The sequence below is a fragment of the Leifsonia aquatica H1aii genome (assembly GCF_000633535.1).
GTDB classification, from domain to species: domain Bacteria; phylum Actinomycetota; class Actinomycetes; order Actinomycetales; family Microbacteriaceae; genus Leifsonia; species Leifsonia aquatica_A.
On record NZ_AYMR01000004.1, the window covers coordinates 115,343 to 171,450 of the forward strand.

Here is a 56,108-nt window from a genome sequence, read left to right on the forward strand (position 1 = left end):
GGCGTCTCCGGCGCGGTCGTCTCGGTCGGCGTCGGCGTGGAGGTCGCGTTCGGGTCCTCCGCCGCCCGTCCGGTGCTGCCGGTCAGCTTCACCGGCACATCGTTGACGAGCGCCTGGTTCAGCGCCCGCGCGGCCGAGACCTGGGGCACGACCCGGTTGACGTTGTCCGGGTCTGTGACGGCGGGGTACTGGACGAACACCATGTTCTCCAGCCCGGTGTCCTTCACGGCCAGCGCGATCTGCACCAGCGTCGTCGGATTGCTCAATGACTCCGACGGAGTCACGTTCTGCACGGCGGCCTTGGCCAGTCCGTACAACTGGACCGGGTTGGTGAGCACCCCGCCGCTCACGATCTTGCGCGCGAGCGCCGAGAGGAACACCTGCTGATTGGAGATCCGGCCGAGGTCGCTGCCGTCGCCGACGCCGTGGCGGCTGCGCAGGAACGAGAGCGCCTGATCTCCCACGAGCTCGTTGTCGCCCGCCGGGAGGCTCAACGGCGGATTGGTGTAGTCATCGCTCACCGGAGTCGCGAGGCAGACGGTGACACCGCCGACCGCCGTCGACATCGCGCTGACCCCGGCGAAGTTGATCACCGCGCCGAACGGGATCGTCAGGCCGGTCAGCTTCTCCACCGTGAGGACGACACAGGCGAGGCCGCCACGGGAGAGCGCGGTGTTGAACTGGGCATACGAGCTGCCGTAGGCCGTCCCGCTGCCGCCGGCCGCCGGGCAGTCCGGGATCGCGATCATCAGGTCGCGCGGGAAGCTCACCACCGTCATGCTCTTGTGGTCCTGGGCGATGTGCAGCAGCATCGTGACGTCGTTGTTGCCCGCCCCGCTGCTGGCGTCCTGCTCCGTCGACGACTCGTAGACGCCGCCGAGGCCGGATCGGCTGTCGGTGCCGGCGATCAGCAGGTTGATCCCACCCTCCATCGCCGCCACGTCCGGGATGGCCTGCTGGGTGTGCCCCGGGAGCGAGACCAGCTTGACGCCCGTCTTCACCGACCGCGCGACATCCCAGAGCGCATAGGCGCCGACCGACCCCACGCTGACCAGGACCACCGCCATCGCCGCGGCGAGCAGCCCGAACACCCGGCCGACGGCCCGGCGGGGGTGCAGGCGGCCGTGGCGCACGGGGAGCGGACCACGGGCGCGCTGGTGCCGTCTGGGCAGGTCCGTCATGCCTGGCCTTTCGGGGTCGGGTGCACGGGGATGCGGGAAAGCCTAGCCAAGATTCCTTTCCGCGCGGGACGGGACGCGCCTGCCGGGCACGGTCGGCCGGCCCCGGTCCGGGGGCCACCACCGCGCGAAGCGCAAACCCGTGTTACCCGGGATGTCCCGCGTGACGCCGCGTGACGGCCGCCCTCGACCCGGCCTGCCGCGACCTGCGAGCCTGCCTCGCAACCGTGGAACAGGAGGGGGTACAGACATGAGCGACCAGCTGATCGTCGCCGTCGCGCTCGAGGGAGCGGGATGGCATCCGGCCGCATGGCGGGACGCGGGCATCGCCGCGTCCACCGTGTTCCGGCCGTCGTACTGGGTGGAGCAAGCACGACGAGCCGAGGCCGCCGGCGCCGACTTCCTCACCTTCGAGGACGCACTGAGCGTGGCCACGCCGACGCGGCCCGATCGCCTCCGCGGGAGGCTCGACGCGCTTCAGCTCGCGAACTTCGTGGCCAGGCGCACGGAACGGGTCGGTCTGGTGCCGACGACGAGCGTGCTGGAGTCGGAGCCGTTCCACGCCTCGACTCAGCTCGCCACCCTCGATTTCACGAGCGAGGGCCGGGCCGGCTGGAAGGTGCAGCTCGGCCGGCCGGGCGAGAGCGCGAACATCGGTCGCCGGTCGCTGCCCGAGCTGGGACCGGCCCTGCTCGATGCCCCCGACGGGCTCGATCAGCTCGCCCGGCTCTTCGACGAGGGCGCCGAATTCGTCGCGGTGGTCAGGCGGCTCTGGGACAGCTGGGAGGACGACGCCGTGATCCGCGACGCAGCGACCGGGCGCTACCTCGACCGGAGCAAGCTCCACCACGTCGACGTGGAGGGTGCCGCCATCCGCGTCGCGGGACCGTCGATCACGCCGCGGCCACCGCAGGGCCAACCGGTGATCAGCGTTCTCGCGCACGCCGAGATCCCGTACCGGCTCGCCGTCCGCGCCGCGGATCTCGTCTACATCACACCCGTCGACGCCGCCGATGCGGCGCGGATCGTGGACACGGTGCGCACCCTGGAGAAGACCGAACGGTTCGAGCCGGATCCGGTGCGGATCGTCGCCGACCTGGTCGTGCTGCTCGAGCCCGACGCCGCCGATGCCCGCCGCCGGCTCGCCCGCTGGGACGACCAGGACGGCGAGCCCTTCGCCTCCGATGCCGCCGTCCACGCCACCGACCCCGAGTCGCTCGCCGATCGGATCGCCGAGCTGGCCGACACCGGGATCGACGGCGTCCGGCTGCGCCCCGCGTCGGTGCATCGCGATCTCCCGGCGATCGGCGACCTGCTGATCCCCGCCCTCCGCCGACGCGGGCTCGTCGACGAGCGACCGCGCGGTGGGACCCTGCGCGATCGACCCGGACTCGACCGCCCCCGCAACCGCTACGCCGCGTGACCCGAGGAGAACCATGACCGCATCGAACAAGCGCCGGCTCCGGCTGGCCGCCGGGGTGCCCGGTGTCAACCACTGGACCGTGTGGAGCGCGCCGGACGCCGGCAGCCAGATCGACTTCAGCACCTTCGAGCACGTCGCCCGCACGGCGGAGCGCGGATTCTTCGACTACTTCTTCCTCGCCGAGGGCTTGCGGGTGCGGGAGCACAAGGGGCGCATCCACGAGCTCGACGTCGCCGGGCGGCCGGACAACCTCTCGGTGCTGGCCGCCGTCGCGGCCGTCACCGAGCACATCGGACTGGTCGGCACGGCCAGCGCGACCTACAACGAGCCGTACGACCTCGCCCGCAAGCTGGCCTCGCTCGACCACCTCTCGGGAGGCCGGGCCGGGTGGAACATCGTCACGTCGTCCGATGCGTTCACCGGCGCGAACTTCCGTCGCGGAGGCTACCTGGACTACGAGGACCGGTACCGTCGAGCGGAGGAGTTCGTCGCGCTGTCTCGTCTGCTCTGGGACAGCTGGTCCGCGGGCGGGCCAGAGCCCTACCGGTTCGCCGGCGAGTTCTTCGACACGCACGGCTGGTTCCCGGTCGAGCCGGGACCCCAGGGGCGTCCTGTGCTCGTGCAGGCGGGCGACTCCCCCGCCGGCCGTGATTTCGCGGTCCGTACGGCCGACGTGGTCTTCAGCCGCCACGGCGAGCCGGAGGCCGGGCGGGCGTTCCGCTCCGATGTGCGGTCGCGGGCGCGGGCGGCCGGACGCGATCCGGACAGCATCCTGGTCATCCCGGCCGTGAGCGTGGTGCTCGGCGACACGGCGGCGGAGGCGGCCGAGCGTGCTCGCGAGGTCTCCTTCCAGCAGGTGACGCCGCAGACCGCGATCCATCTGCTCGAACAGGTCTGGGGCGAGGACCTCTCGGCCCAAGATCCCGAGGGACCGGTGCCCGCCCCCTCCGCTGCCGCGGGCGGGCAACTCACGCAGGGTCAGGCCCGGCGCGTCGACGACCCGCAGGCCGCCGCACGCGAGTGGCACGCACGCGCCCAGGCGCACGGCTGGAGCATCCGGGAACTCGTCGTCGCGCAGACCACCCGGCACGAGTTCGTCGGCACACCCGGATCGGTCGCCGCCCGACTCGACGACGCAGCACAGTCCGGCGCCGCCGACGGCTACGTGCTCTCGGGCTCCGTGGTCCCGCACGGCATAGACGAGTTCGTCGATCGCGTCGTCCCGCTTCTGCAGGAACGCGGCGTGCTGCGCACCGCTTATGAGCACCCGACTCTGCGCGGCACTCTGGGTCTGGGTCTCGGCGACGCCGCCGATGCCGACCGGGTCGAGGCGGCGTCGTGACCGCCATCCCGCTCGGCATCCTCGACCTCGTCCCGGTGTCGAGCGGTTCCGGGCCGCGCGAGGCCGTGGCCGCCACCCTCGACCTCGTGCGCCGGGCCGAGGCGGCCGGTTACTCCCGATACTGGTTCGCCGAGCATCATTTCAACCCCGGCGTGATCGGCTCCTCGCCCGCCGCACTCATCGCGCTCGCGGGAGGTGTCTCCGAACGCATCCGCCTCGGCTCCGGCGCCATCCAGCTCGGACCGGGGAGCACCGAGGCGACGGTCGCCGAGGAGTTCACCCTGCTCGACGCCGCCCTGCCCGGGCGGATCGACCTCGGGCTCGGCCGCTCCGGGCTCGCGACCGGCGGCCCGAGTGCGCCGGAGCACGCCCCCGAGACGGTCACCGACGGCCTGTTGATCCCCGCGCCGTTCCGGTTCGACCGCGTGTTCGCCGCCCCGAAGTACCGCACGCTCGGTGCCTTGCTCGGCCGCAGCGAGGAGGGCCCCGCCTTCTCGGACCAGGTCGAAACCGTCCTGGCCCTGCTCGGGGGCGGGATCGGCGACGGAGACGAGCGGGTGACGCTCGGCGTCGACGGCACCGGACCCGACGTGCGCCTCTTCGGCAGCGGCACGCTCACCGCGCGTCTGGCCGGTCGACTCGGTCTGCCGTTCGCGGCGAACTACCACAGCGCGCCCAGCGGCGTCCTGCTGTCGGTCCAGGAGTACCGCAGCAGCTTCGTCCCGTCGCCGCGGCTCGACCGGCCGCATGTCATCGTCTCCGCCGACGTGGTCGCCGCGGACACCTCCGATCGCGCCCATCTGCTGGCGACCGGCTACGGCGCCTGGGTGCGGAGCATCCGCACGGGTGCCGGCGCGATCCCCTACCCGTCGCCCGGGGAGGCCGCCCGCCACCCGTGGACCGACGAGGACAGGCGGCTCGTGGACGACCGCGTCCGCACCCGTTTCGTCGGGACCGCGTCCGAGGTCGCCGATCGGCTGGAGACGCTGCGCGACGCGACCGGCGCCGACGAGCTGGTGCTGACGACCATCACGCACGATCCCGACGCGCGGGCGGCGAGTCACGAAGCGATCGCACGGGAGTGGGCGCTCCGTGGCTGAGGTGCGTGCGGCCATCGACGTCCACCGCTCCCCTGCCGCGGTGTTCACCGCATTGACCGACCCACCTCGGCTGAGCAGGTGGCTCGGCGACAGCGTGCAGTTCGAGCCGCGAGCCGGCGGCCGGGTCGCCGCGACCGAGGCGGGGGTGACCACCACCGGGCATGTGCTGGAGGTCGTCCCCGCCCGCCGACTGCTGATCGCGTGGGACCCGGCCCAGCCGGCATCGGCCGGCGCCGCGCCCACCTTCGCGCCGGGGTCACGGCTCGAGCTCGTCCTCGCCCCGGACGAGGGCTCGACGCACCTCTCCGCCATCCACTGGTACCTCCGTGCCGAGGCCGCGCCCGCGGCGCAGCGGGACCTCGACCTGAGGCTGGCGCGCCTGCGCTCTCTCCTGGAGCCCGCGGCGTGACGACCGGACGTGACCTCCGTCACCCGACGACGCCCAGCACCCGGTACCTCGACGCCCTGCGCGAGCGCACCGAGCAGCGGGCCCGTGGAGCGGCTCCCCTCACCTCGCCGCATGCGGGCGCACCCCGCGCCTCCCGCAGCGCGGTCGCCGCCGCGGTGACGGCGCGGGAGGAGCGGATCGTCGCGCTCTCGCGGACGCTCTTCTCCGATCCCGAGGGGGCGTTCGGCGAGTACCGGTCCGCGGCCGCCGTCGCCGCCGCGCTGCGCCACGAGGGGCACTCCGTCGAGATCGGGCGATTCGGGCTGCCGACGACCGTGCTGGCCTCCGCCGGTCGGGCGTCCGGCGGCCCGGTGATCGCCGTGATCGCCGAGTACGACGCGCTGCCCGGGATCGGGCACGGATGCGGTCACAACATCATCGCCGCAGCCGCCGTCGGGGCCTTCCTCGGCGTCGCGACCGTGGCGGATCGCCTCGACGGGCGCGTCGTGCTCCTCGGCACACCGGCGGAGGAGGGCAGCAGCGGCAAGGAGCTGATGGCGCGCGCAGGCGCGTTCGACGACGTCGACGCGGCGATCATGGCGCACCCGTTCGGATACGACGCCGCCGACCACCCCTTCATCGGTCGCCGCATCCTGCGCGTCCGCTATCACGGCGTGCCGGCGCACGCCTCCGCAGCACCGTTCATGGGACGCAACGCGCTCGACGCCGCGACCCTGCACTACCAGGCGGTCGCACAGCTGCGGCAGCACCTTCCGCCGGGCGACCGCGTGCACGGCGTGCTCTCCGGGGGAGATCGGCCGAGCGTCGTGCCGGCGGAGGCCTCCCTCGAGTACTACCTCCGTTCGCCCGAGGCGGCGACCCTGCGTGAGCTGAGCGACCGGCTCATCGAGATCTCCGAGGGTGTCGCCATCGCCACCGGCACCGGCGTCGAGCTCGACTGGGACCCGCTGCCCTTCACACTGCCGACCCGCTTCAACCGGCCCCTCAACGAACGCTGGGCCGTCAACCTGGAGCAGCGCGGCCGCCGGGTGCTGACCCGGGAGGTCGTCCCCGCCGAGCTCGCGGCGTCCACCGACTTCGGAAATGTGAGCGTCCGCATCCCGGGGATCCACGCGGTGATCGCGGTCGCACCGCCGGAGGTCGCGCTGCACACCGCCGAATTCGCCGCCTACGCTGGTGGGGAGGCGGGCGACCGCGCCGCCGTGGATGCGGCGCACGGCCTCGCGCTCACCGCCCTCGATTTCCTCACCGACCCCGCCCTCCGTGCGGCGGTCGCCGACGACTTCGCCGTCGCTGGCGGTCCGCTCGACGTCGAAAGGTACTTCTCATGACGACCCCCTCCTCCCCCACGCCCGCGGTCTACGCCCTCCACGAGAATCCGGACTGGTTCGAGCCGTTCCGGCGTGCGTTCGAGGAGGAGGGCGTGCCTCTGGTCGAATGGATGCTGGTCGACGGCGTGCTGGATCTCGACGCGGTACCACCGGAGGGCGTGTTCTGGTCGCGGATCAGCGCATCGGCCCACACCCGCGGGCACGGTCTCTCCAAGGACTACGCCCGCAGCGTCCTCTCCTGGCTGGAGTCGCACGGGCGGCGCACCGTCAACGGACGCCGGGTGCTGGAGCTGGAGGTCAGCAAGGTGGATCAGCTCACCGCGCTGCGCGCCGCCGGCATCGACACCCCGCGCACCGTCGCGGTCGTCGGCGTCGATCGGCTCGTGGAGGCCGCTCGCACCTTCCCTGCGCCCTTCCTCACCAAGCACAACCAGGGCGGCAAGGGGCTCGGCGTGCAGCGCTTCGACTCGGCCGAGGAGCTGGCCGCGCTCATCGACAGCGGCCTCTTCGAGCCCCCGGTCGACGGCATCGTGCTGCTGCAGGAGCTGCTCGTCGCGGCCGAGCCGGCGATCACCCGGGTCGAGCTGGTCGACGGCGACCTGGTCTACGCCGTCCGCGCCGACACCGAGCTGGGCGGCTTCCAGCTGTGCCCGGCGGACGCCTGCGCGATCGACCCGGTGACCGGCGCCGAGCTGCCGCAGCAGCTGTTCCGCCTGCGTGAGGCGTTCGACCATCCCCTCGTCGACCAGTACCGCGCCTTCACCCGCCGCACCGGCATCGAGATCGCCGGCATCGAGTTCATCGAGACCGTCGACGGTCGCGCGGTCACCTACGACGTCAACACCAACACCAACTACAACGCCGACGTCGAGGCCGCGGCCCCGTCGTCGGGGCCGCGGCAGATCGCCCGGTTCCTCGGGCGCGAGCTGGCCTCCCGCTACGCCGCGGTCGGCTGAGTCGTCGCGGTCCGCACTGCCGACGCCGGGCGACCGAGCGCGGGCGCGACCGCCGTGAGCACGTCGTGCAGGACCTGCTCGTACTCCGCCTCGGCGAACTCGTAAGGCAGCTCGAGGCGCAGCTCGTCGATCTCCGCCACGGCGGCGTCGGCGAGGAGTGTCTCGACGATCTGCTCCGCGGTGCCGACCAGGTCGGGCGCGAAGAGCGTCCGCCGCTCGCCGTGCGCGATACCGACGCGGGCGTCCCGTTCGCGCTTGTAGCTGCGATAGCGTTCCGCCGATGCGCGATCGGCACTGTCGGTGGGCAGGATCACCCGGCCCAGCGCCACGCGGAGGTCGTCCGGCCGTGTGGTGAGCGAGCGGTGGAGCCGGATCAGCTCCAGCTGCGCCGTGACGAAGTCGTCGGTCCCCTCACCGGAGATCACGTTGCCCGTGAGCAGGTGGAGGCCGTGCCCGGCCGCCCACCGGATCGAGCGCGAACTCCCGCCGCCGTACCAGAGCCGGCCGGCGAGTCCCGGGCTGTTCGGCTGCAGGCGCGGGCGCTGGATGCTGCCCGGCGCGTGGATGACCGTCCCCTCGTCGCCGAGGTAGGCGCCGGAGAGGTGGTGCTTCAGCCGCTCGATGCGGCCGTGCCCGAGGTCGTACGACCTCCAATCGCCATCGAAGACGTGCTCGGCCAGGAGCTCCGCGTGCGGCGGCGTCCCCGCACTCAGCCCGACCGCGAGCCGGCCGCCCGAGAGGACATCAGCGGTGGCGAGGTCCTCGCCCAGCCGCCAGGGACTCTCGTAGCCGATCGGGATGACCGCCGTACCGAGCTCGATGGTGCTCGTGCGCTGCGAGGCCGCACCGAGCACGACCGCCGCCGACGAGATGCCGTGCTCCAGGTGACGCTGACGCACCCACGCTCCGTCGTAGCCGGCCCGCTCCCCGAACGCGATCAGCCGGAGCGTCTGCTCCAGCCCCTCGGCGGGATCGTCGTCGGCGTAGTTGCCGGGGGTCAGGAACGAGATGCTGCGGAGGGGTGCCATGACCGACCCTTCTGGACAGTGGCGGCCGGCCAGGCCGGGTCGCCGATGCGTTCGCGGAGCAGCGGAGCGACCTCCGCCTGGAAGAGCTCGAGGGAGTCCACCCACGCGGTGCGGGCGAGGTGACCGGGATGGCCGCCGACCGAGATCACGCTGTTGCCGAAGGCCTCGTGGTAACGCCCGACCTTGTCGATCACCTCCTGCGGACTGCCGACCAGCGCGGACGAACGGGCGAGGTAGTCGTCGTAGTCGACGTAGTCGGTGCGCGTCCCCGGCAGGGAGTGATCGGCCTTCGCGACCGACGCGACGAACTCCTCGTACACGGGGCGGTAGGCCGCTTTCGCCTCCTGGGAGGTGCGGGCCACGAAGAGGGCATGCCCCGCACCCACGGTCGCCTGCGCGGGGTCGCGGCCGGTGTCGGCCCACACCGCACGGTAGTGCCGCACCAGGGCCGCGTACTGCTCGATCGGGTTCATCGCATTCGCGGAGAAGATCGGGTCGCCGTGCCGGGCGGCGAGCTCCACCGACGCCTCCGACGTCGCGGAGCCGTGCCAGATGCGGATGCGCTCCTGGAGCGGGCGCGGCTGCACGTCGGCCTCCACCAGGGGCGAGGTGCGGATACTCGGGATGCCCGGGGTCGGCTCCCACGTCACCGATCGCGATGACCACAGCTGCCGAAGCAGCAGGAAGTTCTCGCGGAGCGTCTCCCACGCCTGGGTGCGGCCGATGCCGAACAGCTCGGCCTGCTCGGGACCGTTGCCCTTGCCGATGATCAGTTCGAGGCGCCCGCCGGAGAGCTGATCGAGCGTCGCGTGGTCCTCGGCGACGCGCACGGGGTCGAGGACCGAGAGCAGGGTGACCCCCGTGAAGAGCCGGATCCGGCTCGTCGCCGCCGCGAGGTACCCCAGCAGCACCGTCGGCGAGCTCGACAGGAACGGCGCGTGGTGCCGCTCTCCCACGGCGAACCCGTCGAAGCCGAGCTGCTCGAAGAGCACGGCGTCGTCGACGACCTCGCCGAACCGCTCGGCCGCGAGGGGCGGCTCCTCGCCGGGACGGCGGGGCGGGTTGGCGATCAGATCCAGTCCGATGAACTTCACGAGGGGCTCCTCCTACTTCGTCGTGTACGCGTCGACCAGTGAGCCGAGACGGGAGTCCGCCCCGAGCACGACCCCGTGCACGTTCGGCGCGGTCCCCAGCACCGTCGTCAGCTCGACGACCGGGATGTAGTAGGCCAGGTCGATGATGCGCGCGTTCGCCTTCTGAGCGATCTGGGCGCGCTTCGTCTGGTCGGCCGTCGCGAGCTGGTCGGTGAGGTCCTGCTGCAGCTCGGTGTCCGTGTAGCCCTTGGCCGCATTGCTCGGCAGCGCGGACGAGAACTGCGTGCGGAGCACATCGCCGTCGGCACGGGACAGGTTGCCGTAGGCGAGGTCGAAGTGCCCCGCGCTCGCCTCAGCGAGGTACTGCGGCACGGTGCCCGTCCAGACCTCGACCCGGATGCCGATCGCCTTCAGCTGCTGCTGGATGAGCTCGATGACGGACTGGTTCGGGGTGAAGTTGGCGATGTACCCGAGCTTCAGGTCGAGCGTCGTGCCGTCCTTCTCGCGGATGCCGTCGCCGCCCTTCTTCCACCCCGCCGCGTCGAGCAGCTTCGCGGAGGCCTTCGCGTCGAAGCCGAGCTTCGCGCTCAGGTCGACGGCGCCCGGGGTGTTCGTGGCGAGCACGCTGGTGGCGACCGCGAACTCCGGCGTCAGCGCGGACTGCTGGATCAGCGAGCGGTCGAGCGCGGTCAAAAGCGCTCGGCGCACCGAGACGTCCGCCAGGGGCGACCCCTCCCGGATGTAGGTGGAGAGCCCGAAGGCGATGCCCGGGTTGGCCCGGATCACCAGCGGGGTCTTCTGCGCCTGCAGGCCGGCGATGTCCTGCGGCAGCACACCGCCGATCGCGTCCACCTGCTTCGAGCTCAGGCTGCAGGTGCGGACGCCCGCCTCCGGCACGATCGTGAAGGTCACCGTGTCGAGGTGCGCGGCGCCGCGGTTGCTGTAGTCCTCCGGCGCCCAGGCGTAGCCGGCGCGCTTGGTCAGCACGACCGAGGTGTTCTTCGTGTAGCTCTTCAGCACGAACGGCCCGGTGCCGCTGAGGCCCGCCCCGGTCGCGCGGTCGTCGTACGGGATCGCCAGCGACTTCGGCGACAGGAGGCCGAGCGCAACCGAGGCCGCCGCCTGCGGGAAGGCTCCGTTGGGCTTCGAGAAGCTCACCGTGAAGGTCGAGTCGTCCACCACGGTCGTGCCCGCGTAGTTCGGCAGCGCCGTGATCGCACTCAGCGCCGTGGTCGCGTTGGCGACGATGTCGTCGAAGTTGTCCTTGACGACCTGCGCGGTCAGCGGGGTGCCGTCCGAGAAGGTGACTCCCTTCCGCAGGGTGAAGGTGAACTGCGTCGCGTCGGCGTTGGCCTCCCACTTCGTCGCCAGCCAGGGGACGAGCTTGCCGGTCTTGGGGTCCTGCTCGATCAACGAGTCGAAGAGCTGCCGCTCGACGTACAGTGTGTCGTTGCCGCTGCCGGTCGCGGTCGGGTTGAGCGTGATCGGGTCGTTCCCGAGCGCGAACGTGAGCGCACCGCCGTCGACCGGGGTGGCGGCCGCCGTCGACGTCGCTCCGGGCGCCGCGGCGCCCGCGCACGCGGAGAGCAGCAGGCCGGCGGCCGCCGCGGTGGCGATGCCGGCGGCGAGCCGGCGGTAGGTGGGGGTTCTCATGCTGTTCTCCTGATACTGGGTCGGGGATCGCGACCGGGGATGGCCTCCAGCAGGTCGCGGGTGTACGGGTGGTGCGGGTCGCCGAACACGGTGGCGACCGGTCCGGCCTCGACGACGCGGCCCGCGCGCAGCACGGCCACCTCGTCGGAGATCTGTCGCACGACGGCGAGGTCGTGGCTGATGAACAGGTAGGCGACACCGTGCTGGGCCTGCAGGTCGGCGAGCAGCGCGAGGATCTGCGCCTGGACGCGCACGTCGAGCGCGGACACCGCCTCGTCGAGCACGATCAGCTCGGGCCGCAGGGCCAGTGCTCGGGCGATCGCCACACGCTGGCGCTGACCTCCCGAGAGCTCCGCCGGGCGGCGACCGAACGCATCGGCGGGCAACCCGACCTCGTCGAGGAGCACCCGTGCCCGCTCGGCCTGGGACCGGCGATCGCCGACACGCAGGGACCGCAGCGGCTCCGCGATCACATCTCCGACGGAGAGCCGCGGATTCAGGGAGGCGTACGGGTTCTGGTAGACGACCTGGATCCGGCGGCGGAGCCGGCGGAGACGCCCGCCGGAGAGTGCCGTGACGTCCTCGCCGTCGAACACGATCCGTCCGGCCGTCGGCTGCTCGAGCCGCAGGATCAGCCGGGAGGTCGTGGTCTTGCCGGACCCGGACTCCCCCACGAGCGCGAGGGTGCGACCGCGCTCGATCGCGATGCTGACGCCGTCGACGGCGCGGGTGCCCCCGAACTCCTTCACCAGTCCGTCGGCGCGCAGGAGGGCCTCGGCCCGAGGCCCGTTCTCGACCGCACCTGCGGAGTGCTCCGCCCGGGCGCGGGTGAGGAAGGTGCCGCCGGTCGTGTTGAGGCTCGGCGCCGCCGCGATGAGCGATCGCGTGTACGGGTGCTGCGGGTCGCCGAGCACGGCGTCGGGCGTCCCCTCCTCGACCAGGGCTCCTTCCGAGAGCACGAGGATCCGGTCGGCGCGCTCCGCGGCGATGCCGAGGTCGTGGGTGATGAGCAGAGTGGACGCCCCCACGTCCTCGGTGAGCGCGTCGAGCTGGTCGAGGATGCGGCGCTGCACCGTGACGTCGAGGGCGCTGGTCGGCTCGTCCGCGATCACGAGGGAGGGCCGCGCGGCCAGGGCGATCGCGATCAGGACGCGCTGCCGCTGGCCGCCCGAGAGCTGGTGCGGGAACTGTCGCGCCCGCAGCTGGGGACGGTCGATGCCCGCACGCTCCAGGGCCTCCACGGCGTCCAGCAGGGCCGTGCGACGATCGGCGAGCCGATGGATGGTCAGCACCTCCGCCACCTGGTGCCCGATCGTCTTCACCGGGTTGAGCGAGACGGTGGGGTCCTGCGGCACGTACCCGATCCGGCGACCCAGCACGGAACGGAAGGCGGCGCCGCGCAGACCAGAGAGGTCCTGGCCGGCGAAGCGGATCGTTCCCTCGACCGTCGCATTCGCCGCCAGCAGGCGCACGATGGCCGCCGCCGTCGTCGACTTGCCGGAACCCGACTCGCCGACCACGGCGACGCGCTCCCCCGCCGCGACGGTGAAACCGATGCCCCGCACCGCGTCGACGAGGCCCACGCGGGTGCGGTAGCCGACCCGCAGGTCGTCGACCCGCAGCAGTTCCGTGCCCGTCATCGCGCGCCTCCCGCCGCGCCGCCGTGCGACAGCGCTCGTGAGATCCGGTTGCCGGCGAGCACCGTGAGGGCGATCACCAGGCCAGGAACGGTCGTCATCCACCAGGCCGTGGCCAGGAAGTCACGGCCGTTCGCGACGAGTGCACCCCACTCGGGCGTGGGCGGCTGCGCGCCGTAGCCGAGGAAGCTCAGGGCCGAGATGGCGAGGATCGCACTGGAGAAGTCGAGGGCGACCAGAGCGAGCAACGGCGAGATCGAGTTGGGCAGCACGTGCCGCAGCAGCACCCGCAGCCGTCCGGCTCCGCCGGCGACCGCCGCCTCCACGTAGACGCTCGACCGCACGCGCAACACCTCCGAACGGAGCACACGCGCGTTGGACGCGACCGCGGTGACGCCGACCGCGATGGCGACGTTCACCGTCCCGAAGCCGAGAGCGACGACGAACGCGAGCGAGAGCAGAAGCCCGGGGATGGCGAGCAGCACATCGGTGAACCGCATGAGCACCGCATCCACCCAGCCGCCCCGGTATCCAGCGAGCAGGCCGATCACCGTCCCCGCGAGCAGACCGACGACGACGGCGATCGCGGCGGCGCCGAGCGACAGCCCCGCGCCGTGGACGACCCGCGCGAACAGGTCACGGCCGATGGCGTCGGTGCCGAAGAGGTGCGCGGCCGACGGCGCCTGCCGGACCGGACCGGTCGTCGCCAGCGGATCCACCGAAGTGAAGAGCGTCGGTGCCACGGCGGCGATCAGAAGCAGGAGGATCCACACGGCCGAGACGAGGAGGCCGGGCCGTGCGACGAGGTCGCGGACGCGGGAGGCGGCCCGCCTCGAGCGCCCGCCGCCGGAGGAGGCGCGGGCGCCTGTCACGGTGGGTGTCGGCGTGGCCGCCCGGTCGAGGGAGAGCGTCTCGGTCATGCGGCCACCACCGGAACGCGCACCCGGGCACGCGCGGTGACGATGCGCGGGTCGAGCAGCGGATACACGAGATCGACGATCAGGTTGACGGCGACGAACACCAGGGCGCCGAAGACCACGACGCCCTGCACCACGGGGATGTCCTGTGCGGCCACGGCATCGGCCGTCGTCCGGCCGAGACCCGTCCGGCCGAACACGGTCTCGGTCACGACCGAGCCCGCCAGGAGGTTGCCGACCACCAGACCCGCGATCGTGAGCGCCGGGAGCGCCGCGTTGCGGAACGCGTGCCCGAGCTGTACCCGGGTGGTGGAGGCTCCTTTCGCCCGCGCCGTGTCGGCGTACGGCTGGGCCAGTTCCCGCTCGAGTCCCTGGGCGAGCAGCTGAGCGATCAGCGCGCTGGTCGGGATCGCGAGGGTGATCGCCGGGAGCACGGCGCTGCCCGGACCGTTGCCGGTGGCGGGGAACAGGGCGAGCTGGAACGAGAAGAACTGGATGAGCAGGAGTCCGAGCCAGAACGACGGGATCGCGACCCCGAGCGGCGGCAGGCCGAGAAGCAGGCCGCGCAGCCCACGCGCCCGGGTGCGGGTGGCCGCCAGGGCGATGCCAGTGCCGAGCAGGAGGGCGAAGACGAAGCCGAGCCCCGCGATCTGGGCCGTCGCCGGGAGGCTCTCCGCGATGAGGGCGGAGACCGGGCGCCCCGAGACGAACGACCGCCCGAAGTCGCCGGTGAGCGCGTGGCCGGCCGCGGTGAGGAGCCGGAGGAGGACCGGCTGGTCGAGCCCCCATTCCGATCGGATCGCGGCGATCTGCTCGGCGCTCAGATCCGTGGACTGGCCGCCGGTGAGGCTTGCGAGCGCGTCGCCGGGCAGCGCCCAGAGCACGAGGTAGCTCGCCGCGTAGGCGACGGCGAGGACCAGGGCCGCCTGTGCGAGGCGGCGCAGGATGTACCTGCCCATGTGGGCTCCTTTCACGGGTGGTCGTGAAGCCATTCCGTCAGGAGCCCGCGCCCCTCCCGCCATCGGATTACCGAGTGTGTCCGTTCTTACGCGCCGTGACCCCGCCCCTGGCGCGCGACGCCCGCCGCCGCTACGCGCGCGCCAGAATGGGGTGATGGAGAATGAGACAGCCCGGTACGCCCGCCAGCTCGACCAGCTCGCGCGGCTCGGGATGCGTCCCACCGGCTCGGCCGCCCACGCCGAACTGGTCGACTCCATCGCCGCCGAGCTGACCGCGCTCGGCCTCGACGTGCAGCGCGACCGGCACACGTTCGATCGGTGGGAGGCCCCCGCGGGGAGTGCGACGCTCGACGTCGAAGGTGCACCGGTCACCGTCGCCTCGGCGTGGCCGTACTCCGGGACCACCGGCCCCGCCGGGGTGACCGGGCGGATGGTCCGGCTGACCGGGCGGAGACCCCGCTGGTCCTCCGCCGCCGGCGCCATCGCCGTGGTCGAGGTGAACCATCTGCGGGTGCCGAGTCAGGCTGTGGTCGACAGCTGGGACGGGAGCGCCGTGATCGGCCCGACCGTGAGCAACACCGTCCTCAGCGCCGAGCTCGGCGGGCTGGACCTCGCAGCCGCCCGCAGGGCCGGCGTGCTGGGAGTCGTCGCCGTCTGGAACCGGATCCCGGACGCCGTCTCGGCGGGTCAGTACGTCCCGTTCACCCAGCCGTACCGCGACCTTCCCGCGCTCTGGGTTCCCGAGAGCGAACGCGGGCGCCTGCGCGAGGCGGCCCGGCGTGGATCGACGGCTCGGCTCCGGCTCGCCGCCGAGCTGGCTCCCGGCACCACCACCGACACCGTGTGGGCGGTGTCCCCCGGCACCGTCCCCGGCGAGTCCGTGCTCGTCGTCACCCACACCGACGGATCGAACGAAGTGGAGGAGAACGGCCACATCGGCCTCCTCGCCCTCGCCCGCGACGCGGTCGCCGCTGCGCACGACCGCACGATCGTCTTCGCCGCCGTCACCGGCCATCTGCGCATCCCTGCCATGACCGACCACGGCCAGGCCACGACGGCGTGGTTGCGCGACCATCCCGCGCTGTGGGACGGCAGGCCGGGCGGGCTGCGCGCCGTCGCAGGCCTCGCGATCGAGCACCTCGGTGCGCGGGCGTTCGTCCTCGACGCCGCGAGCGGGGTGTACGGAGCGACCGGCGCCCTCGAGCCGGAACTCCTCTACGCGACCACGGCGGAGCTGGCAGCCTTCGTCCGGCTGGCCTGGCCCGCGCCCGCCGGCGCACCGGTGCCGGTGGCGAAACCCGCCCCGCTCATCCACTTCGGCGAGGGCGAACCGCTGTTCGAGCACCGTATCCCCGCCGTCGCCCTGGTCACAGCACCGGAGTACTTGCTCGCGGACCTTCCGGCGCGCACCGTCGACCTGCGTGCGCTGGCACGCCAGGTGGACGGCTTCCGGGCCCTGCAGCGGCAGCTCGCCTCTGCGGCGCTCCCCGCCGACGCGCTCGGGACGGTGCGCCCGCCCTCGAAGCTCCGCAGAGCCGTCGCCGCGCTGCGCGCCCTCCGTGCCGTGCGCGCACAACTGCGCCGGGACTGACGCCCCGCCGCGGCCACACTCGGCACGAATGTCGACTTTCGCCGCCCCTTTCCCGACATTCGGCACGAATGTCGGGCGCGGGTCAGGCGTGGGAGGCGTACTGTGACCCGGCATGAACACAACTGGATGGATCATTCTGATCGTCGTCATCGTGGTGATCGTCGTCGCGATCATCGCGGTCTCCCTCACCGCGGGGCGTCGGCGCCGGCAGGAGCACGACCGCCGGCGCGCCCAGGAGCTGCGGGCCGACGCCCGCGACGACGACCTCGCCGCGCGGGAACGCGAGGCCAAGGCCGCGCAGGCGACGGCCGACGCGAAGCAGGCAGAAGTCGAGGCCGAGCAGCGCAGGCGGTCGGCCGAGGCGCACACCACGGAGGCGGCAGCGGCGCGCTCATCGATCGACGAGAAGCTGGCGAAAGCCGACGCGATCGACCCGGACGTCCGCACCGACCGCGACGGTCGACGCGTGGAGGAGCCGCGCACGGAAGCGCGCGCCGAGTCGCCGCGCACCGAGCTGCCGCCGCGGGATCCGGGGCGCCCAGCGGAGACGCCCATCGACGAGGTCCCGGACGCCGCCCCGCGGCACGCGGAGCCTCGCCTCGACGACGGAACGGAGGGCACCTCCGACGTCCCGCCACCGCGGCCGGCGCGCTGAACCCGCAAGCGCCGAGAACACGAGCACTGAGGACACGAGCACTGCGAACACGAGCACTGCGAACACGAGCGCCGAGGACACGAAGCGCACGAAGGATGCGAGCGCACGAAAAAGCCCGGCTTCTGCGCGTTCACGCGGAGGCCGGGCTTCGTGGGTGGATCTGAGGGGACTCGAACCCCTGACCCCCTGCATGCCATGCAGGTGCGCTACCAGCTGCGCCACAGACCCGTATTCAGTTCATCTTCATCGCCCCGGCTTCCCGCGACAACTCATCCAGCGTACTACACGGACGCGCCCAGGAAAAAATCCCGCCCCTCCCCCGGGCGCGTCGTGCGGTGCCGCCTCAGTCGAAGAGCTCGCTGAGCCAGTTCTCGCGCTTCTTCTTGTACGGCCGCTGGCCCTGCGGGGCGTATCCAGGCTGCGGGTATCCCTGCTGCACCGCGCCCTGCTGCGGATGCCCCTGCTGGGGATACCCGGGCTCGCGGTACTGCTGCTCCGGGTACTGCGGAGCCGGCGTAGCGGCGGGCGCCGTGGCTCCCGCCCGGTCGATGATCTTGTCGAGTTCGCCGCGGTCCAGCCAGACGCCGCGGCAGTCCGGACAGTAGTCGATCTCGATGCCGTTGCGTTCGCTCATGACCAGGGTCGCGTTGTCGGTGGGACACTTCATGGCCACAGTCAACAAGGCGTTCATGAGAGAACTCTCATGTGCAGCCGGGAAACCGCCGTGATCGGCGGCGACGCTCGTCAGCGGGCGGTGTCGTGCACCGGAAGCTCGATGGGGAGGACGGGGCAGTCCTTCCAGAGCCGCTCCAGCGAGTAGTACATGCGGTCCTCCTCGTGGAAGACGTGCACGACCAGATCGCCGAAGTCGAGGAGCACCCAACGGCCCTCCGCGCGTCCCTCGCGACGCAGCGTCCGGACGCCCGCCTCGTTCAGCTGGTCCTCCACCTCGCCGGCGATCGCGATGACATTGCGCTCGACGCGCCCGGTGACGAGCAGAAAGGCGTCCGTCAGGGGCAGCGGACCGGAGACGTCGAGGGCGACGAGGTCCTCACCGCCCTTGGAGTCGGCGGCGATCGCCGCGATCTGCAGGATCTCTCGGGCGTGCGGGGATGCGGTCACGGTCGTGCCTCCGGTGCGGTGACGAAGTCTGGTGTCGGGTCGGCTGTGCGAAGGATCAGAACACCCTCAGCCAGTACGCGGCGACGAGCAGCCCGATGACGCCGACAGCGAGAACACCCGCGGTGATGATGAGTACGAGCGGCAGTGCGTTGCCGCGCTTCTTCGGCGGGGTGATCACGCCGCGCGTGGACGTGTGGGTGCTGATCGCCCGGGAGGCGCGCACAGGGGCGACCTCCGAGGTGTTGAACTCGTTCTCTTCGCCGTCCAGCAGGTTGTCGATGTCGGACGAGTCGAGGTGTTCGGGGTTGAGTCCGGTGGAGCCGACGCCGCGGGGCAGGTCGATGGAGCCGGTCACGAGGATCTCCCCCGTGCTCGTCAACGGCGCGGTGGCATCCGGTCGCGGGATGGCCGGGAGGATGAGCGCGTTCGTCGTCGTCGCCGCCGTGGACTGGCCCACGTTGCGGGAGATGATCGGCTCGCTCGCCTCCTCCACCGCGGCCGCCGTCGACCAGTGACCCGTCGGCGGGGTGAACGGACGGCGCTCCTGCGCGGACGCGTCGTCCGCGCCCGACGCCGGCACCGGGGCCGGAGCGGGATCGGCCGTCGGAGCCGACGAGGGGGTGAGCCCGAATCCGGTGAACGGGGATGTCGGCGCCGAGGTCTGGACGGGAGCCGCGGCCGGGGCGGCAGCCACGGGAGCGGCAGGAGTCTGCACGGCCGAGCCGGACGACGACGGACTGAGCGGGGCGAAGGGCCACGCCTTCTTCTCGCCGTCGGCCACCGGCGCGTCGACCGGCGAGCCGGTGTCGGACGCGGTCTGCACGGATGGAGCAGACGGAGCGTCGGAGACGGCGATCGGCACGACCGGCTCGGCGAGGTGCGGGGCGTGATTGGCCTGCTGGTTCGCCTCCTGCGCCTGCATCATGGCGCGCATCTCGCGGCGGGTCAGCGTGCGTTCCGGCACGACGCCGGCGCTCGACCGGTCCGTCGTCGGGACGACCGCGAGCGGCTGGGTGACGGCCTCGGGCTTCGCCGGGTCGGACGCCTGGCGGAAGAGGGAGGCCGCCGCGTCGTCCTCGTCACCCGGCGCCGTGGCCGCGTCGGGCGACGCGGTGGTGTCGGCGCTGTCGGGCGCGGTGGTGGCCGGAGCGGAGAACACGAGGGAGTCGAAGTCGTCGCCGTTCGCGGTGTACGGACGCGACGGCGGCAGCACGCCGGGCTCGGCGAACGCGGTCGCGGGGATCGACGGGCGCTCCGGTGCGGAGACGGCGCTCTCGGCGGGACGGGCCGGCTGAGGCGCCGGGGTCTCGCTCTGCGCGGTCGGCGCCGCGGACGCGGACGTCGTGAAGGTGGGGATCTCACCCCCGGGGGTGGGTTCGCTCGTCCCGGCACGCCGCGCCTCCTGGCGCGCAGCCGTACGTTCGTTCTCACGGGCCTGTCGCCGGGTCTGCGGCGGCTGGCCTTCCGCGGGCGGCTCAGGCCACGAGGTCATGCAACACTCCGATACAGATGGTGTTTCGAGATGTACTGGACGACACCGTCCGGCACGAGGTACCAGACCGGGAATCCCCTGCTCACCCGGCTCCGGCAATCGGTCGATGAGATCGCCAGTGCCGGGACTTCCAACAAGCTTACGTCCCCCGTCGGCAATCCAGAAATACTCAAGTCATGTCCCGGACGACTCACAGCCACGAAGTGGGCGAGCTTCCAGAGCTCGTCGACATCGTGCCAGCTGAGGATCTGCGCGATCGCGTCGGCGCCGGTGATGAAGAAGAGTTCGGCGTCGGGGCGCTGCTCGTGCAGGTCGCGCAGGGTGTCGATCGTATAGGTCGGGCCGGCGCGATCCACGTCGACCCGGCTGACGGTGAAGCGCGGATTGGAGGCGGTGGCGATCACCGTCATCAGATAGCGGTGCTCCGCCTCGGTGACCACGCCCTTCTGCCACGGCTCGCCGGTCGGGACGAAGACGACCTCGTCGAGGTCGAAGGACTGCGCCACCTCGCTGGCCGCGACCAGGTGCCCGTGGTGGATCGGGTCGAACGTTCCGCCCATCACTCCGATGCGCGGCCGCCGGCTCTTCTCCGTCAGCTCCATGCCCGGAGGGTCAGTGCCCCTGGTTCGGGTGCCCGCTGCCGTGGTGCGTGGCACCCGGCGCACCGGCGTGCGCGGCCGCGTCGGCGGCGGCCTTGTGGCTGTGCCGGTTGGCGACGTCCCTGTAGCTGAACACGACGATCGCGAGCACCGCGAAGATCGCGAGGGCGATGGCGCCGTAGGCCCAGGTGGGCATCGGCAGCTCGACGTGCGTCTCGGCCTCCGCGAGGACGGTCGTCAGAAATGACATCGGGGTACTTCCTTTCCGGTGGGCGCTGGCCCGCCGATCAGTCTAGCGGGCGCTCAGGCTCGGATCTGGCCGGACCCGCGCACGATCCACTTGGTGCTCGTGAGCTCGGGCAGCCCCATCGGGCCTCGGGCGTGCAGCTTCTGCGTCGAGATGCCCACCTCGGCGCCGAACCCGAATTCGCCGCCGTCCGTGAAGCGGGTGGAGGCGTTGACCATCACGACCGCGGAGTCCACCTGCGCGAGGAAGCGTTCGGCGTTCGCCAGGTCGTTGGTGATGATCGACTCGGTGTGCTGCGTCGAGTAGCGACGGATGTGGTCGATGGCCTCGTCGAGGTCGTCAACGACCTTGACGGAGATGTCGAGGCTCATGTGCTCCGTCGCCCAGTCCTCCTCGGTCACGGGAACACCGCCGGTCGCGAACGGTAGGGCGCGTTCGTCGGCGTGCACGGTGACGCCGTCCTCCGCCAGGGCGCCGAGCACGGCGGGGAGCAGGCGGTCGGCGGCCGCGCGATGCACGAGCAGCGTCTCGACCGCGTTGCAGACGCTCGGCCGCTGGACCTTCGCGTTGCGGACGATGTCGACGGCCCAGTCCTCCCGGGCACTCTCGTCGAGCACGATGTGGACGACGCCTGCGCCGGTCTCGATCACCGGGACGGTCGACTCGGTCACGACGGTCCGGATGAGGTCGGCGCTGCCCCGTGGGATGAGCACGTCGACGTAGCTCCGGGCGCGCATCAGCTCTCCGGCGCCGGCACGACCGAACTCGTCGATGGTCTGCACGGCGTCGGCGGGCAGCCCCGCGGACGCGAGTGCCGACTGGATCACGCCGACGAGGACCCGGTTCGTCTCGATGGCTGCGCTTCCGCCGCGCAGGACGGCCGCGTTGCCGCTCTTGATCGCCAGGGCGGCGATGTCGATGGTGACGTTCGGCCGGGCCTCGTAGATGGCCCCGACGACACCGAAGGGCACGCGGACCTGGGAGATGGCGACGCCGTTGGGCAGCGTGCTCCCGCGCACGGCCTGTCCGACCGGGTCGGTGAGGCCGACGACCTCGAGCACGGCGTCCGCCAGGCCCTCCAGGCGCGCCGTGGAGAGGGTCAGCCGGTCGAGCAGGCCGGCGGTCAGACCGTTCTCACGACCGTTCGCCAGGTCGAGCTCGTTCGCGGCGAGGATCTCGGCCGCGGACGCGACGACGCCCTCGGCGATCGCGGTGAGCGCCGCGTTCTTCTGCAGCGTGGTCGCGGTCGCGAGGGAGATCGAGGCCTGCTTGGCCGCGGCGAGCTTGTCGACGAGCGCGACGGGCGCGGCGGTGGTCGGAGACATGGTCCCAGTCTAGGACGCGGCGGCGCCGGGGGTGACGGCTCCCGGAGCCCGTGATCCGGGGATGACCGACAGCGCGCCGGTCACGCTCGGAACACCGTCGGGCGCGGGCGCGAACCAGGTGCCGACCGCGTCCCCGCGCAGCGCTTCGGTCACGAGAGCGGTCGACGTGAGTACCACCGCGGTCCCGCCTTCCGCCGCCTGCCGGGCGGCCGAGACCTTGGTGAGCGCTCCCCCGGTCCCCACGGCGGAGAGGCCGGTGGCACCGATCTCCACACCGGCGAGATCGTCGTCGTAGGCGACGAGGTCGATCCGCTCGGCGCCGGGCTCCTGCGGAGGCCTCGTGTACAGCGCATCGACGTCCGACAGCAGCACGAGCACGTCCGCCTCCACCAGGAGCGCCACGAGCGCGGCGAGACGGTCGTTGTCGCCGAAGCGGATCTCGTGCGTCGCGACGGTGTCGTTCTCGTTCACGATGGGGAGGATGCGCAGGTCGAGCAGTCGCTCCATCGCCTGCTTGGCGTTGCTGCGGTGCGTCGGTGTCTCCATGTCGCCCGCGGTGAGGAGCACCTGGCCGGCGACGATCCCGTACCGGTCCAGGCTGTCCTGGTAGCGGTAGATGAGCACGTTCTGCCCCACCGCCGCCGCCGCCTGCTGGGTCGCGAGGTCGGTGGGCCGACCCTCCAGCGCCAGGTACGGCAGGCCCGTGGCGATGGCGCCGGAGGAGACGAGGACGACCTGTGCGCCGCGCCCATGGGCTTCGGCCAGCGCATCGACGAGCGGCTGGATCTGCCCGGCGTTCTCCCCGCTGATGGAGGAGGAACCGACCTTGACGACGATGCGTCGGGCCTCGGGGATCCTGCTGCGCTCGTCGATGGTCATTCCTTGCCCGTCTCCTCGCCGTCGATGTCGCCGGCGGCGGCCGCCGACTGCACGTTGTCGTCGTAGCTGTCGTCCTGCCAGAGCCCGGCCTCGCGTTCGCGCAGCAGTTCCGCCCGGGCCTCCGCCTTGGCGTCCATCCGCTCGAAGTACTCCTCACGGCGCTGATTGCGCGTGGGACGGTTGTTCGCGTCGAGGCGCGCGTCCGTACCGCGGGGCGCGGTCATGAGCTCGGCGGTGGAGGTGAGGGTGGGCTCCCAGTCGAAGACGACGCCGTTGGAGCGGCCGATGATGACGGTCGACCCGCCCACGGCGCCCGCCTTGAACAGCGAGTCCTCGACCCCGAGCTTCGCGAGCCGGTCCGCCAGGTAGCCGATGGCCTCCTCGTTGGCGAAGTCGGTCTGGGCGACCCAGCGCTCGGGCTTGGCGCCCAGGATCCGGTAGACGGGGCCGTCGCTGCCGCCCTCGACCTTGACCGTGTAGCCGGAGTCGTCGATGGCCGTGGGGCGGATGACGATGCGGGGCCGGGCAATCTCGAGCGCCGCCTGCTCGGCGCGAGCCGACTCGACGAGGTCACCGAGCGCGAACGACAGCGCGCGCAGGCCCTCGTGGCTCACCGTCGAGATCTCGAACACGCGGTAGCCGCGGGCTTCGAGGTCGGGGCGGACGAACTCGGCGAGCTCGCGGCCCTCCGGGACGTCGATCTTGTTGAGCGCGACGAACTGCGGGCGCTCCAGCAACGGGATCTGGCCGTCGGGCACCGGGTAGGCGGCGAGCTCGGCGAGGATGACGTCGAGGTCGCTCAGCGGGTCGCGCCCCGGGTCCAGCGTGGCGCAGTCGAGCACATGCAGCAGCGCCGAACAGCGTTCGACGTGGCGCAGGAACTCGAGCCCGAGGCCCTTGCCCTCGCTCGCGCCCTCGATGAGTCCGGGCACGTCGGCGACGGTGTAACGCACGTCACCCGCCTGCACGACGCCGAGGTTCGGGTGGAGGGTGGTGAAGGGATAGTCGGCGATCTTCGGCTTCGCCGCCGACAGGGCCGCGATCAGGCTCGACTTGCCGGCGGACGGATAGCCCACCAGGGCCACGTCGGCGACGGTCTTGAGTTCGAGGAGGACGTCGCCCTCCCAGCCGGGTGTGCCGAGGAGCGCGAAGCCGGGGGCCTTGCGCTTCTGGTTCGCGAGGGCGGCGTTGCCGAGGCCGCCGATGCCGCCGGCGGCCACGACGATGCGCATGCCGGGCTCGGTCAGGTCGGCGAGCTCCTCGCCGTCCTCGCTCTTGACGACGGTGCCGACGGGCACCGGGAGCTCGAGCTCCTCGCCCGTGTAGCCGCTGCGGTGGTCGCCCATCCCGAAGCCGCCGTTGTCGCTCGACTGGTGCGGGTGGCGGTGGTAGCCGAGCAGCGTGGTCACCTGCGGGTCGGCGACGAGGACGATGTCCCCGCCGTTGCCGCCGTTGCCGCCGTCGGGGCCGGCGAGCGGCTTGAACTTCTCACGACGGACCGAGACGCACCCATTGCCGCCGTTGCCGGCGCGCAGATGCAACGTCACGCGATCAACGAACGTCGCCATGTGGTGCTCCCTACTGTGTCCAAACGGCGGATGGGCGGGCCGAAGCCCGCCCATCCGTCATAGCGTTGCTGGTGGTGATGGAGGCTACGCCCCGACCGCCACGATGTTGACGACCTTGCGGCCACCCTTGTTGCCGAACTCGACCGCACCGGCGGCGAGGGCGAACAGGGTGTCGTCGCCGCCACGGCCGACGTTCACGCCGGGGTGGAAGTGGGTGCCGCGCTGGCGGACCAGGATCTCACCCGCGTTGACGGTCTGGCCGCCGAAGCGCTTGACGCCGAGGCGCTGCGCGTTCGAGTCGCGGCCGTTGCGAGTGGAGCTCGCTCCCTTTTTGTGTGCCATGTCTTCTTCTCCTCGGGAGGTCCGGGTCGGCTACTTGATGCCGGTGATCTTGACGCGCGTGAGCTCCTGGCGGTGGCCCTGACGCTTCTTGTAACCGGTCTTGTTCTTGAACTTCTGGATGACGATCTTCGGACCGCGCAGGTCGCCGAGGACCTCCGCCGTGACCTTCACCTTGGCGAGGGACTTGGCGTCCGAGGTGATCTTGTCACCGTCGACAAGCAGCACGGCAGCCAGCTCGACGTTGCCGTCCTTGTCGGCCTTGATGCGGTCCATCGTGACGATGGTCCCGATCTCGACCTTCTCCTGCCGGCCACCGGCGCGCACAACTGCGTAAACCACTCTCACGTACCTTTTCGTCGGGGAACAGTTCCCGACGACCTGACGGCCCGGACCTGGTCCTACTCTTACTGTTCTTGGAAGTCACTGGCGAGCTCGACGCCCCGGGGACCGGGGACGGCTCTCAGAAAACCATGGTGGAGAGAAGGGCGACGCCCTACACACACCAGCGGTCAACTTTACCTGAGGCCACGCTTCACGTCAATTCAACGCGGGGGCTCCAGGACCGTGCGGCACCGTCGATGGCGCCGTTCCTACAATCATTCTATGACGGTCTTGATCGATCCCCCGGCATGGCCCGCGCACGGCATGTTGTGGTCGCATCTCGTCAGCGACGCGTCGCTCGACGAGCTGCACGCCTTCGCGGCCGCCCACGACGTCCCCGCACGCGCGTTCGACCAGGACCACTACGACGTGCCCGAACGCCGCTACGACGCGCTGGTGGCCGCTGGGGCCGTCGCCGTCCCCGGCAAGGAGCTCGTCACGCGGCTGATCGCCAGCGGTTTGCGCGTGAAAGCACGCGACCGCGTGCGGAGGCACTGACACGGGTCGGCGCCTCCGCACGCGGTCGCGGACGCTCGGTGCGCAGGAACGGACTCGTCCTCGTTGCGCAGGAACGGACTAGTCCTCCTTCGGCGCGATCTCGCCGCCGGCGATGACCGCCGTGCTGGCCCGACGGCTGCGGCTGCGGCCCTGGCCCGGCTCCTTCGGCTGCGGCAGCGAGTCGAGGACCGACCCGAGCAGCTGCTCGGTCTCCTCGGCGGAGGGGCGCACGGCCGGCGCGGCCGGCTCGTGCGGCGCCGGGAGGTCGAGCAGCGGGAGGAGCGCGGACGCATCGTCCGCAGCGGTGTCGGCGACGGCCGTGACGGGCTCGACGGCCTCCACGGTCGCGGCCTCGACGATCGCCTCGGCGGCGGCAGACTCGGCCGCGATGGCGTCGCTCGACTCCGCGGCGGCCGTGGTGTCGGTAGTGGCCTCCTGCTCGGCGGATGCCGCGCCCTTGCCCTTGCGACGACGCTTCTTGGGCGCCGGAGCGGCCTCGGGAGCCGCAGGGGCGGCCTCCGCGTCCTGCGCGTGCGGGTGGATCGTCGACGCCGCGATCTGCGCGAGCGCGTTCTTCGCGTCGTCGGTGATCGCGTGCGTCCCCCCGTTGCCGGAGTGCGCGGGTGAGTTCGCCGGGGCCGATGCGCCGGATCCTCCCCCGTTTCCGCCGCGACCGCGACGGCGCTCGTTCTGCGGGGCCTGCTGCTGCGGCTGGCGGTGCTTCACGACCGGGTCGTGATGCACGACGACGCCGCGGCCGGCGCAGACCTCGCAGACCTCGCTGAAGGTCTCCAGCAGGCCGAGGCCGAGCTTCTTGCGGGTCATCTGCACGAGGCCGAGCGACGTGACCTCGGCGACCTGGTGCTTGGTGCGGTCGCGGCTGAGGCACTCGATCAGACGGCGCAGCACGAGGTCGCGGTTCGACTCCAGCACCATGTCGATGAAGTCCACGACGATGATGCCGCCGATGTCGCGCAGACGCAGCTGGCGGACGATCTCCTCCGCGGCCTCGAGGTTGTTCTTGGTGACCGTCTCCTCCAGGTTGCCGCCGGAGCCGACGAACTTGCCGGTGTTGACGTCCACGACCGTCATCGCCTCGGTGCGGTCGATGACCAGCGAGCCGCCGGAAGGCAGCCAGACCTTGCGCTCCAGCGCCTTCTCGATCTGCTCCGTGATGCGGTGCTCGTCGAACGCGTCGCGCTCGCCCGTGTACGCCTCGACGCGGTCGAGGAGATCGGGGGCGACCTGGCGGAGATAGTTCTCGATCGTCTGACGCGCCTCGTCGCCCGCGATCACGAGCTTCTGGAAGTCCTCGTTGAAGACGTCGCGGATGATCTTGATGAGCAGGTCGGGCTCGCTGTGCAGCAGCGCGGGGGCCTGCTGCTTCTCGACCTGCTTGCTGATGTCGGCCCACTGCGCGGTGAGGCGGTAGACGTCGAGCGTCAGCTGCTCCTCGGTGGCGCCCTCGGCGGCGGTGCGCACGATGACGCCCGCGCTCTCCGGGAGAACCTCCTTGAGGATCTTCTTCAAGCGAGCGCGCTCGGTGTCGGGCAGTTTGCGGCTGATGCCGTTCATGGAGCCGTTCGGCACGTACACGAGGTAGCGGCCGGGCAGCGAGATCTGGCTCGTCAGACGGGCGCCCTTGTGACCCACCGGGTCCTTGGTGACCTGGACGAGCACGCGGTCGCCCGGCTTCAGGGCGAGCTCGATGCGGCGCGGCTGGTTGCCGGTCTCGACGGCGTCCCAGTCGACCTCGCCGGAGTAGAGCACGGCGTTGCGGCCGCGCCCGATGTCGACGAACGCGGCCTCCATGCTCGGGAGCACGTTCTGCACGCGGCCGAGGTAGACGTTGCCGATCAGCGACGCCTCCTGCGAGCGGGCGACGTAGTGCTCGACGAGCACCTTGTCCTCGAGGACGCCGATCTGGATGCGGCCGCTCTTCTCGCGGACGATCATCTGGCGATCGACAGACTCGCGGCGGGCGAGGAACTCGGCCTCCGTGATGACGGGGCGGCGGCGACCGGCGTCGCGGCCGTCGCGACGGCGCTGCTTCTTGGCCTCGAGCCGGGTGGAACCCTTGACCTTCTGCGGCTCGGTGATGAGCTCGGGCTCACGCGGCGTGCGCACCTTGACGACCGTGTTCGCGGGGTCGTTGGCGCCCTCGCGACCACTCTCGCCCGCGCGGCGGCGCGAGCGGCGGCGGACTCCCCCGGCGGGCTCCTCGTCGTCGTCGTTCCCACCAGGAAGGGGCGGGAGCGGCACGATGTCGGGCGCCTGGAAGAGCAGCGTCGTCGGCGGGAGCCCGGGGACACCCGGAAGGTCGGCGTCCTGGTCGCCGAGCGGCTCCGGCAGGGCCGGCGGCTCGTGCGCGCCACGCTCCGCCACGGCGACGGCGACCGTCGCGGTCTCCGACGCAGCGCGCGCAGGCGCGGCCGCGGTCGTCTCGTCGGACGTCGTCATGTCAGAGGCGGTCGCGGCGGGGCCGGCCGGCGCGCTCGCGGCGGCGACCGGAGAGGTCACCGGCTCGGGGGCCCCGTCCGGAGCCGCCGTGGCTGCCTGCTGCACCGGGGAATCGGTGGTGCGCTTCACCGCGCGGCGCGCTCCGAAGAGCCCCTTGCGCTTGCGCCCTCCCGTCTCCGTGTCGTTGCCATTGCTGTCGATATTCTCGTTTTCCACCATCGCTGGTGCACTCCTCGACCGGCCGCGGTTCCCCGCTCGCCGGGTACTCTCCGTCGGAGCCGACACGCGGCCTGCCCCGTAATCCTTGCTCGGACGCGGCCGACTCGTGGCGCGGCGCACATCCGGCTCTGTCATCGTCGGCCGCTCGGCCGACGCCCACCGGGCGCCAGGGGCGCCCTCAAGCCTTCTATTCGTCTGTCTCCGGCGGGGCCGGATCGACATCCAGAGACGATTATCGCATGATGCGCGATCGGATGCCGGTGCTCCCAGGACCACCCGCGTGGCGCATGCCATAATCCGAGAGTGTCTGAACCTGCCGTCGCGGCGCCCTACCGCCGCCCGACCGTCCTCGCGATCTTCCTGATCGTCGCCGGTGTCGTGGGCCTCTGGGCCGCGTTCATGCTGACGGTGGACAAGTTCCACCTGCTCGAGCACCCCGACGCCCAGCTCTCCTGCAACTTCAACGTGCTGGTCGGCTGTTCCAAGAACCTGAACTCGTGGCAGGGTTCGCTGCTCGGCTTCCCGAACCCGGTTCTGGGGCTCGGCGGCTGGACGGCGACCATCGCGGTCGGGGTCGGCCTGTTCGCCGTCCGCGGCCGCTTCGCCCGCTGGTACTGGATCGCCTTCAACGTGGGCGTCGCCCTCGCACTCGCACTCGTGATCTTCCTGATCACCCAGTCGCTCACGGTGCTGAACGTGCTGTGCCCCTGGTGCATGGTGACCTGGCTGGTCACCATCCCGACCTTCTGGGCGGTGACCCTCTACAACCTCAAGGAGGGTCACATCCCATCGTCGGCCCGGGCGCGTCGCTTCTTCGGCGCGGCCTACAGCTGGGTGCCGCTGATCACCATCGTGTGCTACGCGATCGTCGCCATCCTGGCGCAGATCCAGCTGGACTGGATCCACCGCGCCTTCATCTGAGACTCGCGTTTCGGAGAGTCGCGCGGCGTCCCGCTTCGGACGCCGACCCGACGTCAGTGGACGGAGAACCCGCCGTCCACGGCGATCGACTGCCCGGTGACGTAGGCGGAGCCCGGACCGGCGAGGAAGACGGCGGCCCCGGCGAAGTCGTCGGGTCGACCGTTGCGTCCGACCAGGGTGCGCGCCGCCAGCCGCTCGACCGTCTCGGGGTCCGCGCTGAGCCGGCGGTTCAGCGGGGTCTGCACGAATCCGGGGATGAGCACGTTGGCGGTGACCCCGTCCGCCGACCAGGCCTCGGCCTGGGAGCGGGCGAGCGCCTCCAGCGCCGCCTTCGAGACACCGTAGGCGCCACTCGAAGCGAACGGCCGGTGCGCCTGCTGGGAGCTGATGTGGATGAGGCGGCCGTAGCCTCGGACGGCCATGCCGGGTGCGAGGCGCTGCCCCAGGATGAAGGGGGCGTCCAGGTTGACCGCCATCGTGGCGTCCCACGTGGCTTCGTCCAGCTCCGGCATCGGCGGCCGCAGATTGATGCCGGCCGAGTTGACGAGGACATCGACGTCACCGACGGCATCGGCCAGGGCGTGGGCCCCGCCACGGGTCGAGAGATCGGCCCGCACGCCGTCCGCAGAACCTCCACGCGAGCGGATCCGCTCCACGGTCGACTCGATCGGTGCGGCGGTCCGTGCGGCGACGAGCACGTGCGCGCCGGCCCCCGCGAGGGCCACGGCGATGGCGTGGCCGATCCCCGAGCTGCCGCCGGTGACCAGCGCGGTCCGGCCATCGAGGCCGAAGAGCTGCTGCAGGTCCGTCACGGGTCCTCCTCCCGGATGCGGTGATCGCGGCCCTGGGGGCCCCGGGGCCGCGACGACCGTTGGAATGTGCGGCTCAGCCGAACCAGAGCGCGAGTTCGCGCTGCGCGGACTCGGGCGAGTCGGAGCCGTGCACGAGGTTCTGCTGCACTTTGAGCCCCCAGTCGCGGGCGAGGTCCCCGCGGATCGTCCCGGGGGCGGCCGTGGTCGGATCCGTCGTCCCGGCGAGCGAGCGGAAACCCTCGATCACGCGGTTGCCGGCGACGCGGAGCGCGACGATCGGGCCCGACTCCATGAACTCGACCAGCGGCTCGTAGAACGGCTTGCCCTCGTGCTCCTCGTAGTGCTTCGCGAGCAGCTCGCGGTCGGCCTGCAGCATCCGGATGTCCACGAGCGAGTAGCCCTTGGCCTCGATGCGGCGCAGGATCTCGCCGGTCAGGCTGCGGGCGACCCCGTCGGGCTTGACGAGGACGAGGGTCTCTTCGACGGCGGTGGTCATGGGTTCTCCGTTCCGTTGTGGGCCGTGGCGGCCCGTTGGTTGCGGTCGATGCGGGCGGCGGCGATCATGCAGTAGGTCCACATGGCCGTGAAGATCGCCCCCACGATGAAGAAGGCGGGCACCAGGAAGCCGGCGGCGACGACCGTCAGCTGCACGATCCAGCCGAGCACGACGCCGATCGGCCAGCGCAGGGTGCCGACCGCCAGGATCATGAGCACGATGACGGCTGCTCCCCCGCCGAGTGCGACCGCCGGCGGCAGGGCTCCGAGCCCGAACAGCACGAGCGCGCCGAGGAACACGATCACGAGTTCGAAGGCGAGCAGGATGGAGCCCAGGCTCTCGCGAAGGCTCCGCCTGCGGCGGGCGCGAGGCGCCGGTGCAGGGGTGGGCGCATCGTCGCTCACGCGCCGGACCCCTTCCACTCCTGCTCCTCGGCATACGCCATGGCAGCGCCGACGAGGACGATGGAGCCCGTGACGACGACCGCGCGCCGGCCGGCATCGCCCGCCCACTCGCGGGCCGATTCGAGAGCGTCCACGGCATCCGTGTAGACGATCGTCGCCTCGTCGCCGACCTCGTCGCGCACGATGTCGCCGAGCTCCTCGGCCTCCAGGGCGCGCTCGCTCGCCGGCTCGGTCACGTAGAACTGCGTCGCGACCGGTGCGAGAGCGCGCACGATGCCGCGGGTGTCCTTGTCGGCGAGGGCGCCGAGCACGAAGGTGAGCTTGTCGAAGTCGAAGTAGCGCCGCAGGGCGTCGGCGAGCGACGCCGCACCCGCCGGGTTGTGCGCCGCGTCGACCAGGATGGTCGGTTCGATCCCGATCAGCTGCAGCCGGCCGGGCGACGTGGCGGTGGCGAAGCCCTCCTCGACGAGATCGGCCTTCAGCGGCTGCGATCCCCGGCCGAGGAACGTCTCGACCGCGGCGACGGCCACGGCGGCGTTCTGCGCCTGATGGTCGCCGTACAGCGGCAGGAAGACGTCCTCATAGGTCGCGGCGCGACCGCGGACGGTCACCAGCTGGCCGCCGACGGCGACACTGGTCGATGCCACGTCGAAGTCGCGCGGCTGCAGCGCCAGGCTGGACTCGGTCAGGGCCGCAGCCTCCCGCAGCACGTCGAGCGCCTCCGGAGACTGGGCGGAGGTGACCACATCGGCGGACGGCTTGATGATGCCCGACTTGGTGCGCGCGATCTCCTCGATCGTGTCGCCCAGGGCCCGGGTGTGGTCCAGCGAGATCGGCGTGAACACGGCCACCTGGCCGTCGCCGACGTTCGTGGAGTCCCACTCGCCGCCCATGCCGACCTCGATCACCGCGACGTCGACGGGAGAGTCGGCGAAGACCGCGTAGGCCAGGGCCGTCAGCGCCTCGAAGAAGGTGAGCGGAGCCTTGCCCTGCTCCTCCAGCTCGGCGTCGACGATCTCGAGGTACGGGCGCACGTCGTCCCAGTTGCGGACGAGCTCCTCGTCGGAGATCGGCTGGCCGTCGATCACGATGCGTTCGTTGAAGCGCACGAGGTGCGGGCTCGTGAGAAGCCCCGTGCGCAGCCCGTAGGCGCGCAGGAGGCTCTCCACGATGCGGCTGGTCGACGTCTTGCCGTTGGTGCCGGTGATGTGGACGATCGGATAGGCGCGCTGCGGGTCGCCCAGCAGCTCCACCGCACGACGCGTGGCGTCGAGCCGGCGCTCGGGGGCACCCTCTCCGACCCGGGCGAGCAGTGCCTGGTAGACCGCTTCGGCCTGGTCGCGCCAGTCGTCCGCGGGAATCTCGTCGCTCATCGGACCGTCACCTCCGTCTTGGCCACGCCCACCGTGAACGCTCCCGCGTTCCCGAACTGCCGTGCCGTGAAGCTCTTCCTGAACTCGTCCGGAGCGCTCGTGGCGGCCACGCCGCCCGCGGCGATGCCGATCAGCGCGGCGAGCGTCTCGGCCGCGATGTCCACGGTGGCCGCGGCCGCCTCCACGGCCGCCCCGTCCTCCGGGCTGTCGAAGCTCAGCGACAGCTCGATCCGGTCGCTCACGTCGAGGCCGGCCGCCTTGCGGGTGTCCTGCACGGCGCGGATGACGTCGCGGGCCAGGCCCTCCGCCTCCAGCTCGGGCGTGGTGCGGGTGTCGAGCAGCACGAAGCCACCGCCGGCCAGCAGCGCGAGCGCACTCGACGACTCCTCATCGGCCTGGGCGGTCTCGAGCACGAGATCGTACTCCCCCTCGACCAGCTGGATGCCGCCGACGGTCACGACGCCGTCCTGCTCGCTCCAGTCGCCGGCGCGGGCGGCGCCGATCACCTGCTGCACCTGCTTGCCGAGACGTGGGCCTGCGGCACGGGCGTTCACCGTCAGCTTGCTGGTGATGCCGTAGGCGGACGCGCTGTCGTCGTGCAGCTCGACGAACTCCACCGCCTTCACATTGAGCTCATCGCGCAGGATGGCCTCGAACGGCCGCAGCGCGTCCGCGTTCTGCGCCACCACGGTCAGCGCCGCCAACGGCAGCCGCACGCGCAGCCCCGCCTGCTTGCGCAGCGAGAGCGTGGTCGAGCTGATCGCACGGATGCGGTCCATCGCGTCGACGAGCGCGTCGTCGGCCGGGAACTCCGCCGCGTCGGGCCAGTCGGTCAGGTGCACGCTGCGCCCGCCGGTGAGGCCCTTCCAGATCTGCTCCGACACCAGCGGCAGCAGCGGGGCCGCGACGCGGGTGAGGGTCTCGAGCACCGTGTAGAGCGTGTCGAACGCCTCGGCGCCGGTGCCGTCCTCCGCAACGCCGGTCCAGAACCGGTCGCGGGACCGGCGCACGTACCAGTTGGTGAGCACATCGGCGAAGTCGCGCAGCTTGGCCGCGGCCAGCGTCGAGTCGAGGCCCTCCAGGTCGGCTGTCACAGCCGCCACGAGGTCCTGCGTCTTGGCGAGCAGGTAGCGGTCGAGCACGTCCGTGGAAGTCACGGAGCGCTTCGCCTCGTACCCTGTCGCGTTGGCGTAGAGCGAGAAGAAGTACCAGGTGCTCCACAGCGGCAGCAGCACCTGGCGGACGCCCTCGCGGATGCCCTCCTCGGTCACCACCAGGTTGCCGCCGCGCAGGACGGGGCTCGACATCAGGAACCAGCGCATCGCGTCGGAGCCGTCGCGGTCGAACACCTCGTTCACGTCCGGGTAGTTGCGCAGCGACTTCGACATCTTCTGCCCGTCGCTGCCCAGCACGATGCCGTGACTGATCACGTTGGTGAAGGCCTGGCGGTCGAAGAGCGCCGTCGAGAGGGTGTGCAGCAGGTAGAACCACCCGCGGGTCTGGCCGATGTACTCGACGATGAAGTCCGCCGGGTGGTGCGTGTCGAACCACTCGCGGTTCTCGAACGGGTAGTGCACCTGGGCGAACGGCATCGACCCTGAGTCGAACCACACGTCGAGCACGTCCGTGATGCGTCGCATCGTCGAGCGGCCCGTCGGGTCGTCCGGGTTCGGGCGCGTCAGGTCGTCGATGAACGGCCGGTGCAGGTCGGGCTCCCCCGCGGCGTTCAGCGGCAGCCGTCCGAAGTCGCGCTCCAGCTCCTCCAGCGATCCGTACACGTCGGTGCGCGGATACGCCGGGTCGTCGCTCTTCCAGACCGGGATCGGCGAGCCGAAGTAGCGGTTGCGGGAGATGGACCAGTCACGGGCGCCGGCGACCCACTTGCCGAACTGGCCGTCCTTGACGTTCTCCGGGACCCAGTTGATCTCCTGGTTGAGCTCGCCCATCCGGTCGCGGAACTCCGTGACCCGGACGAACCAGCTGGAGACCGCCTTGTAGATCAGCGGGTTGCGGCAGCGCCAGCAGTGCGGATACGAGTGCTCGTAGCTCGCCTGACGGAGCAGACGTCCCTGATCCTTCAGGAGCTTGGTCAGCGGCTTGTTCGCGTCGAAGACCTGCATCCCGGCGACGTCGCCGACAGCGGGCAGGAAGCGCGCGCCGTCGTCGACGGAGATGATCATCGGGATCCCGGCGGCCTCGGTGACGCGCTGGTCGTCCTCGCCGTAGGCGGGAGCCTGGTGCACGATGCCGGTGCCGTCCTCGGTCGTGACGTAGTCGTCGACGAGGATGCGCCACGCGTTCTGCGTCCCGTAGGTCTCCGCGTCGGCGTAGTAGTCCCAGAGACGGTCGTAGTGCACGTCCTCCAGCTCGGAACCGAGGATGCTGCGCGAGACCGCGGCCTGGGCGTCGGCGGCGGACTCGTAGCCGAGGTCCTTCGCGTAGTTGCCCAGCAGGTCGACGGCGATGAGGTACTCGCCGCTCAGGACGTCGTCCTCCGTAGCTCCGTGGGTGTCGGCGGCGCCATTCGGGCCCGCCGGGACGACCGCGTAGTTGATCGCCGGACCGACCGCCAGGGCCAGGTTGGTCGGGAGGGTCCAGGGCGTCGTCGTCCAGGCGAGGGCGCGCACACCCGTGAGTCCGAGCGCCTCCGCCTTCGCCCCGACGAGCGGGAACGTCACCGTGACCGTCTGGTCCTGACGCATCTTGTAGACGTCGTCGTCCATCCGCAGCTCGTGGTTGGACAGCGGGGTCTGGTCGCGCCAGCAGTACGGGAGCACGCGATAGCCCTCGTAGGCGAGGCCCTTCTCGTGCAGCTGCTTGAAGGCCCAGATCACCGACTCCATGTAGGTCACGTCGAGGGTCTTGTAGTCGTTGTCGAAGTCGACCCAGCGCGCCTGACGGGTGACGTACTCCTGCCACTCCTTCGTGTAGCGCAGCACGGAGTCCTTCGCCGCCTGGTTGAAGGCGGCGATGCCCATCTCCTCGATCTGGCTCTTGTCGGTCAGGCCGAGCTGCCGCTCCGCCTCGAGCTCGGCCGGGAGGCCGTGGGTGTCCCAGCCGAAGCGCCGGTGGACCTGCTTGCCACGCATGGTCTGGAAGCGCGGGAAGACGTCCTTGGCGTACCCGGTCAGCAGGTGGCCGTAGTGCGGCAGGCCGTTCGCGAAGGGAGGCCCGTCGTAGAAGACCCACTCCGGCGCACCTTCACGGTTGGCCACGGAGGCGCGGAAGGTGTCGTCCTTCTTCCAGAACGCGAGGATGCCCGTCTCGATCTCGGGGAAGGCGGGGCTGGGCTCCACCTGCGGGCGACGGGGGGCGGCTGCGCCGTCGGCGTCCAGGCGCTCGGGCTCGGGCGCGTCCGGTGCGGACTTGGGGTACGGCATCTCTCTCCTGGCAGGTTCGCTGGTCTGCACGAGGACGCCGGGCGTTCGCACACCCGTCGCGGTACCACCCCGCTTGCCCCGCCCACCGGCGTCGCCGGACGGAACCTCTCCTTCTTCGGCTGTGACGGGCCGGCCCCGTTCGGTTCTACTGCGTGCCGCCGGAGCGACACGGTTCTTCCGAAGACTCGCCGGTGATGGCCGGGTCGTAGTCGTTGCCGTCGATTCTACCCGTTCGCCAGCACGGTCGCGTAGCCCCGGCAGACCGGCCCGACGGCGGCACGCACGAGCGGGGCGAGCGGGCCGCGGCGCACGCCGGCGCGCGCCCAGACGGTGGCGGCGGCGACCGCGGCCCCGACCACCGCGGTGGCGGCCGAACGCGGGAGCAGCGCATCGGGGTCGTCGCCGGTACGGGTCGCGATGGCCGCCGCGACCACCCGGACCAGCTCGAGGAAGCGCGGGAGGCCGGAGGCCTGGAGCTCCGCGTCCGTGCCCATCAGCTCCACCTGGGTGACGGCCAGCGGCAACCGGTCGGGGCCGAAGCCCTCCGCGAGGCGGACGACGGCGTCGAGCACGGCGTCCAGCGGCGGCCGGGCGTCGTCGGGCGCCGAGACCCCGGCCGCGAACCCGCCCAGCGACTCGTCGACCTCCAGCCACAGCAGGTCGCTCTTGGCCGGGAAGTAGTTGAAGAACGTCGCCCGGCTCACCCCGGCCCGGCGCGCGATGTCGTCGATCGTCGTCCCCGCGTACGTCTGCTCCAGGAACAGCTCGCCTGCCGCTTCGGCGATCATCTGCCGGGAGGACGCACGGGGTCGGCCGGAGCCGGAATGCGGTGACGCCATCGGGTGTTCCTCTCGAATGCCTATTATTGGACCCGGTCCACTTATCAACGAATGCGAAGGACGCCCGTGACAACCACCCCCACCGCCGTGCGCAGCGAGACGGATCGCCCCGGCATCACGCCCGGCACCGCACGTCGCGTCACGATCGCCTCGTTCGTTGGGACCGCCCTCGAATCGTACGACTTCTACCTGTTCGCCTACTTCAGCGCGTTCTTCGTCGGGCCGCTGTTCTTCCAGCCGCTCGGCGCGTTCGGTGGCGTCCTGGCCGGCTTCCTCACCATCGCGGCCGGCTTCGTCATCCGCCCGATCGGTGCGATCGTCTTCGGTCACCTCGGCGACCGGATCGGCCGACGCCCGACGCTGCTGATCACCATCGCGATGATGGGGATCGGCACGGGTCTCGTCGGCCTGCTGCCGACCTACGCCCAGGCGGGATGGTTCGGCGCGATCGCGCTCGTGATCCTGCGCCTGGTGCAGGGCCTGTCGCTCGGCGGGGAGTGGGGAGGCTCGATCCTCCTGGCGACCGAGTACGCGAACCCGAAGCGCCGCGGCTTCTACGCCGCGCTCCCCCAGCTCGGCTCCCCGGTGGGCTCCATCCTGAGTGCGGTGGTCTTCATCGCGATGACCGCGCTCATCCCGGCCGACCAGATCGCCGCGTGGGGCTGGCGCCTGCCGTTCCTCACGGCCATCCCGCTCCTGCTCGTCTCCCTCTACCTGCGCTGGTCGATCGACGAGACGCCGGTCTTCAAGCAGCTGCTCGAGACCGGCACGCGCGACCGGTTCCCGCTCCTCGACGTGTTCCGCAAGGCGCCGTCCGGCTTCGTCATCGCGATCGGCGCGGCCGTGCTCGGCATCGGCTCCTACTCGCTGATGAACACCTACATGGTCGACTACGGCACCGCCACGCTCGGGTTCAGCTTCCAGGACCTGCTCATCGCCACGACGATCGGCGGCCTGCTGCAGCTGGTGACCATCCCGCTGTTCGGCGTCTGGGCGACCAGGATCGGTTCGGCGCGGGTCGTCATGATCGGTGCGATCGGGACGCTGATCATCGCGTTCCCGATGTACTTCCTGCTGCAGTACGCGACGTTCCCCATCCTGGTCGGCAGCATGATCGTCGGCGGGATCCTGCCGACGCTGTCCTGGGCGGGTCTCGGCGGCCTGATGTCGGACCTGTTCCCGAGCGAGGTGCGCTACAGCGGGCTCTCGGTCGCGTACAGCATCGCCGCCCTCCTCACGGCCTTCGTGCCGGCTCTGACGCTCCTGCTCGGCGGCGCCACCGGCAACGCCTGGTGGCACCCGGGCATCGTGCTCGGACTGATGAGCGTCATCACCCTGGTCGCCGCGCTGATCGCGTCCCGGAGGGCGCCCATCGTCGACGAGGTCTGAACAGCGGCGCGGTCCTCCGGTACGCTTGTACGGTCGCACACTCAGGCACCCCGATGACACGGTGCCGCACATATCGAACCGGAGGACCATGAGCGCCGCGAACCCCGTGCCCGAGAAGCCCGCACTGGAGGGCCTGGAAGCCAAGTGGGGCGACCGCTGGCAGCAGCAGGGCACCTTCCGCTTCGACCGCGAGTCCGCGCTGGCCGCGGGCCGCGACTGCGTCTACTCGATCGACACCCCGCCGCCGACCGCATCCGGGTCGCTGCACATCGGGCACGTCTTCAGCTACACCCACACCGACGTCGTCGCGCGCTACCAGCGCATGCGCGGCAAGCACGTCTTCTACCCGATGGGCTGGGACGACAACGGCCTCCCCACCGAGCGCCGCGTGCAGAACTACTACGGCGTCCGCTGCGACCCGACCCTCCCCTACGAGCCGGACTTCGTCCCGCCGTTCGAGGGCGGCGACAACAAGAGCAGCAAGGCGGCCGACCAGAAGCCGATCTCGCGCCGCAACTTCATCGAGCTGTGCGAACGACTCACGGTCGAGGACGAGAAGCAGTTCGAGGCGCTCTGGCGCTCGCTCGGCCTCTCCGTCGACTGGTCGCAGACCTACCGCACCATCGGCCACGAGTCGCTCAGGACCTCGCAGCTCGCGTTCCTCCGCAACATCCACCGCGGCGAGGCGTACCAGGCCCTCGCGCCGACCCTGTGGGACATCACGTTCCGCACCGCCGTGGCCCAGGCCGAGCTCGAGGACCGCGAGCAGCCGAGCGCGTACCACCGCGTCGCCTTCCACGGCGCCGATGGTCCCGTCTACATCGAGACCACCCGCCCGGAGCTCCTCCCCGCGTGCGTCGCCCTGGTCGCCCACCCCGACGACGAGCGCTACCAGCCGCTGTTCGGCACCACCGTCCGCACGCCCGTCTTCGGCGTCGAGGTGCCGGTCGTCGCCCACCACCTCGCCCAGCCCGACAAGGGCAGCGGCATCGCGATGATCTGCACGTTCGGCGACATCACGGACGTGGTCTGGTGGCGCGAGCTCGATCTCCCGAACCGCGCGATCATCGGCTTCGACGGCCGCATCATCGGCGAGCCTCCCGCGGCGATCGAGAGCGACGAGGGCAAGGCCGCCTACGCCGAGCTCGCGGGCAAGACCACCTTCTCTGCCAAGCAGGCCGTCGTGGAGCTGCTGCGCGCCTCGGGCGACCTGATCGGCGACCCGAAGCCCATCCAGCACCCCGTCAAGTTCTTCGAGAAGGGCGACAAGCCGCTGGAGATCGTGTCCACCCGCCAGTGGTACGTCAAGAACGGCGCCCGGGACGAGCAGCTCCGCCGGCGCCTCATCGAGCTCGGGCGCGAGATCGACTGGCACCCGGAGTTCATGCGCGTGCGCTACGAGAACTGGGTCAACGGCCTGACCGGCGACTGGCTCATCTCGCGCCAGCGCTTCTTCGGCGTGCCCATCCCGGTCTGGTACCCGCTGGACGCCGAGGGCAACCCGGTCTTCGACCAGCCCATCCTGCCCACCGAGGAGCAGCTCCCGGTCGATCCGTCGTCCGACCCGGCCCCGGGCCACGACGAGTCGCAGCGCGGCCAGGCCGGCGGCTTCGTCGGCGAGCTCGACGTCATGGACACCTGGATGACCTCCTCCCTCACGCCGCAGCTGGCGGGAGGCTGGGAGCGCGACGACGCCCTGTTCCACGCCGTCTCCCCGTTCGACCTGCGCCCGCAGGGTCAGGACATCATCCGCACCTGGCTGTTCTCGACCCTCCTGCGCTCGCAGCTCGAGAACGACGTCGTCCCGTGGCGCAACGCGGCGATCTCCGGCTTCATCGTCGACCCCGACCGCAAGAAGATGTCGAAGTCGAAGGGCAACGTCGTCACCCCCGCCGACATCCTGGAGCGGCACGGCTCGGACGCCGTCCGCTACTGGGCCGCCTCGTCGCGCCTCGGCACCGATGCCGCCTTCGACCCGCAGAACCCCACGCAGATCAAGATCGGCCGCCGGCTGGCCATCAAGCTGCTGAACGCGGCGAAGTTCATCCTCGGCTTCGAGGCGCCCGCGTCGCTCGACCTGGCGCAGGTCACCAGCCCCCTCGACATCGGGATGCTGCAGAACCTCTCCGACGTGATCGCCGACGCCACCGGATCCCTCGACGGCTACGACCACGCTCGCGCGCTGGAGGTCGTCGAGACGTTCTTCTGGACCTTCTGCGACGACTACCTCGAGCTGGTCAAGGAGCGCGCCTACGGCGAGGCGAACGCCGAGCAGGTCTCGGCCGTCGTCGCCCTGCGCGTGGCGCTGTCCGCGTTCCTGCGCCTGCTCGCCCCGGTCCTGCCGTTCGCGGCCGAGGAGGCGTGGAGCTGGTCCGCCGAGGGCTCGGTGCACGTCGCACCGTGGCCGACCGCGGTCGAGGTCGCGCCCGCGAGCGACGACCAGCGCTCGGTGCTCGCCATCGTCGGGCGGGCGCTGACGGGCATCCGCGGCGCCAAGACGGCCGCCAAGGCCTCCCAGCGCACGCCGGTCGATTCGGCGGTCATCGCCGGTCCCGAGGCCGAGATCGCCGCGATCGAGTCGGCGGCCGCCGACCTGCGTTCGGTCGGCAGAATCGCGGAACTGCGTTTCGCATCCGCCGACGAGCTGACCGTCACCGATATTCTGCTTGCTCAGACCCCGACCGAGGAGGAACGATGACGGCGACCGTCCGGAAGGTGGAGGACAACGAGTTCTTCACCTGGCTCGACCTCTATGCGGGCTACGGCGACTTCTACGAGAAGCCGGTGACCGATGAGAAAGCGCTTCTCGTGTGGAGCTGGATCACCGACCCCGGCAACGAGCTGGAGGCCTATTTCGCGATCGATGACGACGGCGCCCCGGTGGGCGTCGCGCACGTGCGCGAGTTCGTCCGCCCGCTCGACGGCAGCAAGGGCCTCTACCTCGACGACCTGTTCGTCGCACCGGACGCCCGGGGCGAGGGTGCGGGTCGGCAACTGCTCGAGTTCCTCCGTGAGGCGGCCCACGATCGCGGCCTCTCGGTCGTCCGCTGGATCACCGCGAAGGACAACGAGACCGCGCGCCGCCTGTACGACGCGGTCGCGCAGAAGACCAAGTGGGTGACCTACGACCTCGTCCCCTGACGAGGATCGGGATATGGTCGGAACACGCAGGCGGCCCACGCGGCCGAATGGGGAAGGCGAACGGAGTAACCCATGACGATCGAGGTGCGACCGGTCAGGGACGGAGATTTCTTTGCCTGGCTGGAGCTGTACACCCAGTACGCGGAGTTCTACGAGACGGAGCTGACCGATCAGCGGGCCCTGGTCCTCTGGTCGTGGCTGACGGCTCCGGAGCACGAGGAGCTCGGCTTCGTCGCCGTCGACGGCGACCGCATCGTCGGCCTCGCGCACGTACGCGAGTTCGCCCGCCCACTGGAGGGCGACCGCGGGCTCTTCCTCGACGACCTGTTCGTCCTGGCGAGCGAGCGCGGTTCGGGAATCGGCCGCACCCTCATCCAGCACGTGCGTTCGCTCGCCGAGCAGCGCCGGCTGGGTGTCGTCCAGTGGATCACCGCGCAGGACAACGCGAACGCCCAGCGGGTCTACGACGCCGTCGCCTCGCGCACCTCGTGGGTGACCTACGAGATCGACCTGGCCGGGCAGAGCTGATGCAGCTCGGAACCCGCTGGGCCGTCGGAGCGACGCCGCCCGAGACCCTCCCGGAGGTCGTCGCCTACGCGCTGTCGACCGTCGAGGAGGAACTCGTCGCCACCGATGTGGAGACCACGGGCTGGCGCTGGACCCTCACTTGGCTGGAGGGCCGTCCGGTCGTCGAGCTCGACGACGGGACCGTCGTGCGGTACAACCCGCAGGAGGACTCCGCCACCATCACCCAGCCGGTGGAGCAGCAGGCCACCGACTACGACGAATTCTGATCCGCTCCGCACACCCGTCCCTCGACGCCGCCGACGGACCGGCTAGCGGGGAAGCTGGGGAAGCGTGCGGGCCGCACGGTCGCGTGTGCGCTCGACGAGCTCGATGCGCTCCGAATAGGTCGAGGGGCGGCGCACGGGGCGGGTGCCCCAGGCGGTGAGCGCCTCCCCCAGGCGGAGCGCGGTGCGATGGGTCCACGGCCGGCGGGCCGGGAGAGCGTAGGCGGTCATGAGGCGGATCCTTCCGTGACGGACTGGGGCGCCGGCTCGGTCGAGCCGGCGTCGTAGCTGCGGGCGCTGAACAGGAGTCGCGCGCAGATGACGGTGAGCAGGACGACCACGCCGCCGCCGATCACGAACGGCAGTCGCAGGTCGATGCGGGCGACGAACCCACCGAGCACCGTGGCGATCGGGGTGAGGCCCCAGCCGATGGTGCGGACGACACCCATGGCACGTCCGAGCATCACGCCCGGGATCAGCGCCTGGCGCAGTGCGCCCCAGGGCACGTTCCAGACGGCGACGCCGAACGCGCCGACCGCGTAGCTGAGCACGGCCACCACCACGTTCGCGGTGAGGCCGACGCCCAGGATGCCGACGCCGCTGACCAGGATGGACCAGAACATGATCCGCCCGCGGCCGAAGCGCGCGACGAGCGAGCTGGAGATCAACGCGCCTCCCAGCGCCCCCACACCCACGCCGGCGGTCACGACCCCGATCAGGGTCTCCGGCACCGAGAACGTCTGCAGCAGCAGGAGGACCACGCTGCCCTGGGCGAAGGCCAGGGCCGACGCCGTCAGCGACGTCAGGATGATCATCTTGCGCAGGAAGCGGTGCCCGGCGAGGAAGCGGACCACCGCGCCCATCCCGGGGCGCTCCGCGGCCTCCGCGGACCCGTCCGCCGTCACGGCCTCCGAACCCTGGGCGTGCGCTCGCGCCGCCGCGGCCGGGATGGTGAGGGCGAGCAGCCCTGCGATCAGGAAGCCCGACCCGGTCAGCCACACGGGGAGGACCAGGGCCACCGCGAAGAGAAAACCGGCGATCGGCGTGGCGATGAAGTTCTGGACGACGATCTCGGCCGACTGCATGCGGCCGTTCGCGCGATCGAGCTGATCGCGCCCGACGAGGCTCGGCACCACCGTCGTGGTGGCGTTGTCGAACACGGTCTCGCCCAGCCCGAAGAGCAGCACGCAGGCGTACAGCCACCAGATGGTCAACGCGTCGGCGGCGATGAGGCCGGCGAGCAGCGCCGCCACCGCGAAGCGCAGACTGTTGGCGACCGCCATCGCGATCCGGCGGTCGACCCGGTCCAGCAGCATCCCGGCCGGGATGCCGAAGAGCAGCCACGGCAGGAACGTCACGGCGGTGAGGCCGGCGATCAGCGCCGGGTCCCGGGTCAGGGTGGTGGCGATCAGCGGGACCGCCGTGCGACCGATCCCGTCGGCGAGGTTGCTGGCGATCGCCGCGGTCCACAACCGGTTGAACCCGGCGCCCATCGGCGACCGGCGCTCGCGCGGTCCGGTCACGGCGGTCATCGCTCGCTCGCCTCCACCAGCGGGAACGCGTTGAACTGCACCTGCACGCGGAGCTTGCCCTCGACGTCCTGCGCCTTCCACTGCTCCCGCAGGCGGTCCTGCAGCGCGTAGTACTCACGGCCGAACTCGGCGAGCTGGTCCATGGTGAGCTCGAGGTGCGAGGTGGAGAGCGTGCTCGCCTGCATCCACTCGCTGCCGTAGACGTCGAGTCCGCGGCGGACGAACGCCGTCAGCCGGCGTTCGTTGTTCTGCTGCCACTCGCGCGAGATGAGCTCGTTGGCCTCCCGTCCTGCCGGGGTGGCGAGGGTCTCCAGGGAGCCGATCGTGACGCCGCCGGGGGCCATCCGCCACCAGCGCTCGCGCCCCGAGCCACGCTCGGTGTCCTCGACGATGATGTCGTGCTTGGCCAGCTGGCGCAGGTGGTAGCTGGTCGAGCCGCTGGACTCCCCCAGCCGCTCCGCGAGGCCGCTGGCCGTGGCCGGGCCGAAGTCGGACAGCTCGTTCATGATCTCGACGCGCAGCGGGTGCGCCAGCGCGCGCAGTGCCTCCATGCCGAGGGCGTCGTGCATCGGGTGCGAGATCGCCGCCGGCTTCTGCTCGGCGGGGTTGGCGGCGCGGTCTTCTTCGGTGGACATACGATGAGAATACAATCGCAAAGCTTTCTTTGCAACTGTTTCTTTGCATCAGTTTCTTTGCAACACTCTGTTTGCAGAGGAGTCTTTGCATCGGTTGCATGCTCGGCCCTAGGCTGGTGTGATGGCAGACACCGCGAATCCGTTCTTCACCCCCAGCACCCTCCCCTATCAGCTGCCGCCGTTCGCCGAGATCCGGGACGAGCACTACCGTCCGGCCTTCGAGCGCGGCTTCCAGGAGCAGCTCGCCGAGGTCGAGGCCATCGCGGCCTCCCCCGAGCCGCCGACCTTCGAGAACACCTTCCTCCCGCTGGAGCGCTCGGGTGCGGTGCTGCAGCGGGTCGCCGAGGTGTTCTTCAACAAGAGCTCCTCCGACAGCACCGACTTCACGAACGCCCTCGAGGAGGAGATCGCCCCGCAGCTGGCCGCGCACCAGGACGCGATCCTCCTCAACCCCGCCCTCCACGCCCGGATCGCCGCCGTGCACGACCGGCTCGACGACCTGGGGCTCGACGCCGAGTCCCGCTACCTGGTCGAGCGCTACCACACCGAGTTCACCCTCGCCGGAGCCGGACTCGACGACGCCGACAAGGAGCGCCTGCGCGAGTACAACCAGCGGCTGTCGACCCTGACGACCCGGTTCGAGAAGAACCTGCTCGCCGACACCAACGACCTCGCCGTGGTGCTCGACTCGGCCGACGAGCTGGACGGCCTCGGCGAGGGAGAGATCTCCGCCGCCGCCGAGGCCGCCCGGGAGCGCGGCCTGGACGGCAGGTACGTCGTCTCCCTCGTGCTCCCCACCGGTCACCCGTGGCTCGCCTCGCTCACCCGGCGGGACGTGCGGGAGCGGATCATGGCGGCCTCCCGCGCCCGCGGCATCCGCGGCGGCGAGCACGACAACCGCGAGCTCGTCCTCGAGATCACCCGGCTGCGCGCCGAGCGCGCCCGCCTGCTGGGCTTCGACAGCCACGCGGCGTTCGTGACCGCCGACCAGACCGCCCGCACGCCGCAGGCCGTCGCCGACATGCTCGGCCGGCTCGCTCCTCCCGCCGCCCGCAACGCCCGCGCCGAGCAGGCCGACCTGGAGCGCCGCCTCCCCGCGGGCGACTCCGTGCGGAGCTGGGACTGGGCCCACCTGACCGAGCAGGTGCGCCAGGAGACGTACGACGTCGACTTCGCCGCCATGCGGCCGTACTTCGAGGCCGAGCGGGTCCTCCGCGACGGCGTCTTCCACGCCGCGACGCGTCTCTACGGCATCACGTTCGAGGAGCGGCCCGACCTCGTCGCGTACCACCCGGACGCGCGCGTCTTCGAGGTGAGCAACGAGGACGGCAGTCCGCTGGGACTGTACATCCTCGACCTCTACACTCGCGACTCCAAGCGCGGCGGGGCGTGGATGAACCCCCTCATCTCGCAGTCCGAGCTGCTCGCCACGCCGACCGTGGTTGTCAACAACCTCAACGTTCCCAAGCCCGCGGCGGGTGAGCCGACGCTGCTGACCTACGACGAGACGAACACCCTCTTCCACGAGTTCGGCCACGCTCTCCACGGCCTGTTCGCGCGAGTGACGTATCCGAAGTTCGCCGGGACGAATGTGTTCCGCGACTTCGTCGAGTTCCCCAGCCAGGTCAACGAGATGTGGATGCTCTGGCCCGAGATCGTCGCGAACTACGCCGTGCACCACGTGACGGGCGAGCGGATGCCGCAGGACCTGATCGACCGGCTGCACGCCTCCGAGTCGTTCAACGAGGGCTTCGCCACCAGCGAGTATCTGGCCGCGGCGCTGCTAGACCAGGCCTGGCATGCGATCACCGCGGACGACACCGTCGACGACGTCGCCGACTTCGAGGCGCAGGCGCTCGCGGCGGTCGGCCTGGACGCACCGGCCATCCCGCCCCGGTATGCCAGCACCTACTTCGCGCACACCTTCTCGGGCGGATACGACGCCGGGTACTACTCCTACATCTGGAGCGAGGTGCTCGACGCCGACACCGTGGAGTGGTTCAAGGAGAATGGCGGCCTGACCCGCGCGAACGGCGACCGGTTCCGCTCCCGGCTGCTCGGGGTCGGCGGGTCGAAGGATCCGCTGGAGGCGTACCGCGACTTCCGCGGTCGCGACGCCGTCATCGAGCCGCTGCTGAAGCGACGCGGGCTCGGCGACTAGCCCGGATCTAGCCCCCTTCCCGCGCAGGCTCTAGCCTGAGCCCTATCCTGTGCGGAGACTCCGCGGGAAGGGAGCCCCCATGAGCGACGCCGGTCCCGTGCGCCCGACGCCCGCGCCGACCGTTCGGATGCTGCTGCTGCTCAGCGTCCCGGCTCTCCTGATCGGCGTGCTGTCCGCGCTCTCGCTCTGGCTGCTCGACGGGATCGCCGAGCTGCTGCAGACCGCCCTCTGGACCGCGCTTCCCGGTGCCTTCGGCATCGTCGGCGCGTCCGGATGGTGGATCTTCCTCGTCCTGACCATCACCGGCACGGCCGTCGGCCTGACGGTGTGGCTGCTGCCCGGGCACGCCGGCCCGGACTCGGCCACGACCGAGCTCGTGACGACGCCCCTGCGACCCCTGGTCGTTCCGTCCCTCGCCCTGGCCGCCGTGCTCGGGCTCGCGGGAGGTGTGAGCCTCGGGCCCGAGAACCCGATCATCGCCATCAACGCCAGCCTGCTGGTAGCTCTGGTCGCCCGGCTGTGGAAGCGTGTCCCGACCGAGCTCGTGCTGCTGATGACCGCGGCCGCGACCATCGGCGCGATGTTCGGCACCCCGGTCGCCGCCGCCCTGGTCTTCACCGGTATCGTCGCGGCGGCGCCGGGCGGGGGCGCGCTGTGGGATCGGCTGTTCCTGCCCCTGGTGGCCGCTGCGGCCGGTTCGCTCACCATGACGTTGCTCTCGCACCCGCAGTTCGGCATCCCGATGCCGGCCTACACGACGGTGCACTGGCCGGACGCGGTCGCGGCGCTCGTCATCGCGACCGCGGCCGCCGTGCTGGGCGTGCTGGGCGCGGCGGTCTTCCCGGCCGTGCACCGGGCGTTCCACGCGCTGCGCAACCCGGTGCTGGTGTCGCTCGCCGGCGGCGCGGTGCTCGGCGTCCTCGGCGCGATCGGCGGGCCCGTCACGCTGTTCAAGGGCTTGGAGCAGATGGGCGAACTGGTGCAGGACCGGGCGCAGTACACCGCCCTGCAGCTCCTGGTGATCGTCGTGGTGAAGCTCGCGGCGCTGCTGGTCGCCGCAAGCGCGGGCTTCCGTGGCGGACGCGTGTTCCCCGCCGTCTTCATCGGCGCGGCCGTCGGTCTGCTCGCGCAGGCGCTGGTGCCGGGCATCCCACTGCCGGTGGCCGTGTCCGCCGGTGTGCTCGGGATGACGGTGGCGGTCGCGCGGGACGGCTGGATCGCGATCTTCGTCGCCCTGGCGGTCACGCAGAGCGTCGCGGTGCTGCCCCTGATGTGTCTGGCGATCCTGCCCGCGTGGCTCGCGGTTACCCGCTCACCGCAGTGGCTGATCGTTCCGCGGGCGAATGCCGACGGTCTCGCCGCTCCCGCACTCCGACGCGGAGCGTGACCGCACGATTCCGCTGGTCGGACGTCGTGCCGGGGCGGGCAGCCCTCAGGCGGACTTCTCTTCGCGCCGGGCGCGGTGCGGGACGATCGTGGGGGCCGCGTTCTCGAGCACGGCCTCCTTCGTGACGACCACCCGGGCGACCTCGGAGCTGGACGGCACCTCGAACATGATCGGGCCGAGCACCTCCTCCATGATCGCGCGGAGGCCGCGGGCGCCGGTCTTGCGGAGCACCGCGAGGTCGGCGATGGCTTCGAGGGCGGCGTGCTCGAACTCCAGCTGCACGCCGTCGAGCTCGAACATCCGCTGGTACTGCCGCACCAGCGCGTTCTTCGGCTCGGTGAGGATCTGCATCAGCGCGCTCTGGTCGAGCTGCGTGACCGTCGTGACGACGGGGAGGCGGCCGATGAACTCGGGGATGAGCCCGAACTTGTGCAGGTCCTCCGGGAGCACCTCGCTGAAGAGGTTGATGTCGTCGCCTTTGGAGTGGAGCGGGGCGCCGAAGCCGATGCCCTTCTTGCCCGCACGGGACGAGATGATCTCCTCCAGGCCTGCGAAGGCTCCGGCCACGATGAACAGCACGTTCGTCGTGTCGATCTGGATGAACTCCTGGTGCGGATGCTTGCGGCCGCCCTGGGGCGGCACCGAGGCGACGGTGCCCTCGAGGATCTTGAGCAGCGCCTGCTGCACGCCCTCGCCGGAGACGTCGCGGGTGATCGACGGATTCTCGGCCTTGCGGGCGATCTTGTCGACCTCGTCGATGTAGATGATGCCGGTCTCGGCGCGCTTGACGTCGTAGTCGGCGGCCTGGATGAGTTTGAGGAGGATGTTCTCGACGTCTTCTCCGACGTAGCCCGCCTCGGTGAGGGCGGTGGCGTCGGCGACGGCGAACGGCACGTTGAGGCGCCGGGCGAGCGTCTGCGCCAGGTAGGTCTTGCCGCACCCGGTCGGGCCGATCAGCAGGATGTTGCTCTTGGCGATCTCGACGTCGTCCATGGCGTCGGCCGACGTGATGGTCTGCTTGGCACGGACCCGCTTGTAGTGGTTGTAGACCGCGACGGCGAGGGAGCGCTTGGCCTGCTCCTGGCCGATGACGTATTCCTCGAGGAAGCCGAAGATCTCCTTCGGCTTCGGCAGCTCGAATTCGCTCGCGGCCTCTTCGCCGGCCTCGGCGAGGCGCTCCTCGATGATCTCGTTGCAGAGCTCGACGCACTCGTCGCAGATGTAGACGCCCGGTCCGGCGATCAGCTGCTGGACCTGCTTCTGGCTCTTGCCGCAGAAGGAACACTTGAGCAGATCGGCGCTCTCCCCGATGCGTGCCATCTCTCATCCCCTCCTACTACACGGGTTTCTTCGTCACGAGCCTAACCTGTGCGAGCGACAATGGTGCGCACCGGCGGGTCGATCGGCCCGTTCGATCGTTCTGCCGAGAGCAGATCGCGCGGCCGGGGTGCGCGAAACGGATCGACCCCCGGACGCACGAATGGGCGGGGCGGTCGTGGAGACCGCCCCGCCCATTCGCGGATACTGCTTACTTGACCAGTGCCGGCAGCGACTTCCGGCTGGTGAGGACCTGGTCGATCAGGCCGTACTCGAGAGCCTCCGCCGCAGACAGGATCTTGTCGCGGTCGATGTCCTTGTTGACCTGCTCCAGCGGCCGGTTCGAGTGACGCGACAGCGTCTCCTCGAGCCAGGTGCGCATCCGGAGGATCTCGCGGGCCTGGATCTCGATGTCCGACGCCTGGCCCTGTCCGGCCTCGCCGACGGCGGGCTGGTGGATCAGGATGCGGGCGTTGGGCAGCGCGAGGCGCTTGCCCGGGGTTCCCGCGGCGGTGAGCACGGCTGCGGCCGAGGCGGCCTGGCCGAGCACGACCGTCTGGATCTCCGGACGGATGTACTGCATCGTGTCGTAGATCGCCGTCATCGCGGTGAACGAGCCACCGGGCGAGTTGATGTACATGACGATGTCGCGGTCCGGGTCCTGGCTCTCGAGCACGAGCAGCTGGGCCATGATGTCGTCGGCGGAGGCGTCGTCCACCTGGACGCCGAGGAAGATGATGCGGTCCTCGAAGAGCTTCGCGTACGGGTCCTGCCGCTTGTAGCCGTAGGCCGTGCGCTCCTCGAAGCTGGGCAGGATGTAGCGGGCGCCGGGCGCCTGCACACCGCCGAGGGCCTGGCCTCCGGTGGGGGCCCCGCCGAGCATGGGGATGTTCATTGTCGTGTCCTTGTCCTTCCGGCGTTCGCTACTTGGTCGAGTCCTGGTCGGTGCCGCCGCCGCCGGCGACGTCGAGCGCCGACTCGCGGATGTGGTCGACGAACCCGTATTCGAGCGCCTCCTGTGCTGTGAACCAGCGGTCCCGGTCGCCGTCGGCATTGACCTGCTCGACGGACTTGCCGGTGGCCGCGGCCGTGATCTCGGCGAGTCGCTTCTTCATGTCCAGGATGAGCTGCGCCTGGGTCTGGATGTCGCTCGCGGTGCCGCCGAAACCGCCGTGCGGCTGGTGCAGCAGGACGCGCGCGTTCGGGGTGATGTACCGCTTGCCCTTGGTGCCGGCGGTGAGGAGCAGCTGGCCCATGGAGGCCGCCATGCCGATGCCGACCGTGACGATGTCGTTCGGGACGAACTGCATGGTGTCGTAGATCGCCATGCCGGCCGTGATCGATCCGCCGGGAGAGTTGATGTAGAGGTAGATGTCGCGCTTCGGGTCCTCCGCGGCCAGGAGGAGCAGCTTCGCAGCGATCTCGTTCGCGTTCTCGTCCCGGACCTCGGACCCGAGCCAGATGATGCGGTCCTTCAGCAGTCTGTCGAAAACATTGGGCTGGATACCCAGGTCGGCCATGTTCGCTCCGTTTCCTTGTCGCTTGGAAATGAATCTATCGGAGCGCCACGGCCATTTCCGCGGTGTTCGCCCTCGGCAGAGAGCCGTGGCGCGGCCGTTCGCCGCCCGCGATCACTCGTCGTCGAGTTCGTCCGCGTAGGCGGTCACGGCCCGGCCGTACCGGCCGAGGTGCGGCGCGAGCGTGACGAGCGCCTCCCGCAGTGCCTCGGCGTGCAGGCCGAGGTCGTGCAGCGCGAGCGCGGCGAAGGCGCGGGCGTCCGGGGCGAGCGGGCCATCCGGGTCGGCGGCGAGCAGGTCGCGCAGCAGCTCCACCGCCTCCTGGGGCCGGTCGAGGTTCCGCAGTGTGCTGGCGAGCTGGACGGTCGCGCGGGAGCGCTCGGGGTCGCTCAGGCCCGCGTCGAGTGCGCGCCGGTAGAACGGCTCCGCCTCCGCCTCCCGCCCGGCGAAGTCGTACGCGCCCGCCGTCTCGTAGAGCGCGAGCGGATCGTCGGCCGGCCGCTCGGCCGCGAGCGCGAGGATCGCGGCCAGGGTCCGCTCCTCGCCGTGCGTCGCGGCAGTGCCCCACACCGCGTCGACGCGCTGCTGCCAGTCACTCATCCCCGCTCTCCTCCCGTGCCTGCGACGGCGCCCGTACCTGCGACGGTGCCCGTGCCTGCGACGGTGCCCATGCCTGCGACGGCGTCGCCGGAGACGACGAAGGCCGGGAGCATCACGCACCCGGCCTTCGTCGTCACTGTCGGATCACTCCGCGTCAGCGGCCTTCTTCTTGGCGGCCGGCTTCTTGGCAGGAGCCTTCTTCGCGGCAGCCTTCTTCGCCGGCTTCTCCTCGGCGGCGGGGGCCTCGGGGGCCTCCTCGGCGGGAGCCGCGGTCGCGTCGTCGGCGGCCTCGTCGTCACCGGAGGCGACGGCCGTGAACTCACTGAGGTCGACCGGCTTGCCGTTGCTGTCGACGACCTTCACCTTGCCGAGGACGATCGCGAGCGCCTTGTTGCGGGCGACCTCGCCGACCATCGACGGGATCTGGCCGTTCTCGCTGAGGATCTTGACGAACTCGTTCGGGTCCATGCCGTACTGCGCGGCACCCTGGATGAGGTACTGGGTGAGCTCGTCCTGGCTGACCTTGATGTCCTCGGCGCTGGAGACCTCGTCGAGGAGGATCTGCGTGCGGAAGGTCTTCTCGCTCGACTCGGTGACCTCGGCGCGGTGCACGTCGTCCTCGAGGCGGTTCTCCTGCTCGAGGTGGCGGTGCACCTCGTCCTCGACGAGCTGCTCGGGGACCGGGATCTCGACGAGCTCGAGGAGCGTGTCCACGAGCTGGTCGCGGGCGGACGTGCCCTGACCGAACGCCTTGGAGCGCTCCACCTGGGTGCGCAGGCTGTCGCGCAGCTCGGCGATGGTGTCGAACTCGCTGGCGATCTGGGCGAAGTCGTCGTCCGCCTCCGGCAGCTCGCGCTCCTTGACGGCGTTCAGCGTCACGGTGATCTGCGCGTTCTCGCCCTCGTGGTCGCCGCCCATGAGCGGGGCCTCGAAGGTGGTGGTCTCGCCGGCGGTCAGCGTGTCGAGCGCCTCATCGATGCCCTCGATGAGCTCGCCGGAGCCGATCTCGTAGGAGATGTTCGCGGCGGTGTCGACCTCTTCGCCACCGATCTCGGCGGTCAGGTCGATCTGGGCGAAGTCGCCCTTCTTGGCCGGGCGGTCGACGGTGACCAGTGTGCCGAAGCGGCTGCGGAGCGTGTCGAGCTCCTCGTCGATGTCGCTGTCCGCGATCTCGGCGGCGTCCACCGTGATGGTGATGTCGTCGAGCTTCGGCAGGGTGATCTCCGGGCGGACGTCGACCTCGATGGTGAGGAGGAGGTCGCCCGAGAAGTCGGCCTCGGCCGGCCACTCGGTGATGTCCGCCGACGGGCGGCCGAGGGGGCGCACGTCGTTCTCCTCGACGGCTGCACGGTAGAAACCGTCCAGGCCCTCGTTGACGGCGTGCTCGAGCACGGCCGCCTTGCCGACGCGCTGGTCGATGATGGCCGGCGGGACCTTGCCCTTGCGGAAGCCGGGGATGCTGACCTGCTCGGCGATGTGCTCGTACGCGTGGGTGATGGAAGGCTTCAGCTCCTCCGGCGTCACCGAGATGGTGAGCTTCGTGCGGGTGGGGCTGAGCTTCTCGACCGTGGTCTTCACGATGTCTGGGTTCTCCTGAATGTTCGAACGATGGTCTTCTCGCAAGGAACGAGGTCCTCGTCGGGGCGACAGGATTCGAACCTGCGACCTCCCGCTCCCAAAGCGGGCGCTCTAGCCAAGCTGAGCTACGCCCCGGCTACAACGGTGCGAAAGACCACGCGCAAGTCTACTGCACACGAGCTGCCCCCCGCGTGTACTACGATGGTCTCCGGCCGTCGCAGACGCACGGCTTCGGGGATGTAGCTCAATGGTAGAGCCTCAGTCTTCCAAACTGATTACGCGGGTTCGATTCCCGTCATCCCCTCCCTTACAGACACTGGGCGAGCTGCCCGTCGAGCGAAACGCTCCGGGACACGATCCCCGTCAAAACCCCGTCAGTCCCTAGGCTCTGGCCATGGCGATTGAATCCCTTGACTTCGGCGACAGCATCGCGGGCCTCCTGGTGGACGGCATCGAGGAAACTCCGTACTCCGGGGCGACGCTGAAGCTCGTTTCTCCAGGCGGTATACACGTTGACGTCCCGTACATCAGCCACGACAACACCGACCAATTTCGGCACGTCGAGAAGTGGTTCGACACAAAGACGCCGCCGTCCAACATGCTCCTTCTGACAGAAGAAGGTCCGATCTCCTTCTTCGGGACGAGCTGGCATGGCCACTCCGAACGATTGGGGCGCAATATCTCGCTCGGAACGTTGGCCCCTGAAGAAACCGTTCTAGCTGCGCGTGATGGGGCGCTTGCCGACCCGCTCACCGTGTCAAGAGTGCAGAGCAAGCTTGACGGCTTAAACACTTGGGTCGGAGCTGCTGCGGTTACGACTGAGAGGGAGACCGACAAGATCGGCCGCCTGAAGAAATATCGTATCGAGGTCGAGGGCATCGAAGTTGCATCGTGGACCCAGGGCAATGCAAAGATGACACTGCGCTCCGACTGGCGCATCCGCCACCACGACGACGGCTACTCAAGGCTTCAGCAGGTTTACGACGACTTCGTTCTCGACAGCAAGTTCTACGGCGGGCCGCGTCCGTTCTTTGATCACTTCGTGGAACACAAGAAGATTGCCAACCTGCTGGTGTTCCTCTACGCCCGGGCTATCCCGTTTCGCGAACACCGGGTTCGCGACCAGCGGTTCGTCGCGCGCCTCATGGGTGGCCGTGTGTATAACGCTCCGTACGTCGAACTCATTAGCCGAAGGTCAGTGCGGGACCGGGAACAGCCGGTCCCGAGCACCGGAGAATTGGGAAGACCGCTCGCCCATTTCAAGCAGCTCGACACCGTGGGGTTGGAGACATGGTCTTCCAACTACGACGCTTGGCAGAGATTCATCCTGCCCGCCGCGGGTGTGTTGGCCCGAAAGGGCGCATTTCTTGAAGACGTCGTAATGTCCACCTCGCTCGCACTCGAAGCTGCCGGGCACATAATCGGCATTCGCGACAGCGAGCGAGACACCTATCATCGCGGACGCCCGACCACAGCAACATGGATTTACCGCTGCCTTCACCTTCTCGGGGTCGCGTGGGGCGACTATGTATACAGCACCGCGGGACTTTCACGAGCAATCGCAAACAACTACAACGACGTGAAGCACTATGACCGCGGTGAGTTTCCGAGTTTGGAAGAGACGGACCTCGTGGCTACCGTGAATCGCTTGATTGTCCGGCTACTCGCTCTACACCTAACTGGGAAAGGCGATGAATTGCTCAGACCGTACCGCGATGACGAGAGAGAGCTTTGGCGGATCAAGGAGCGCTTCGAGGCCTATAACCGGCGCATCGTTGACGACCGTGGAACGTGGGAGGCCACTACTACGTGAATGGGGCTTACTACGTGAATGGGGCTGCCTTGCTTCCGAGGGTGTCGGAGGTCGCAGACAGACTGGTATGTGTCAGTCTCACCCGCGACTCGCTTACCGAAGGAGTTAGAAGCAATGGCAGTTGAAATCACCCACGTGCGTTACGAGGGTTTTTCCAAGACGCACGAGGCCATCATCAGCTACAAGTGGAAGAACACCGGCAGCGCCGAGACGGGCAGCAGCGATAAGCCGACGATGGTCGACTGGATCGACAACAAGGATGGCGACGCCTACGTCGGCAGCGGCACGAGCTGTGTGAACGTCGGGACCGTGCACCCGGACACCGGCCGCCCCTACCTGCGCACCTATGCCGACGGCAAGTGGAACAACAACTTGCTGTCCCTGCCGACGTTCTGAAAATCGGGGTGAGCCTCGGCGCACGTGTCGCCCGAATCGACATGTGCGTCGGGGCTCCCCCATATCAGCGCTCTAGGCCAGGGAAGGTTTGCGCTACGCCGCCCCGCGCCCGTCATCGTGGCGAGATCCTTTCTTCATCGAATGTCTGTTCGCACTTGGCGGCGCGTCGAGTCTCGAATGTCAGTTCGGAGCGGTACCTTGTTCTCGCGATTTGCTCTGCCGGTGTTCTAACCCGAGGAGGCACATTGGCAACAGGTAAATTGGATCGTCGGGCGGTGTCCGACGTTGCATTCAGATGCGGCTGCTGCGAGATGTCTTATGCGGGGTCGGTTCGATGGAATCATTCGAGTCGAACGTGCGCTGTCTGCCAAGATCACGCACAGGCTGGCTCAATGGAGCGAGACAAGCGCCATAAGCAAATGTGGGCAGATCGATTGGCGGCTATCCAGTCCACGGCGGCCACTCGTCAAGCGGATTTGATCGCAAAGGTAGAGGCCGCCGAACGAAGAGCGGAGGCGCTGGAGATTCAGGCCAAAGACCTAAGGGCCGCGCTTGAGTCTGGTCTTCAGAGCGTGCCTCCGGACGTGATCGCCAGCTACTTCGAGACGGACGCTGTACGCACGGCGCATGAAGCGCGTGACAGCGCGTATCGGCAGCGGGACACGGCGATGCGTGCCATTTGGCGCGTCGAGCAGTTGCACCACCCTGAGACCTCTGCAAGTCGGAAATGCAGCTGTGGCACTACGAGCTGTGCAGTCGAGCGAGCAGTCAGTCGCGTCGCGGATTCCATGCTTCGTTGGGAGCGCAACCAAATCGACCGCGTCAAGGCCTGCAAGCGAGACCAACTTCCTGATGAGCATCCTGACGCGAAGAAGTACCGGAAGCTGTACGCCGACTCGACAGATTGGTATGACTGATTCCCTGGTCGGCCGTACGGTTCCGCGATCCCCGTCGCGAAGCAGAAAAACCCCGCCACCGCGCTCCGCCGACGTGCGCCGACGCAAACCGAAGCGCGCTGAGTAACGGGGCTTGAACCCGCCACCTTCCCAGGAAAAAACTGGGCAAGGCGGACTAGGGCGGTCCGGGATGGATCAACTCGGATGACCTCGGTCCAAGCCTCTGTAGGGTCTTCCAAACTGATTACGCGGGTTCGATTCCCGTCATCCCCTCCACTCGCCTCTCCGTCGTCCCCCATTTGGACCAAATGTGGGGTTACGGGCT

53 protein-coding genes and 3 tRNA genes (1 of these 56 cut by a window edge) are annotated in these 56,108 nt (G+C 70.3%); 21 read left to right on the forward strand and 35 right to left on the reverse strand.

The annotated features are described in order from the left end of the window. A protein-coding gene (locus U870_RS0102925; RefSeq protein WP_025155925.1) for an LCP family protein crosses the window boundary here: on the reverse strand, window positions 1-1,181 show its 5' portion. Its footprint begins 118 nt before the window's first position; 1,181 of the gene's 1,299 nt are visible here — the first part of the coding sequence; it begins with the start codon at window positions 1,179-1,181; the stop codon falls past the left edge of the window. A 247-nt stretch (window positions 1,182-1,428) separates the two neighbouring features. Between U870_RS0102925 and U870_RS0102930 the strand changes: the two genes are divergently transcribed. Genes U870_RS0102930 through U870_RS0102955 form a run of 6 tightly spaced genes read left to right on the forward strand, consistent with a single transcriptional unit; the run spans window position 1,429 to window position 7,739 of the window. Then, window positions 1,429-2,601, forward strand: a complete 1,173-nt coding sequence (locus U870_RS0102930; RefSeq protein WP_029947106.1) for an LLM class flavin-dependent oxidoreductase — start codon at window positions 1,429-1,431, stop codon at window positions 2,599-2,601. A 13-nt stretch (window positions 2,602-2,614) separates the two neighbouring features. Further along, the gene (locus U870_RS0102935) at window positions 2,615-3,943 is read left to right on the forward strand and encodes an LLM class flavin-dependent oxidoreductase (protein ID WP_025155927.1); all 1,329 of its coding nucleotides are present in this window, start codon (window positions 2,615-2,617) and stop codon (window positions 3,941-3,943) included. After that, the gene (locus U870_RS0102940; RefSeq protein WP_025155928.1) at window positions 3,940-5,043 is read left to right on the forward strand and encodes an LLM class flavin-dependent oxidoreductase; all 1,104 of its coding nucleotides are present in this window, start codon (window positions 3,940-3,942) and stop codon (window positions 5,041-5,043) included. The genes U870_RS0102935 and U870_RS0102940 overlap by 4 nt, the downstream gene beginning before the upstream one ends. Beyond that, window positions 5,036-5,452 carry an SRPBCC family protein gene (locus U870_RS23000; protein WP_025155929.1) on the forward strand — a complete coding sequence of 139 codons (417 nt, stop codon included), beginning with the start codon at window positions 5,036-5,038 and terminating at the stop codon, window positions 5,450-5,452. The genes U870_RS0102940 and U870_RS23000 overlap by 8 nt, the downstream gene beginning before the upstream one ends. Then, window positions 5,449-6,783, forward strand: a complete 1,335-nt coding sequence (locus tag U870_RS0102950; protein WP_025155930.1) for a M20 family metallopeptidase — start codon at window positions 5,449-5,451, stop codon at window positions 6,781-6,783. The genes U870_RS23000 and U870_RS0102950 overlap by 4 nt, the downstream gene beginning before the upstream one ends. After that, complete coding sequence (locus U870_RS0102955) at window positions 6,780-7,739, forward strand: ATP-grasp domain-containing protein (RefSeq protein WP_025155931.1); 960 nt, start codon at window positions 6,780-6,782, stop codon at window positions 7,737-7,739. Before U870_RS0102950 ends, U870_RS0102955 begins: the two co-directional genes overlap by 4 nt. Here U870_RS0102955 and U870_RS0102960 read toward each other — a convergent pair. Genes U870_RS0102960 through U870_RS0102985 form a run of 6 tightly spaced genes read right to left on the reverse strand, consistent with a single transcriptional unit; the run spans window position 7,721 to window position 15,027 of the window. Further along, window positions 7,721-8,767, reverse strand: coding sequence for an LLM class flavin-dependent oxidoreductase (locus tag U870_RS0102960; protein WP_025155932.1), 1,047 nt, complete (start codon window positions 8,765-8,767; stop codon window positions 7,721-7,723). The two genes, U870_RS0102955 and U870_RS0102960, sit on opposite strands and share 19 nt — an antisense overlap. After that, window positions 8,737-9,861 carry an LLM class flavin-dependent oxidoreductase gene (locus U870_RS0102965; protein ID WP_025155933.1) on the reverse strand — a complete coding sequence of 375 codons (1,125 nt, stop codon included), beginning with the start codon at window positions 9,859-9,861 and terminating at the stop codon, window positions 8,737-8,739. Before U870_RS0102965 ends, U870_RS0102960 begins: the two co-directional genes overlap by 31 nt. Before the next feature lie 12 nt (window positions 9,862-9,873). After that, window positions 9,874-11,514, reverse strand: a complete 1,641-nt coding sequence (locus U870_RS0102970) for an ABC transporter substrate-binding protein (protein ID WP_025155934.1) — start codon at window positions 11,512-11,514, stop codon at window positions 9,874-9,876. Further along, entirely contained in the window at window positions 11,511-13,154 is a 1,644-nt protein-coding gene (locus tag U870_RS0102975) for a dipeptide ABC transporter ATP-binding protein (protein WP_025155935.1), read from the reverse strand. The genes U870_RS0102970 and U870_RS0102975 overlap by 4 nt, the downstream gene beginning before the upstream one ends. Further along, window positions 13,151-14,071 (reverse strand): ABC transporter permease, encoded by a 921-nt coding sequence (locus U870_RS0102980; RefSeq protein ID WP_025155936.1) that lies wholly within the window; start codon window positions 14,069-14,071, stop codon window positions 13,151-13,153. Before U870_RS0102980 ends, U870_RS0102975 begins: the two co-directional genes overlap by 4 nt. Further along, window positions 14,068-15,027, reverse strand: coding sequence for an ABC transporter permease (locus U870_RS0102985; protein WP_025155937.1), 960 nt, complete (start codon window positions 15,025-15,027; stop codon window positions 14,068-14,070). The genes U870_RS0102980 and U870_RS0102985 overlap by 4 nt, the downstream gene beginning before the upstream one ends. 154 nt (window positions 15,028-15,181) lie before the next feature. Here U870_RS0102985 and U870_RS24215 point away from each other — a divergent pair, with 154 nt between their 5' ends. Both U870_RS24215 and U870_RS0102995 read left to right on the forward strand, forming a co-directional pair. Then, on the forward strand, window positions 15,182-16,618 hold the full coding sequence (locus tag U870_RS24215) for a hypothetical protein (RefSeq protein ID WP_025155938.1): 1,437 nt from the start codon (window positions 15,182-15,184) through the stop codon (window positions 16,616-16,618). 112 nt (window positions 16,619-16,730) lie between these two features. Further along, on the forward strand, window positions 16,731-17,273 hold the full coding sequence (locus U870_RS0102995) for a hypothetical protein (RefSeq protein WP_025155939.1): 543 nt from the start codon (window positions 16,731-16,733) through the stop codon (window positions 17,271-17,273). Between the two features lie 155 nt (window positions 17,274-17,428). On the opposite strand, the gene U870_RS0103000 is transcribed toward U870_RS0102995, so the two are convergent. From U870_RS0103000 to rplU, 11 genes are all read right to left on the reverse strand, one after another. Beyond that, window positions 17,429-17,501: transfer RNA gene (locus U870_RS0103000), tRNA-Ala, on the reverse strand. 115 nt (window positions 17,502-17,616) lie between these two features. After that, window positions 17,617-17,940, reverse strand: coding sequence for a zf-TFIIB domain-containing protein (locus U870_RS0103005; protein WP_025155940.1), 324 nt, complete (start codon window positions 17,938-17,940; stop codon window positions 17,617-17,619). Window positions 17,941-18,017: 77 nt separating this feature from the next. Beyond that, on the reverse strand, window positions 18,018-18,395 hold the full coding sequence (gene rsfS, locus U870_RS0103010; protein WP_025155941.1) for a ribosome silencing factor: 378 nt from the start codon (window positions 18,393-18,395) through the stop codon (window positions 18,018-18,020). A 55-nt stretch (window positions 18,396-18,450) separates the two neighbouring features. Beyond that, complete coding sequence (locus U870_RS0103015; RefSeq protein ID WP_025155942.1) at window positions 18,451-19,887, reverse strand: hypothetical protein; 1,437 nt, start codon at window positions 19,885-19,887, stop codon at window positions 18,451-18,453. Further along, window positions 19,884-20,489: a nicotinate-nucleotide adenylyltransferase gene (nadD, locus tag U870_RS0103020; protein WP_025155943.1), complete on the reverse strand. Its 606-nt coding sequence runs from the start codon at window positions 20,487-20,489 to the stop codon at window positions 19,884-19,886. Before nadD ends, U870_RS0103015 begins: the two co-directional genes overlap by 4 nt. 10 nt (window positions 20,490-20,499) lie before the next feature. After that, window positions 20,500-20,736, reverse strand: a complete 237-nt coding sequence (locus U870_RS0103025; protein ID WP_025155944.1) for a hypothetical protein — start codon at window positions 20,734-20,736, stop codon at window positions 20,500-20,502. Window positions 20,737-20,789: 53 nt separating this feature from the next. Continuing rightward, on the reverse strand, window positions 20,790-22,058 hold the full coding sequence (locus U870_RS0103030; RefSeq protein ID WP_025155945.1) for a glutamate-5-semialdehyde dehydrogenase: 1,269 nt from the start codon (window positions 22,056-22,058) through the stop codon (window positions 20,790-20,792). A gap of 9 nt (window positions 22,059-22,067) precedes the next feature. Continuing rightward, a complete protein-coding gene (gene proB, locus U870_RS0103035; RefSeq protein WP_025155946.1) occupies window positions 22,068-22,937 on the reverse strand; it encodes a glutamate 5-kinase in 870 nt (289 codons plus the stop codon). Further along, window positions 22,934-24,505 carry a GTPase ObgE gene (gene obgE / locus U870_RS0103040; protein WP_025155947.1) on the reverse strand — a complete coding sequence of 524 codons (1,572 nt, stop codon included), beginning with the start codon at window positions 24,503-24,505 and terminating at the stop codon, window positions 22,934-22,936. The genes proB and obgE overlap by 4 nt, the downstream gene beginning before the upstream one ends. Window positions 24,506-24,589: 84 nt before the next feature. Continuing rightward, window positions 24,590-24,847: a 50S ribosomal protein L27 gene (gene rpmA, locus U870_RS0103045; protein WP_021757229.1), complete on the reverse strand. Its 258-nt coding sequence runs from the start codon at window positions 24,845-24,847 to the stop codon at window positions 24,590-24,592. A gap of 30 nt (window positions 24,848-24,877) precedes the next feature. Next, window positions 24,878-25,186 (reverse strand): 50S ribosomal protein L21, encoded by a 309-nt coding sequence (gene rplU, locus U870_RS0103050; protein ID WP_025155948.1) that lies wholly within the window; start codon window positions 25,184-25,186, stop codon window positions 24,878-24,880. A gap of 264 nt (window positions 25,187-25,450) precedes the next feature. On the opposite strand from rplU, the gene U870_RS0103055 reads away from it, so the two are divergent. Further along, window positions 25,451-25,726: a DUF4031 domain-containing protein gene (locus tag U870_RS0103055; RefSeq protein ID WP_025155949.1), complete on the forward strand. Its 276-nt coding sequence runs from the start codon at window positions 25,451-25,453 to the stop codon at window positions 25,724-25,726. Between the two features lie 78 nt (window positions 25,727-25,804). On the opposite strand, the gene U870_RS0103060 is transcribed toward U870_RS0103055, so the two are convergent. Next, window positions 25,805-28,405, reverse strand: coding sequence for an Rne/Rng family ribonuclease (locus U870_RS0103060; protein WP_025155950.1), 2,601 nt, complete (start codon window positions 28,403-28,405; stop codon window positions 25,805-25,807). A gap of 303 nt (window positions 28,406-28,708) precedes the next feature. On the opposite strand from U870_RS0103060, the gene U870_RS0103065 reads away from it, so the two are divergent. Beyond that, window positions 28,709-29,326, forward strand: a complete 618-nt coding sequence (locus U870_RS0103065; RefSeq protein ID WP_025155951.1) for a vitamin K epoxide reductase family protein — start codon at window positions 28,709-28,711, stop codon at window positions 29,324-29,326. Window positions 29,327-29,379: 53 nt separating this feature from the next. Here U870_RS0103065 and U870_RS0103070 read toward each other — a convergent pair whose 3' ends face one another. From U870_RS0103070 to U870_RS0103095, 6 genes are all read right to left on the reverse strand, one after another. Then, window positions 29,380-30,138, reverse strand: coding sequence for an SDR family NAD(P)-dependent oxidoreductase (locus U870_RS0103070; protein ID WP_025155952.1), 759 nt, complete (start codon window positions 30,136-30,138; stop codon window positions 29,380-29,382). Window positions 30,139-30,211: 73 nt separating this feature from the next. Next, the gene (gene ndk / locus U870_RS0103075) at window positions 30,212-30,634 is read right to left on the reverse strand and encodes a nucleoside-diphosphate kinase (RefSeq protein ID WP_025155953.1); all 423 of its coding nucleotides are present in this window, start codon (window positions 30,632-30,634) and stop codon (window positions 30,212-30,214) included. Continuing rightward, window positions 30,631-31,038 (reverse strand): DUF4233 domain-containing protein, encoded by a 408-nt coding sequence (locus U870_RS0103080; protein ID WP_025155954.1) that lies wholly within the window; start codon window positions 31,036-31,038, stop codon window positions 30,631-30,633. The genes ndk and U870_RS0103080 overlap by 4 nt, the downstream gene beginning before the upstream one ends. Beyond that, a complete protein-coding gene (locus U870_RS0103085; protein WP_025155955.1) occupies window positions 31,035-32,411 on the reverse strand; it encodes a bifunctional folylpolyglutamate synthase/dihydrofolate synthase in 1,377 nt (458 codons plus the stop codon). The genes U870_RS0103080 and U870_RS0103085 overlap by 4 nt, the downstream gene beginning before the upstream one ends. Beyond that, window positions 32,408-35,791 carry an isoleucine--tRNA ligase gene (gene ileS, locus U870_RS0103090; RefSeq protein ID WP_025155956.1) on the reverse strand — a complete coding sequence of 1,128 codons (3,384 nt, stop codon included), beginning with the start codon at window positions 35,789-35,791 and terminating at the stop codon, window positions 32,408-32,410. Before ileS ends, U870_RS0103085 begins: the two co-directional genes overlap by 4 nt. Window positions 35,792-36,015: 224 nt before the next feature. After that, complete coding sequence (locus U870_RS0103095) at window positions 36,016-36,630, reverse strand: TetR family transcriptional regulator (protein ID WP_025155957.1); 615 nt, start codon at window positions 36,628-36,630, stop codon at window positions 36,016-36,018. A gap of 66 nt (window positions 36,631-36,696) precedes the next feature. On the opposite strand from U870_RS0103095, the gene U870_RS0103100 reads away from it, so the two are divergent. The 5 genes from U870_RS0103100 to U870_RS0103120 all read left to right on the forward strand — a co-directional run bounded on the left by U870_RS0103100 (window position 36,697) and on the right by U870_RS0103120 (window position 41,954). Further along, complete coding sequence (locus U870_RS0103100; RefSeq protein WP_025155958.1) at window positions 36,697-38,019, forward strand: MFS transporter; 1,323 nt, start codon at window positions 36,697-36,699, stop codon at window positions 38,017-38,019. Between the two features lie 88 nt (window positions 38,020-38,107). Beyond that, the gene (gene valS / locus U870_RS0103105) at window positions 38,108-40,717 is read left to right on the forward strand and encodes a valine--tRNA ligase (RefSeq protein ID WP_025155959.1); all 2,610 of its coding nucleotides are present in this window, start codon (window positions 38,108-38,110) and stop codon (window positions 40,715-40,717) included. After that, the gene (locus U870_RS0103110) at window positions 40,714-41,160 is read left to right on the forward strand and encodes a GNAT family N-acetyltransferase (RefSeq protein WP_025155960.1); all 447 of its coding nucleotides are present in this window, start codon (window positions 40,714-40,716) and stop codon (window positions 41,158-41,160) included. The genes valS and U870_RS0103110 overlap by 4 nt, the downstream gene beginning before the upstream one ends. A 72-nt stretch (window positions 41,161-41,232) precedes the next feature. Beyond that, window positions 41,233-41,688: a GNAT family N-acetyltransferase gene (locus tag U870_RS0103115; RefSeq protein WP_025155961.1), complete on the forward strand. Its 456-nt coding sequence runs from the start codon at window positions 41,233-41,235 to the stop codon at window positions 41,686-41,688. Further along, complete coding sequence (locus U870_RS0103120; protein ID WP_025155962.1) at window positions 41,688-41,954, forward strand: hypothetical protein; 267 nt, start codon at window positions 41,688-41,690, stop codon at window positions 41,952-41,954. Before U870_RS0103115 ends, U870_RS0103120 begins: the two co-directional genes overlap by 1 nt. A 42-nt stretch (window positions 41,955-41,996) precedes the next feature. On the opposite strand, the gene U870_RS0103125 is transcribed toward U870_RS0103120, so the two are convergent. From U870_RS0103125 to U870_RS0103135, 3 genes are read right to left on the reverse strand one after another with little or no spacing between them, the layout of a single operon-like run. Beyond that, window positions 41,997-42,182 (reverse strand): hypothetical protein, encoded by a 186-nt coding sequence (locus U870_RS0103125; protein ID WP_025155963.1) that lies wholly within the window; start codon window positions 42,180-42,182, stop codon window positions 41,997-41,999. Beyond that, window positions 42,179-43,483, reverse strand: coding sequence for an MFS transporter (locus U870_RS0103130; protein ID WP_025155964.1), 1,305 nt, complete (start codon window positions 43,481-43,483; stop codon window positions 42,179-42,181). The genes U870_RS0103125 and U870_RS0103130 overlap by 4 nt, the downstream gene beginning before the upstream one ends. After that, on the reverse strand, window positions 43,480-44,118 hold the full coding sequence (locus tag U870_RS0103135) for an ArsR/SmtB family transcription factor (RefSeq protein WP_025155965.1): 639 nt from the start codon (window positions 44,116-44,118) through the stop codon (window positions 43,480-43,482). Before U870_RS0103135 ends, U870_RS0103130 begins: the two co-directional genes overlap by 4 nt. A 121-nt stretch (window positions 44,119-44,239) precedes the next feature. Between U870_RS0103135 and U870_RS0103140 the strand changes: the two genes are divergently transcribed. Together U870_RS0103140 and U870_RS0103145 are read left to right on the forward strand one after the other, a co-directional pair. After that, window positions 44,240-46,279, forward strand: a complete 2,040-nt coding sequence (locus U870_RS0103140; RefSeq protein ID WP_029947114.1) for a M3 family metallopeptidase — start codon at window positions 44,240-44,242, stop codon at window positions 46,277-46,279. A 79-nt stretch (window positions 46,280-46,358) separates the two neighbouring features. Further along, complete coding sequence (locus U870_RS0103145; RefSeq protein WP_025155966.1) at window positions 46,359-47,666, forward strand: ion channel protein; 1,308 nt, start codon at window positions 46,359-46,361, stop codon at window positions 47,664-47,666. A 45-nt stretch (window positions 47,667-47,711) separates the two neighbouring features. Here the strand turns inward: U870_RS0103145 and clpX are convergent, their stop codons facing one another. The 7 genes from clpX to U870_RS0103180 all read right to left on the reverse strand — a co-directional run bounded on the left by clpX (window position 47,712) and on the right by U870_RS0103180 (window position 52,813). Further along, entirely contained in the window at window positions 47,712-48,986 is a 1,275-nt protein-coding gene (gene clpX, locus U870_RS0103150; protein WP_025155967.1) for an ATP-dependent Clp protease ATP-binding subunit ClpX, read from the reverse strand. Window positions 48,987-49,194: 208 nt separating this feature from the next. After that, complete coding sequence (locus tag U870_RS0103155) at window positions 49,195-49,878, reverse strand: ATP-dependent Clp protease proteolytic subunit (RefSeq protein ID WP_025155968.1); 684 nt, start codon at window positions 49,876-49,878, stop codon at window positions 49,195-49,197. A 28-nt stretch (window positions 49,879-49,906) separates the two neighbouring features. Next, window positions 49,907-50,503 (reverse strand): ATP-dependent Clp protease proteolytic subunit, encoded by a 597-nt coding sequence (locus U870_RS0103160; RefSeq protein WP_025155969.1) that lies wholly within the window; start codon window positions 50,501-50,503, stop codon window positions 49,907-49,909. A gap of 111 nt (window positions 50,504-50,614) precedes the next feature. After that, on the reverse strand, window positions 50,615-51,100 hold the full coding sequence (locus U870_RS0103165; RefSeq protein ID WP_025155970.1) for a tetratricopeptide repeat protein: 486 nt from the start codon (window positions 51,098-51,100) through the stop codon (window positions 50,615-50,617). Beyond that, window positions 51,097-51,237 (reverse strand): hypothetical protein, encoded by a 141-nt coding sequence (locus U870_RS24220; protein WP_162819071.1) that lies wholly within the window; start codon window positions 51,235-51,237, stop codon window positions 51,097-51,099. Before U870_RS24220 ends, U870_RS0103165 begins: the two co-directional genes overlap by 4 nt. 7 nt (window positions 51,238-51,244) lie before the next feature. Beyond that, window positions 51,245-52,678: a trigger factor gene (tig, locus tag U870_RS0103175; protein ID WP_025155971.1), complete on the reverse strand. Its 1,434-nt coding sequence runs from the start codon at window positions 52,676-52,678 to the stop codon at window positions 51,245-51,247. A gap of 60 nt (window positions 52,679-52,738) precedes the next feature. Then, window positions 52,739-52,813: transfer RNA gene (locus U870_RS0103180), tRNA-Pro, on the reverse strand. A gap of 98 nt (window positions 52,814-52,911) precedes the next feature. Between U870_RS0103180 and U870_RS0103185 the strand changes: the two genes are divergently transcribed. From U870_RS0103185 to U870_RS24225, 4 genes are all read left to right on the forward strand, one after another. Further along, a tRNA-Gly gene (locus tag U870_RS0103185) sits at window positions 52,912-52,982 on the forward strand. A gap of 90 nt (window positions 52,983-53,072) precedes the next feature. Then, entirely contained in the window at window positions 53,073-54,491 is a 1,419-nt protein-coding gene (locus tag U870_RS0103190) for a hypothetical protein (RefSeq protein ID WP_025155972.1), read from the forward strand. A gap of 114 nt (window positions 54,492-54,605) precedes the next feature. Then, window positions 54,606-54,887 (forward strand): DUF3892 domain-containing protein, encoded by a 282-nt coding sequence (locus tag U870_RS0103195; RefSeq protein WP_025155973.1) that lies wholly within the window; start codon window positions 54,606-54,608, stop codon window positions 54,885-54,887. A gap of 392 nt (window positions 54,888-55,279) precedes the next feature. Beyond that, a complete protein-coding gene (locus U870_RS24225) occupies window positions 55,280-55,804 on the forward strand; it encodes a hypothetical protein (protein ID WP_162819072.1) in 525 nt (174 codons plus the stop codon). Window positions 55,805-56,108: the final 304 nt, after the last annotated feature.

Bases quoted from the DNA above. Each gene is read 5' to 3' on its own strand.
- U870_RS0102930 (WP_029947106.1), top strand. From the start codon at position 1,429: ATGAGCGACCAGCTGATCGTCGCCGTCGCGCTCGAGGGAGCGGGATGG.
- U870_RS0102935 (WP_025155927.1), top strand. From the start codon at position 2,615: ATGACCGCATCGAACAAGCGCCGGCTCCGGCTGGCCGCCGGGGTGCCC.
- U870_RS0102955 (WP_025155931.1), top strand. From the start codon at position 6,780: ATGACGACCCCCTCCTCCCCCACGCCCGCGGTCTACGCCCTCCACGAG.
- U870_RS0102960 (WP_025155932.1), bottom strand. From the start codon at position 8,767: ATGGCACCCCTCCGCAGCATCTCGTTCCTGACCCCCGGCAACTACGCC.
- U870_RS0102970 (WP_025155934.1), bottom strand. From the start codon at position 11,514: ATGAGAACCCCCACCTACCGCCGGCTCGCCGCCGGCATCGCCACCGCG.
- U870_RS0102975 (WP_025155935.1), bottom strand. From the start codon at position 13,154: ATGACGGGCACGGAACTGCTGCGGGTCGACGACCTGCGGGTCGGCTAC.
- U870_RS0102980 (WP_025155936.1), bottom strand. From the start codon at position 14,071: ATGACCGAGACGCTCTCCCTCGACCGGGCGGCCACGCCGACACCCACC.
- U870_RS0102985 (WP_025155937.1), bottom strand. From the start codon at position 15,027: ATGGGCAGGTACATCCTGCGCCGCCTCGCACAGGCGGCCCTGGTCCTC.
- U870_RS24215 (WP_025155938.1), top strand. From the start codon at position 15,182: ATGGAGAATGAGACAGCCCGGTACGCCCGCCAGCTCGACCAGCTCGCG.
- U870_RS0102995 (WP_025155939.1), top strand. From the start codon at position 16,731: ATGAACACAACTGGATGGATCATTCTGATCGTCGTCATCGTGGTGATC.
- U870_RS0103005 (WP_025155940.1), bottom strand. From the start codon at position 17,940: ATGAAGTGTCCCACCGACAACGCGACCCTGGTCATGAGCGAACGCAAC.
- U870_RS0103015 (WP_025155942.1), bottom strand. From the start codon at position 19,887: ATGACCTCGTGGCCTGAGCCGCCCGCGGAAGGCCAGCCGCCGCAGACC.
- nadD (WP_025155943.1), bottom strand. From the start codon at position 20,489: ATGGAGCTGACGGAGAAGAGCCGGCGGCCGCGCATCGGAGTGATGGGC.
- U870_RS0103025 (WP_025155944.1), bottom strand. From the start codon at position 20,736: ATGTCATTTCTGACGACCGTCCTCGCGGAGGCCGAGACGCACGTCGAG.
- U870_RS0103030 (WP_025155945.1), bottom strand. From the start codon at position 22,058: ATGTCTCCGACCACCGCCGCGCCCGTCGCGCTCGTCGACAAGCTCGCC.
- proB (WP_025155946.1), bottom strand. From the start codon at position 22,937: ATGACCATCGACGAGCGCAGCAGGATCCCCGAGGCCCGACGCATCGTC.
- obgE (WP_025155947.1), bottom strand. From the start codon at position 24,505: ATGGCGACGTTCGTTGATCGCGTGACGTTGCATCTGCGCGCCGGCAAC.
- rpmA (WP_021757229.1), bottom strand. From the start codon at position 24,847: ATGGCACACAAAAAGGGAGCGAGCTCCACTCGCAACGGCCGCGACTCG.
- U870_RS0103055 (WP_025155949.1), top strand. From the start codon at position 25,451: ATGACGGTCTTGATCGATCCCCCGGCATGGCCCGCGCACGGCATGTTG.
- U870_RS0103060 (WP_025155950.1), bottom strand. From the start codon at position 28,405: ATGGTGGAAAACGAGAATATCGACAGCAATGGCAACGACACGGAGACG.
- ndk (WP_025155953.1), bottom strand. From the start codon at position 30,634: ATGACCACCGCCGTCGAAGAGACCCTCGTCCTCGTCAAGCCCGACGGG.
- U870_RS0103085 (WP_025155955.1), bottom strand. From the start codon at position 32,411: ATGAGCGACGAGATTCCCGCGGACGACTGGCGCGACCAGGCCGAAGCG.
- ileS (WP_025155956.1), bottom strand. From the start codon at position 35,791: ATGCCGTACCCCAAGTCCGCACCGGACGCGCCCGAGCCCGAGCGCCTG.
- U870_RS0103095 (WP_025155957.1), bottom strand. From the start codon at position 36,630: ATGGCGTCACCGCATTCCGGCTCCGGCCGACCCCGTGCGTCCTCCCGG.
- valS (WP_025155959.1), top strand. From the start codon at position 38,108: ATGAGCGCCGCGAACCCCGTGCCCGAGAAGCCCGCACTGGAGGGCCTG.
- U870_RS0103110 (WP_025155960.1), top strand. From the start codon at position 40,714: ATGACGGCGACCGTCCGGAAGGTGGAGGACAACGAGTTCTTCACCTGG.
- U870_RS0103115 (WP_025155961.1), top strand. From the start codon at position 41,233: ATGACGATCGAGGTGCGACCGGTCAGGGACGGAGATTTCTTTGCCTGG.
- U870_RS0103120 (WP_025155962.1), top strand. From the start codon at position 41,688: ATGCAGCTCGGAACCCGCTGGGCCGTCGGAGCGACGCCGCCCGAGACC.
- U870_RS0103125 (WP_025155963.1), bottom strand. From the start codon at position 42,182: ATGACCGCCTACGCTCTCCCGGCCCGCCGGCCGTGGACCCATCGCACC.
- U870_RS0103130 (WP_025155964.1), bottom strand. From the start codon at position 43,483: ATGACCGCCGTGACCGGACCGCGCGAGCGCCGGTCGCCGATGGGCGCC.
- U870_RS0103135 (WP_025155965.1), bottom strand. From the start codon at position 44,118: ATGTCCACCGAAGAAGACCGCGCCGCCAACCCCGCCGAGCAGAAGCCG.
- U870_RS0103140 (WP_029947114.1), top strand. From the start codon at position 44,240: ATGGCAGACACCGCGAATCCGTTCTTCACCCCCAGCACCCTCCCCTAT.
- U870_RS0103145 (WP_025155966.1), top strand. From the start codon at position 46,359: ATGAGCGACGCCGGTCCCGTGCGCCCGACGCCCGCGCCGACCGTTCGG.
- clpX (WP_025155967.1), bottom strand. From the start codon at position 48,986: ATGGCACGCATCGGGGAGAGCGCCGATCTGCTCAAGTGTTCCTTCTGC.
- U870_RS0103155 (WP_025155968.1), bottom strand. From the start codon at position 49,878: ATGAACATCCCCATGCTCGGCGGGGCCCCCACCGGAGGCCAGGCCCTC.
- U870_RS0103160 (WP_025155969.1), bottom strand. From the start codon at position 50,503: ATGGCCGACCTGGGTATCCAGCCCAATGTTTTCGACAGACTGCTGAAG.
- U870_RS0103165 (WP_025155970.1), bottom strand. From the start codon at position 51,100: ATGAGTGACTGGCAGCAGCGCGTCGACGCGGTGTGGGGCACTGCCGCG.
- U870_RS0103190 (WP_025155972.1), top strand. From the start codon at position 53,073: ATGGCGATTGAATCCCTTGACTTCGGCGACAGCATCGCGGGCCTCCTG.
- U870_RS0103195 (WP_025155973.1), top strand. From the start codon at position 54,606: ATGGCAGTTGAAATCACCCACGTGCGTTACGAGGGTTTTTCCAAGACG.
- U870_RS24225 (WP_162819072.1), top strand. From the start codon at position 55,280: ATGGAGCGAGACAAGCGCCATAAGCAAATGTGGGCAGATCGATTGGCG.